Annotated in this window: 55 protein-coding genes (2 of these 55 running past the window's edge); 33 read left to right on the top strand and 22 right to left on the bottom strand. The window is 60.7% G+C overall.

Annotation, left to right across the window (positions count from 1 at the left end; translation table 11 throughout):
* A protein-coding gene (locus tag NKI29_RS07875) for an NAD(P)/FAD-dependent oxidoreductase (RefSeq protein ID WP_352795795.1) crosses the window boundary here: on the top strand, positions 1-88 show its final stretch. 1,040 nt of this gene lie to the left of the window's left edge; only the last 88 of its 1,128 coding nucleotides appear in the window; the start codon falls outside the window, past its left edge; it ends in the stop codon at positions 86-88.
* A 685-nt stretch (positions 89-773) separates the two neighbouring features.
* Here the strand turns inward: NKI29_RS07875 and NKI29_RS07880 are convergent.
* The 4 genes from NKI29_RS07880 to NKI29_RS07895 form a co-directional block, all read right to left on the bottom strand.
* Entirely contained in the window at positions 774-1,211 is a 438-nt protein-coding gene (locus NKI29_RS07880) for a TA system VapC family ribonuclease toxin (RefSeq protein ID WP_352698766.1), read from the bottom strand.
* On the bottom strand, positions 1,208-1,435 hold the full coding sequence (locus tag NKI29_RS07885) for a hypothetical protein (RefSeq protein WP_023679266.1): 228 nt from the start codon (positions 1,433-1,435) through the stop codon (positions 1,208-1,210). The genes NKI29_RS07880 and NKI29_RS07885 overlap by 4 nt, the downstream gene beginning before the upstream one ends.
* A gap of 343 nt (positions 1,436-1,778) precedes the next feature.
* On the bottom strand, positions 1,779-2,372 hold the full coding sequence (locus NKI29_RS07890; protein ID WP_352795796.1) for a DJ-1/PfpI family protein: 594 nt from the start codon (positions 2,370-2,372) through the stop codon (positions 1,779-1,781).
* 147 nt (positions 2,373-2,519) lie between these two features.
* A complete protein-coding gene (locus tag NKI29_RS07895; protein ID WP_352795797.1) occupies positions 2,520-3,221 on the bottom strand; it encodes a GntR family transcriptional regulator in 702 nt (233 codons plus the stop codon).
* Between the two features lie 323 nt (positions 3,222-3,544).
* On the opposite strand from NKI29_RS07895, the gene NKI29_RS07900 reads away from it, so the two are divergent.
* The 3 genes from NKI29_RS07900 to NKI29_RS07910 are packed head-to-tail and all read left to right on the top strand — an operon-like array spanning position 3,545 to position 7,107.
* The gene (locus tag NKI29_RS07900; RefSeq protein WP_352795799.1) at positions 3,545-4,771 is read left to right on the top strand and encodes an iron-containing alcohol dehydrogenase; all 1,227 of its coding nucleotides are present in this window, start codon (positions 3,545-3,547) and stop codon (positions 4,769-4,771) included.
* 18 nt (positions 4,772-4,789) lie between these two features.
* Positions 4,790-6,277 carry an NAD-dependent succinate-semialdehyde dehydrogenase gene (locus NKI29_RS07905; RefSeq protein WP_352795801.1) on the top strand — a complete coding sequence of 496 codons (1,488 nt, stop codon included), beginning with the start codon at positions 4,790-4,792 and terminating at the stop codon, positions 6,275-6,277.
* Positions 6,278-6,285: 8 nt separating this feature from the next.
* Complete coding sequence (locus NKI29_RS07910) at positions 6,286-7,107, top strand: alpha/beta hydrolase (protein ID WP_352569973.1); 822 nt, start codon at positions 6,286-6,288, stop codon at positions 7,105-7,107.
* On the opposite strand, the gene NKI29_RS07915 is transcribed toward NKI29_RS07910, so the two are convergent.
* The 6 genes from NKI29_RS07915 to NKI29_RS07940 all read right to left on the bottom strand — a co-directional run bounded on the left by NKI29_RS07915 (position 7,108) and on the right by NKI29_RS07940 (position 13,588).
* A complete protein-coding gene (locus tag NKI29_RS07915; protein ID WP_352569974.1) occupies positions 7,108-7,857 on the bottom strand; it encodes a ribonuclease activity regulator RraA in 750 nt (249 codons plus the stop codon).
* 22 nt (positions 7,858-7,879) lie between these two features.
* Entirely contained in the window at positions 7,880-9,043 is a 1,164-nt protein-coding gene (locus NKI29_RS07920) for a mandelate racemase/muconate lactonizing enzyme family protein (RefSeq protein ID WP_352569976.1), read from the bottom strand.
* Positions 9,044-9,076: 33 nt separating this feature from the next.
* Entirely contained in the window at positions 9,077-10,174 is a 1,098-nt protein-coding gene (locus NKI29_RS07925; RefSeq protein ID WP_352569977.1) for an ABC transporter ATP-binding protein, read from the bottom strand.
* Between the two features lie 10 nt (positions 10,175-10,184).
* Complete coding sequence (locus NKI29_RS07930; protein WP_023679256.1) at positions 10,185-11,075, bottom strand: carbohydrate ABC transporter permease; 891 nt, start codon at positions 11,073-11,075, stop codon at positions 10,185-10,187.
* On the bottom strand, positions 11,072-12,031 hold the full coding sequence (locus tag NKI29_RS07935) for a carbohydrate ABC transporter permease (protein ID WP_352725929.1): 960 nt from the start codon (positions 12,029-12,031) through the stop codon (positions 11,072-11,074). The genes NKI29_RS07930 and NKI29_RS07935 overlap by 4 nt, the downstream gene beginning before the upstream one ends.
* Before the next feature lie 78 nt (positions 12,032-12,109).
* Entirely contained in the window at positions 12,110-13,588 is a 1,479-nt protein-coding gene (locus tag NKI29_RS07940) for an ABC transporter substrate-binding protein (protein ID WP_352693453.1), read from the bottom strand.
* 208 nt (positions 13,589-13,796) lie between these two features.
* On the opposite strand from NKI29_RS07940, the gene NKI29_RS07945 reads away from it, so the two are divergent.
* From NKI29_RS07945 to NKI29_RS07960, 4 genes are read left to right on the top strand one after another with little or no spacing between them, the layout of a single operon-like run.
* A complete protein-coding gene (locus tag NKI29_RS07945) occupies positions 13,797-14,507 on the top strand; it encodes a GntR family transcriptional regulator (RefSeq protein ID WP_023679253.1) in 711 nt (236 codons plus the stop codon).
* A 54-nt stretch (positions 14,508-14,561) separates the two neighbouring features.
* A complete protein-coding gene (locus NKI29_RS07950) occupies positions 14,562-15,728 on the top strand; it encodes a mandelate racemase/muconate lactonizing enzyme family protein (protein WP_352795802.1) in 1,167 nt (388 codons plus the stop codon).
* A gap of 56 nt (positions 15,729-15,784) precedes the next feature.
* Positions 15,785-17,146: a mandelate racemase/muconate lactonizing enzyme family protein gene (locus NKI29_RS07955; protein WP_352795803.1), complete on the top strand. Its 1,362-nt coding sequence runs from the start codon at positions 15,785-15,787 to the stop codon at positions 17,144-17,146.
* A 17-nt stretch (positions 17,147-17,163) separates the two neighbouring features.
* Positions 17,164-18,363 carry a mandelate racemase/muconate lactonizing enzyme family protein gene (locus tag NKI29_RS07960; protein ID WP_352795804.1) on the top strand — a complete coding sequence of 400 codons (1,200 nt, stop codon included), beginning with the start codon at positions 17,164-17,166 and terminating at the stop codon, positions 18,361-18,363.
* Positions 18,364-18,641: 278 nt separating this feature from the next.
* On the opposite strand, the gene NKI29_RS07965 is transcribed toward NKI29_RS07960, so the two are convergent.
* Positions 18,642-20,228 (bottom strand): serine hydrolase, encoded by a 1,587-nt coding sequence (locus NKI29_RS07965; RefSeq protein WP_352724948.1) that lies wholly within the window; start codon positions 20,226-20,228, stop codon positions 18,642-18,644.
* Positions 20,229-20,452: 224 nt separating this feature from the next.
* On the opposite strand from NKI29_RS07965, the gene NKI29_RS07970 reads away from it, so the two are divergent.
* The 8 genes from NKI29_RS07970 (at position 20,453) to NKI29_RS08005 (ending at position 28,794) form a co-directional block, all read left to right on the top strand.
* Complete coding sequence (locus NKI29_RS07970; RefSeq protein WP_352700864.1) at positions 20,453-20,737, top strand: hypothetical protein; 285 nt, start codon at positions 20,453-20,455, stop codon at positions 20,735-20,737.
* 221 nt (positions 20,738-20,958) lie between these two features.
* Positions 20,959-21,972 (top strand): ABC transporter substrate-binding protein, encoded by a 1,014-nt coding sequence (locus NKI29_RS07975; protein ID WP_352579882.1) that lies wholly within the window; start codon positions 20,959-20,961, stop codon positions 21,970-21,972.
* A 29-nt stretch (positions 21,973-22,001) separates the two neighbouring features.
* On the top strand, positions 22,002-23,015 hold the full coding sequence (locus NKI29_RS07980; RefSeq protein WP_352724949.1) for an ABC transporter substrate-binding protein: 1,014 nt from the start codon (positions 22,002-22,004) through the stop codon (positions 23,013-23,015).
* A gap of 42 nt (positions 23,016-23,057) precedes the next feature.
* Positions 23,058-24,065 (top strand): ABC transporter substrate-binding protein, encoded by a 1,008-nt coding sequence (locus NKI29_RS07985; protein ID WP_352724950.1) that lies wholly within the window; start codon positions 23,058-23,060, stop codon positions 24,063-24,065.
* Positions 24,062-24,649 (top strand): SCO family protein, encoded by a 588-nt coding sequence (locus NKI29_RS07990; protein WP_352795805.1) that lies wholly within the window; start codon positions 24,062-24,064, stop codon positions 24,647-24,649. Before NKI29_RS07985 ends, NKI29_RS07990 begins: the two co-directional genes overlap by 4 nt.
* Positions 24,615-27,269: a GAF domain-containing protein gene (locus tag NKI29_RS07995; protein WP_352700818.1), complete on the top strand. Its 2,655-nt coding sequence runs from the start codon at positions 24,615-24,617 to the stop codon at positions 27,267-27,269. Before NKI29_RS07990 ends, NKI29_RS07995 begins: the two co-directional genes overlap by 35 nt.
* A complete protein-coding gene (locus NKI29_RS08000) occupies positions 27,266-27,631 on the top strand; it encodes a response regulator (RefSeq protein ID WP_352700819.1) in 366 nt (121 codons plus the stop codon). The genes NKI29_RS07995 and NKI29_RS08000 overlap by 4 nt, the downstream gene beginning before the upstream one ends.
* Positions 27,632-27,645: 14 nt before the next feature.
* Positions 27,646-28,794 (top strand): adenylate/guanylate cyclase domain-containing protein, encoded by a 1,149-nt coding sequence (locus NKI29_RS08005; RefSeq protein WP_352700822.1) that lies wholly within the window; start codon positions 27,646-27,648, stop codon positions 28,792-28,794.
* A gap of 289 nt (positions 28,795-29,083) precedes the next feature.
* Here NKI29_RS08005 and NKI29_RS08010 read toward each other — a convergent pair whose 3' ends face one another.
* Positions 29,084-29,590, bottom strand: a complete 507-nt coding sequence (locus tag NKI29_RS08010; protein WP_352795807.1) for an OmpA family protein — start codon at positions 29,588-29,590, stop codon at positions 29,084-29,086.
* Between the two features lie 10 nt (positions 29,591-29,600).
* Complete coding sequence (locus NKI29_RS08015; RefSeq protein WP_352595026.1) at positions 29,601-30,260, bottom strand: L,D-transpeptidase; 660 nt, start codon at positions 30,258-30,260, stop codon at positions 29,601-29,603.
* Positions 30,261-30,302: 42 nt separating this feature from the next.
* On the opposite strand from NKI29_RS08015, the gene NKI29_RS08020 reads away from it, so the two are divergent.
* The 9 genes from NKI29_RS08020 (at position 30,303) to NKI29_RS08060 (ending at position 39,544) form a co-directional block, all read left to right on the top strand.
* Positions 30,303-30,641, top strand: a complete 339-nt coding sequence (locus NKI29_RS08020; RefSeq protein ID WP_352725910.1) for an NAD-binding protein — start codon at positions 30,303-30,305, stop codon at positions 30,639-30,641.
* Positions 30,642-32,374: 1,733 nt separating this feature from the next.
* Positions 32,375-32,986 (top strand): cupin domain-containing protein, encoded by a 612-nt coding sequence (locus tag NKI29_RS08025; protein WP_023679230.1) that lies wholly within the window; start codon positions 32,375-32,377, stop codon positions 32,984-32,986.
* Positions 32,987-33,102: 116 nt separating this feature from the next.
* A complete protein-coding gene (locus NKI29_RS08030; RefSeq protein ID WP_352449198.1) occupies positions 33,103-34,041 on the top strand; it encodes an ABC transporter substrate-binding protein in 939 nt (312 codons plus the stop codon).
* 74 nt (positions 34,042-34,115) lie between these two features.
* Complete coding sequence (locus NKI29_RS08035) at positions 34,116-34,913, top strand: ATP-binding cassette domain-containing protein (RefSeq protein WP_352542621.1); 798 nt, start codon at positions 34,116-34,118, stop codon at positions 34,911-34,913.
* A complete protein-coding gene (locus NKI29_RS08040; RefSeq protein WP_352795809.1) occupies positions 34,910-35,914 on the top strand; it encodes an ABC transporter permease in 1,005 nt (334 codons plus the stop codon). The genes NKI29_RS08035 and NKI29_RS08040 overlap by 4 nt, the downstream gene beginning before the upstream one ends.
* Before the next feature lie 4 nt (positions 35,915-35,918).
* Positions 35,919-37,007, top strand: coding sequence for a phosphotriesterase family protein (locus NKI29_RS08045; RefSeq protein WP_352449201.1), 1,089 nt, complete (start codon positions 35,919-35,921; stop codon positions 37,005-37,007).
* Between the two features lie 27 nt (positions 37,008-37,034).
* The gene (locus tag NKI29_RS08050; RefSeq protein WP_352795810.1) at positions 37,035-37,805 is read left to right on the top strand and encodes a glutamine amidotransferase; all 771 of its coding nucleotides are present in this window, start codon (positions 37,035-37,037) and stop codon (positions 37,803-37,805) included.
* A gap of 3 nt (positions 37,806-37,808) precedes the next feature.
* Positions 37,809-38,717 carry a ribokinase gene (locus tag NKI29_RS08055; RefSeq protein ID WP_352795812.1) on the top strand — a complete coding sequence of 303 codons (909 nt, stop codon included), beginning with the start codon at positions 37,809-37,811 and terminating at the stop codon, positions 38,715-38,717.
* Positions 38,714-39,544 (top strand): BtpA/SgcQ family protein, encoded by an 831-nt coding sequence (locus NKI29_RS08060; protein ID WP_352474307.1) that lies wholly within the window; start codon positions 38,714-38,716, stop codon positions 39,542-39,544. Before NKI29_RS08055 ends, NKI29_RS08060 begins: the two co-directional genes overlap by 4 nt.
* A 37-nt stretch (positions 39,545-39,581) precedes the next feature.
* Here the strand turns inward: NKI29_RS08060 and NKI29_RS08065 are convergent, their stop codons facing one another.
* From NKI29_RS08065 to NKI29_RS08080, 4 genes are all read right to left on the bottom strand, one after another.
* On the bottom strand, positions 39,582-39,962 hold the full coding sequence (locus NKI29_RS08065) for a type II toxin-antitoxin system VapC family toxin (RefSeq protein WP_352795813.1): 381 nt from the start codon (positions 39,960-39,962) through the stop codon (positions 39,582-39,584).
* Positions 39,959-40,189 carry a type II toxin-antitoxin system Phd/YefM family antitoxin gene (locus NKI29_RS08070; protein WP_352795976.1) on the bottom strand — a complete coding sequence of 77 codons (231 nt, stop codon included), beginning with the start codon at positions 40,187-40,189 and terminating at the stop codon, positions 39,959-39,961. The genes NKI29_RS08065 and NKI29_RS08070 overlap by 4 nt, the downstream gene beginning before the upstream one ends.
* 400 nt (positions 40,190-40,589) lie before the next feature.
* On the bottom strand, positions 40,590-40,877 hold the full coding sequence (locus tag NKI29_RS08075; protein WP_023679221.1) for a hypothetical protein: 288 nt from the start codon (positions 40,875-40,877) through the stop codon (positions 40,590-40,592).
* Positions 40,878-41,241: 364 nt separating this feature from the next.
* Positions 41,242-41,706, bottom strand: coding sequence for a hypothetical protein (locus tag NKI29_RS08080; RefSeq protein WP_352795814.1), 465 nt, complete (start codon positions 41,704-41,706; stop codon positions 41,242-41,244).
* 236 nt (positions 41,707-41,942) lie between these two features.
* Between NKI29_RS08080 and NKI29_RS08085 the strand changes: the two genes are divergently transcribed.
* Positions 41,943-42,335 (top strand): hypothetical protein, encoded by a 393-nt coding sequence (locus NKI29_RS08085; protein ID WP_031212493.1) that lies wholly within the window; start codon positions 41,943-41,945, stop codon positions 42,333-42,335.
* Positions 42,336-42,392: 57 nt separating this feature from the next.
* Here NKI29_RS08085 and NKI29_RS08090 read toward each other — a convergent pair whose 3' ends face one another.
* Positions 42,393-43,934, bottom strand: coding sequence for a caspase family protein (locus NKI29_RS08090; protein WP_051406215.1), 1,542 nt, complete (start codon positions 43,932-43,934; stop codon positions 42,393-42,395).
* Between the two features lie 209 nt (positions 43,935-44,143).
* Here NKI29_RS08090 and NKI29_RS08095 point away from each other — a divergent pair, with 209 nt between their 5' ends.
* The 3 genes from NKI29_RS08095 to NKI29_RS08105 all read left to right on the top strand — a co-directional run bounded on the left by NKI29_RS08095 (position 44,144) and on the right by NKI29_RS08105 (position 47,797).
* The gene (locus tag NKI29_RS08095) at positions 44,144-46,093 is read left to right on the top strand and encodes a CHASE2 domain-containing protein (RefSeq protein ID WP_352795815.1); all 1,950 of its coding nucleotides are present in this window, start codon (positions 44,144-44,146) and stop codon (positions 46,091-46,093) included.
* 26 nt (positions 46,094-46,119) lie between these two features.
* Entirely contained in the window at positions 46,120-46,878 is a 759-nt protein-coding gene (locus tag NKI29_RS08100; protein WP_352795816.1) for a hypothetical protein, read from the top strand.
* 457 nt (positions 46,879-47,335) lie between these two features.
* The gene (locus tag NKI29_RS08105; RefSeq protein WP_023679215.1) at positions 47,336-47,797 is read left to right on the top strand and encodes a phasin; all 462 of its coding nucleotides are present in this window, start codon (positions 47,336-47,338) and stop codon (positions 47,795-47,797) included.
* Here NKI29_RS08105 and NKI29_RS08110 read toward each other — a convergent pair.
* Positions 47,794-48,111 (bottom strand): hypothetical protein, encoded by a 318-nt coding sequence (locus NKI29_RS08110; protein ID WP_023679214.1) that lies wholly within the window; start codon positions 48,109-48,111, stop codon positions 47,794-47,796. The two genes, NKI29_RS08105 and NKI29_RS08110, sit on opposite strands and share 4 nt — an antisense overlap.
* Positions 48,112-48,478: 367 nt before the next feature.
* On the opposite strand from NKI29_RS08110, the gene NKI29_RS08115 reads away from it, so the two are divergent.
* Both NKI29_RS08115 and NKI29_RS08120 read left to right on the top strand, forming a co-directional pair.
* Positions 48,479-49,618: an FIST N-terminal domain-containing protein gene (locus tag NKI29_RS08115; RefSeq protein ID WP_352725906.1), complete on the top strand. Its 1,140-nt coding sequence runs from the start codon at positions 48,479-48,481 to the stop codon at positions 49,616-49,618.
* 10 nt (positions 49,619-49,628) lie between these two features.
* The gene (locus NKI29_RS08120; RefSeq protein WP_352725904.1) at positions 49,629-50,969 is read left to right on the top strand and encodes an ATP-binding response regulator; all 1,341 of its coding nucleotides are present in this window, start codon (positions 49,629-49,631) and stop codon (positions 50,967-50,969) included.
* A gap of 588 nt (positions 50,970-51,557) precedes the next feature.
* On the opposite strand, the gene NKI29_RS08125 is transcribed toward NKI29_RS08120, so the two are convergent.
* The 3 genes from NKI29_RS08125 to NKI29_RS08135 form a co-directional block, all read right to left on the bottom strand.
* Positions 51,558-52,241 carry a response regulator gene (locus NKI29_RS08125; RefSeq protein WP_023679211.1) on the bottom strand — a complete coding sequence of 228 codons (684 nt, stop codon included), beginning with the start codon at positions 52,239-52,241 and terminating at the stop codon, positions 51,558-51,560.
* 737 nt (positions 52,242-52,978) lie between these two features.
* Entirely contained in the window at positions 52,979-53,548 is a 570-nt protein-coding gene (gene gfa, locus NKI29_RS08130; protein ID WP_352795818.1) for an S-(hydroxymethyl)glutathione synthase, read from the bottom strand.
* A gap of 71 nt (positions 53,549-53,619) precedes the next feature.
* A complete protein-coding gene (locus NKI29_RS08135) occupies positions 53,620-54,747 on the bottom strand; it encodes an S-(hydroxymethyl)glutathione dehydrogenase/class III alcohol dehydrogenase (RefSeq protein WP_352795820.1) in 1,128 nt (375 codons plus the stop codon).
* A 242-nt stretch (positions 54,748-54,989) separates the two neighbouring features.
* On the opposite strand from NKI29_RS08135, the gene NKI29_RS08140 reads away from it, so the two are divergent.
* Both NKI29_RS08140 and NKI29_RS08145 read left to right on the top strand, forming a co-directional pair.
* Positions 54,990-56,240: a lanthanide ABC transporter ABC transporter substrate-binding protein PedA1 gene (locus NKI29_RS08140; protein WP_352795821.1), complete on the top strand. Its 1,251-nt coding sequence runs from the start codon at positions 54,990-54,992 to the stop codon at positions 56,238-56,240.
* Positions 56,241-56,261: 21 nt separating this feature from the next.
* Positions 56,262-56,845: the 5' portion of a YVTN family beta-propeller repeat protein gene (locus NKI29_RS08145; protein WP_352541893.1), read on the top strand. 382 nt of this gene lie beyond the right edge of the window; 584 of the gene's 966 nt are visible here — the first part of the coding sequence; the start codon lies at positions 56,262-56,264; its stop codon lies beyond the right edge, outside the window.

Genomic DNA, 56,845 nt, shown 5'->3' on the forward strand with positions numbered 1-56,845 from the left:
GATCGTCGGCGAATTGCTTGCCAAAGAAATCGCCTCCGGCAATCCGCACCCAATGCTTGCAACCTTCCGCGTCAACCGTTTCAGTTGACAGGGCATCGCGGCCGAGGTCGATCTGTCCAGATGGGCCGCGGGCCTGGGGAATCCTGGCAAGAATCGCTAAACAGCGAATTTCTGCCTCTTGCAGCTTCAACGTTGGACCGAGGGTGGTCAAGGCCAAGAAGCTGAGGTGCCCGGAGGAGCATCTCCAACCCGAATCCGAGCGTGAACTCGGCCGCGCCAGCCATCGAGATGAACACGTCCCGCGGCAGGCCGAAGGTCGGAAACGGCTTATCTTCGACCAGCGGGTAGAACTACTCCGGATAGGCTCGATGTCGCGAGGTCCTGGAGGTTGTAAGGTGGGACACGAACGTGCGGCGCGTCTGTCTGGCGCCAGTCTCGAAAGTGTTGGCGACTACACCGCCAGCGCCCCCCTGAGCACCGATGTCTTGCAATGGATCACCCAGCAAACATTCGTTGCTAAGAAACAACAGCTTCGCTTGGTAAGCCGACGCATTGTACCAGTCGCAGGCAGCCGCGCAACGGTTCAAGTCCGACCTTGACTGGAAGCTGGAGGACGAACCATCGAAGAGGGGCGGCATGTTCAGACACTCGTGGCCTTGGACGAACGGTAGCGCATTGCGGCTGAGCGCACCGGCCTGATGGTGCTGCGCGGCTACGCCTATCTCAAACTGCGCGGTTCGGCGATGCAGAACAGACAAAAAGAGCCCGGGGGTCTACCTTGTGGGAATCAGGTGCAGTGCTGACTTCCCGCCCTTTACCGCCGCCCCCGACAGCTTGCGGTCAAAGCTGGCTAGTTGGCCGCCATGCGCCTTGGCGAGCGCAAGAAGATAGGTATCGGTGACCTGTGCCGAGGTCAGGATTTTCGCAGCATCGATGTCGCCGGAGCCAACCAGGCTCACATCGTCGGGCCAGAAGCTGTGCCCGTGCAGAGCCCGCAACTTGGCAACGATTTGCGCAACGACGGCGGGCGAGCCGGGAGAATTGGGATATCTTTGGTTGCCGACGATGCGCAGGACGCCGTTTTCGGTGATGGGACACGTAGCCCATGCGGCGTTGCCGGCCTGTTCGAACCAGTCATGCGCGTCGTCATGGGCGACGTGGCCAGGATCGATCAGTGCGATCAGCACATTGACATCGAGCAGGAACGTCAAGGCAGTTCGTCTCGCAGGGCATTGACCGTCTCAAGCGTGACAGGAGGTGCATCCGGCCGAGGCGACAGTAGAGGAATCCCGTTGCGCTCGCCGCCGGCTTGAGGCCGGCGCAGCGAGCGCCGGGCGAGATCGGTGATGACCTCGCCGAGGCTGCGATCCTGCTGCCGGGCGATGGCCTTGGCCGCGACCAGGACATCGTCATCGATCGCCAGTGTGGTTCTCATGTCGCCCTCCTGGTGCGCATCAATCATCACGCATCATATAGAGCAGCAACGTCGGGTACTCAAGCGGTGCGACTTCCGACAGCGGTGCGACTTCGTAGCGTCGTAAGCAGATGAGTTGTCCGGATTAGGTAGCACACGAGTTGTCCGATCACTCGTAAGCGAGTTTGGTTTCCCTCACCCTTTGACTACCGACAAAGTTGCGCAGGGCCGAGGGGACCGTTATGGCCGCGCTACCTAAGGGACGTGCCTTCCGGAAGCTTATCAGCTCGGGAGACTATCGGCAGAAGCTACCGAGGCTGCAGCAAGGACCGACGCACCCTTTTGGATGCGTCGGAGCAAAGGTCTACGCGTGGCGGATCTCCGTTCCCAGCACCTTCAGGCATTCGCGGATGAACGCTGCAAGCGCCGTCCAGCCCTTTGCCGAAACCATCGTGCCATCCACATATGCCTCCGTTGGAGACAGGTCGATATAGGTGCCGCCGGCAAGCGTCACTTCGGGCTCGCAAGCCGCCAGTGCACCGACCTTCTTGCCACGCACGACGCCGTCCACCGCAATCAGGATCTGCACGCCGTGGCAGATCGTGAAGATCGGCTTCTTGGTTTCGTGGAAGTGGCGCACCATCGCCTGTACGCGCTTGTCGGTGCGGATGTATTCGGGGCCACGCCCGCCGGCGCAGTAAACAGCGTGATATTGATCCAGCTGCTTCTCAGCGTCGGAAAAGGTCTTGTTGATCAGCGCATAGTGGCCGAGCTTTTCGGTGTAGGTCTGATCGCCCTCGAAATCGTGCAGCGATGTTTTGATCAGGTCTCCGGCGCTTTTGTCTGGGCACACGACGTGGACGCTGTGGCCCACCGCTTCCATCGCCTGCTGGTAGACGAAGATTTCGTATTCCTCGGTGAATTCACCGGTCAGCATCAGGATCTTTTTGCCTGGCATGGTACTTCCTTTCCTGTGACAACGGCCGGGCGAGACCTGTACTCGCCTGGTAGGTTTGAGTTTCTAGAAGGGTGAATCGGGGAAGTAGTCTTCGTTGGCACTGGCCTGCGTGATGACCGTCAACGGCGGGTAGACATCGGGACAGTCTCAGTCGAACGCCAGCAACAAACGGTCGCGGGAATGCTCGATATGGCGACGCATCGCCTGCTCGGCAGCGGCAGGATCGGCCGCAGCGAAAGCGGCCAGGATGGCCTCATGCTCGTCAAGCGCCTCCTCGGTGACGCGCGAATGGAACATCAGGCGGAATATGTGGAAGTGGGTATGCTGGTGCGCCAGTGTCTCGCGCACGAGTTCGTTGTTGGCGAATTCCATGACCTTGTCATGGAAAATGGCATCCTGGCGGGCGAAGTTGGAATACCGCAGGCGCTCGTCCTTGCCCTCACGGCGCGCCATGACGCCGGCCGATGTCTGAAGCTGTGCGAGCTTTACCTCGTCCATGAGCACCGCTGCCTTGGCTGCACCATGAGGCTCGAGCAGCAGGCGAAGCTCGTAGAGTTCATCGAACCGTCGTTTCGTAATCTGCGGCGCAGCGCGGTAACCGATCAGATGCGTCTTCAGCACCAGGCCTTCGCCTTCGAGCCGGCCGAGCGCCTCGCGGATCGGCGTGTGGGATACCTTGAATTCCTTGACCAGGCTGTCGACGGTGATGCGCGAGCCCGGCGCAATCTTCAGGGACATGAGTTGCGCAAAGATCGCTTCGTAGACGTCCTCAACCAGGCTGCTGGAGCGCTGGATACGCCCGCCGGCGAGGTTCGCTTCGTCTAGACTGGGTAAGTTCATGGCCTGCATGTATTGCCTCTTGACACATTGAGTTGCTAACACGATGCTCCGGCCAATGCAATCCTATATCCTATACGATTTTATAGAGGATATCATTTGCGGCAGCTAGGAGACAAAGCAATCGAATTTGCAGTGGCCCTGCTGGAACAGCGTGCCGCCCTGGCAGCCCGTGCTTCCTCACCTGCTGAACGGACCGCCAGCGTTGCGGGCGATGGTTCGGCACGTCGATACGCAACCGCGCTGCGAGACGGGTTTTACATCGAACCCGGCCTTTGGGCCGAGTTGAACGCCATCTCGCATTCCAATCCAGTCATCATCACAGGATGCAGGTCATGAGCCTTTTCGCTGCCCTAAGGCTGCCGCGCGAAATCCTCTTCGGGAAGGGCCAACGCCACGTCATTCCGGTTGTCGCGGCCAGGCTCGGGCGTCGCGCACTCGTCTGCACCGATGAACGTTTTGCCGCAACGGGCCCGTTCGCAGAGATTGTCACGGGGCTGCGAGCCGCCTCGATAGACGTACTGGTGCATGATCGTGTGCTGCCCGACGTTCCTCGGGACACCGTTGCCGTCTGCGTCGAGGAAGCACGGAAGTTCGCGCCCGACATGGTGATCGGCATTGGCGGCGGCAGTTGTCTCGACATGGCGAAATGCGCCGCGTTGCTCATCAGTCACGGCGGTCAGCTCCAGGATTACTACGGCGAGTTCAAGGTGCCCGGCCCGACGCTGCCGCTGATCGCGGTGCCGACGACAGCCGGCACCGGCTCTGAAGTTACCCCGGTTGCCGTGATCTCGGATCCGGATCGCACGCTGAAGGTCGGCATCTCCAGCCCGTATCTGATCGCGGCCGCGGCTATCTGCGACCCTGAGTTGACGATGACATGCCCGCCGGGATTGACGGCAATGGCAGGCGCCGATGCGCTGACGCATGCAATCGAGGCCTTCACCGCCGCCAGGCGTGGGACCGATCCCGGCCTTCCGCAGAACCATGTCTTTATCGGCAAAACCGCCTTGACCGATCACTTCGCCCTGCTGGCGATCAAGCTGCTTGGCCGAAGCCTTGAAACGGCATACCGCCGGCCCTCTGACGAGGACGCCCGGGCCGACGTCATGATGGGTGCACTTGCAGCCGGCTGCGCGTTCGGAACGGCCGGCACGGCGGCAGCGCACGCCGTGCAATATCCGGTTGGCGCGATAACCCACACCGCTCACGGATTGGGTGTCGCCACCATGCTGCCATTCGTCATGAAGTACAACAGAACAGCCGCAGCGACCGAGATGGCCGAGATCGCCAACGCCCTCTGCCTCGATGGAAAAGGCCGGACGCTCGAAGAGTTGGCCGACGCGACCATTGGCGAGGTCAGTCGGCTGTTTGGGGCAATCGGGATCACCCCGACGTTGGCCGAGCTGGGGCTGCCTGCCGACAAGCTCGATTGGACGGCGGAACAGGCGATCGGCATCGAGCGCCTCATCAAGAACAATCCGCGGCCATTCGATTTGAGGTCCATGCGACGTCTGGTCCAGGCCGCCTTTGATGGCGACCTCGCCAGCTGCGTCATGTAAACAATCGGGAATATCGAGATGAACACGTTTTCACAGGTTCTGGCTGACGATCAGGGCATCAGCGACTTCCACACAATCTCGCACGGGCTGTATATTGGCGGCCAATGGCGGCAGTCCGCGGATGGCAGGGTGATTCCGGTCGTCGATCCTTCGACCGAGGCTGTCATCGCCGCTGTGCCGGATGCGACCGTGGACGACGCCGCCACTGCCGTTGAAGCCGCTGCCAAGGCAGCCCATGGCTGGCGAACAACGCCGCCGCGAAAGCGTTCCGAGATCCTCCGACGCTGCTTCGAACTGATGACGGAACGATCGGAGGCACTGGCTACTCTCATCGCATTGGAAAACGGCAAGGCCCTGCGGGATGCCCGCGGCGAGATCGCTTATGCCGCGGAATTTTTCCGTTGGAATGCCGAGGAGGCGGTTCGCATAACCGGTGAATTCGGTACTGCGCCTTCCGGCACCAATCGCATTGTGGTCGACTACGAACCGATCGGCATATGCATCCTGATCACGCCCTGGAATTTTCCTGCCGCGATGGCGACGCGCAAGATCGCGCCGGCACTTGCCGCTGGATGCACGGTGATCCTGAAGCCGGCCAGTGAGACCCCGCTTACCGCCTACTCGCTGGCCGCGCTCTACCAGGACGCGGGCGTTCCACCAGGGGTGGTCAACGTCCTGACAACCTCCAGTCCCGGGCCTTTGACAGCCGCCATGCTGGCCGATCCGCGGGTGCGCAAACTCTCCTTCACCGGTTCGACGGGTGTGGGTCGCGCTCTGCTGGCAGAGGCTGCCAGGCATGTGATCTCATGTTCCATGGAACTCGGCGGCAACGCACCGTTCATTGTGTTCGACGACGCCGATCTCGAAGCGGCGCTCGATGGCGCAATGGTGGCCAAGATGCGCAACGCCGGCGAGGCCTGCACGGCCGCAAACCGCCTCTACGTCCAATCTGGCATCTACGAAGCCTTCTGCGAGGGCCTCGAGAAGCGGATGTCGTCGCTCAAGGTCGGCGCCGGCACCAACCCGGACACGGAATGCGGGCCTATGATCACGAAAAAGGCGATCGAGAAGATAGACCGCCTTGTCGTCGACGCGGTCACACGCGGCGCGCGGGTCTTGTGCGGCGGCTCAGTCCTGTCCGGACGTGGTTTCTTCTACCCTCCGACAGTGCTTCGCGACGTGCCGGGCGACGCAAAGATGGCGCATGAGGAGATATTCGGGCCGGTGGCGCCAATCTCCAGCTTCGAAACGGAGGCCGAGGTCATCGCGCGCGCCAATGACACCGAATATGGGCTTGCTGCCTACATCTACACGCGCGATCTGGCGCGCGGCATGCGGGTGGCCTCCCGGATCGAGGCCGGAATGATTGCTCTCAACCGCGGGCTGATGTCCGATCCGGCAGCCCCCTTCGGCGGCGTCAAGCAGAGCGGGCTCGGCCGCGAGGGAGGGCAGCATCACGGCATTGCGGAATTCATGGAGGCGAAATACCTCGCCATCAGCATGTGAGCAGAAGAATGCAAGGCGATCCCTTTCGCATCCGCGACCACGTCGCGGATTTTGACGAAATCGTGCAGGACTTCGTTGATCGCAGCGAGGTCGCCCGCGCCACCATTGCGATGACCGCTGACGTGGCCTACGGACCGGATCCGACCGAGACCATGGACCTGTTCTTTCCCGCGGGCAAAAGAACGGCGCTTCCGGTGCACATCTTTGTCCATGGCGGCTACTGGAGAACGTTCTCCAAGCGCGACTATTCATATATGGCGACGACGATTACCCAGGCCGGGGCCATTGCCGTCATCCTTGATTATGCTCTGATGCCCAAGGTCCGAATGGCGAGGATCGTCGACCAGGTGCGCCGGGCCAAGCACTGGGTCCTGGCCAACATCGCCGATCATGGCGGAAGCCCGGCGGCCCTGACCGTCAGTGGTCATTCGGCTGGAGCCCATCTTGCAACGTTTCTGTTCGACGGCGAGCATACCCCCTCGAATGTGAGGGCAGCCCTTCTGCTGAGCGGGCTCTACGATTTGAAACCGCTCCAGGATTCCTTTCTCGCCGACGAGATTGGAATCACCGACGAGGAAGTCGCCATGTTTACGCCGCTCGCCTGTCGGCATGATCCTCAAACCAGGGCGGCGGTTCTGGTCGGAGCCAATGAGACGCCACCCTTCCATCAGCAAGCCGATCGATTCATAGCGGGCTTGCTGCGGCAGGGATCGTTGGTAACATCGCTTGTGCTCACGAACCGCAACCACATGGACAGTGTCAGAGATCTTGGCGTGCCAGGGACGGACGCTGCTGATTGCCTTACAGAACTGATCGCCAAGGCCCGCTGACTAACTCGGGTTCTCCAGGCGGTTTGTTTTGCGCCACTCCTCGTACTCCCCGCGGGCATCGTCATGCAGCGGATAGTAGCGTTGCAACGGGCCGCCCTCCATGAGCTTCGCTCGCGAGAACTCCTCCCAATCGTGATGCTTTTGTGATTCTTCGATCACCTTCGGGGCCATTGCGACGGGAAGCACCACCACCCCGTCGTCGTCGGCGACGATGATGTCGCCGGGGATCACCGTGACACCGCCGCAGGCAATCGGAACGTTGACGGCATTGGGATAGATGCTGGTTTGCACATGATAGTTTGGCGTCCAGCCGCGCAGCCATAGGGGCAGGTCGAGCTTTTCGACATTGGGCCGGTCGCGCATGCACCCATCGATGACGATACCCGCCCCGCCCCTGCCCTTGAAATACGTCGACATCATATCGCCGAAGACGCCCGAGCTCATATCGCCGCGCGCGTCGACCACGACCACATCGCCCTCCTGCGCGTGATAGAGCACGTGTCGGTGCAGCTGCGTCTCCGGATCGGCATATTCTCCTTCGGTGAAGAGGTCAGGCCGCTGCGGCAGGAACTGCAGCGTCAACGCCGGCCCGACGATCGACTTCCCGTGGTTTTGCGCCACCGGACCAACCATGTGCGGATTGCGGAAGCCCATGTGGCCAAGCGTGCCGGCTACCGTCGCGGCGCCGATCTCCCTTAGCGCGTCGATCAGGTCTTTAGGCGGCCGCATGATGTCGGAAGTATGCGTCATTGTGGACTCCGATTGAATGGAACTACCAGTTCGTAACAGAACCATCGCGGCGCTTAAGGTGAGGCGCTTCCCAGAAACGCAAACTCTGCGCCTGGACCGCAACTTCGTTGACCTCGACGCCGAGTCCCGGCAGATCGCCGACCGGGTAATCGGTCCCGTCGAGCCGTGGTTGCACGGGGAAGAAGTCGGAATTGTCGAAGCCCAGCTTTGTTTCGGGCGCCCTGGTCTCGAGCCACGCGAAGTTGGGTACCGCGGCAGCGAGATGCACGGTCGCGGCCGTGCACACTGGGCCAAGCGGATTGTGCGGCATCAAGTCCACATAGTGCGCCTCGCTCCAGCCAGCGATTTTCATCGCCTCGGTGAGCCCGCCGACATTGCAAACATCGATCCGGTTGAACTGATGGATGCCGCGCTCAATGTAGGGCAGGAACTGCCACTTGCTGGCAAATTCCTCGCCGATGGCAAAGGGGATGTCGGTCATCGTGCGCAGCGATTCATAGGCCTCCGGCGTTTCGGCCCGTATCGGCTCCTCGAGGAAATCAAGCACGCCGCGACCGAGCTTGTTGCAGAAGCTCGCCGCCTCTGCCACCGACAGCCGATGATGATAGTCGAGGCCGAGGACCACGTCGCTGCCCAGCGCCTCGCGCGCCTTGTTCAGCATACTCGCGGTAGCGCCGATGGACTCGCGCGGCTCGAAGATGTCCTTGCTGTTTTGCCCGAAGGGGAAGAAGCGGATCGCCTGCCACCCCTGCGCGCGAAGTTCGCGGGCGCGTTCGATGGCAACGTCGCCCTCGGCCTCGTCGCCGGTCGAGGCAAAGGTGGGAACGCGGTCGCGCTGCTTGCCGCCCAGCAGCTCGTAGACCGGCACGCCCAGCGCCTTGCCCTTGACGTCGTGAAGGGCGATGTCGATGGCGGAAATCGCCGCCTGAAGGACTCGCCCGCCTTCGAAGTACTGGCTGCGGTAAACCTCCTGCCAGATCCGCCCGATCTGCATCGGGTCGCGGCCGATGAGAAACTCGCGATAGTGCTCGACCGCGCCGGCCACGGCCCTCTCGCGACCGCTCAAGCCGCTCTCGCCCCAGCCGAAGATGCCCTGGTCGGTCTCGACCTTGACGAGCATCTGGTTGCGCGTTCCTACCCACACCGGATAGGGCTTGATGGCGGTGATCTTAAGCTTCTCAGTCATCCACGCCCACGTTTCACGCGCATTCGCCCTATCTCAGTTGGCCTTGAGGGCCATTTCAGTTTCGCCATCGAACAGATGCATCCGCTCCTGGTCGAACTCGAGCCAGATCTGCTCGTCGGGCGCGACGGCAATGTTCGGCGGCACGCTGACGTTGACGATGGCGCCGGACAGGAACGCCTGAACGAAGGTGACGTCGCCGGTCGGCTCCACCGTATAGGCTTTGGCCGGGACGCTGCCTGGCACCGCACTCTTGTGGAGCTTGATCGTCGAGTGACGTGCGCCGAGCACGACTTTCCGGGTCGTCGCTTTCGCCACCTTCTGGGCATTGCGCGGTGAGAGCTCAAGGCGCCAGCCCTCGGCGCCGGTCAACACCGTGTTGCCGTTTGCCGTCGAGGCCTGCAGCGGAATAAGGCTCATCGCCGGGCTGCCGATGAAGCTGGCCACGAACATGTTCACCGGATGGGCAAAGACCTGCGCCGGTGAATCGTATTGCTGCAGGTAGCCGCCATTCATCACCGCCATCTTGTCAGCCATGGTCACGGCTTCGAGCTGGTCGTGCGTCACATAGATGATCGTCGCCTTGAGGTCCTGGTGGAAACGCTTGATCTCCGACCGCATCTGCACGCGCAGTTTGGCATCGAGGTTGGACAGTGGCTCGTCCATGAGGAACACTGCGGGGTCGCGAACGAGGGCACGGCCAAGAGCCACACGCTGCTGCTGCCCGCCCGAAAGTTCGCGCGGCTTGCGCTCGAGCAGGTGCGTCATGTCGAGCACTCGCGCCGCTTCCTTGACCTTCTTGTCGATCTCGTCCCTGGGGAGTTTGCGCATCTGAAGCGGGAACGCCAGGTTCTTGTAGACCGATTTCTGCGGGTAGAGCGCGTAGTTCTGGAACACCATTGCGATGTCCCGGTCCTTGGGGTCGAGGTCGTTGACCACGCGCTCGCCGATGATGATGTCGCCCGATGTGATCGGGGTCAGCCCAGCGACGAGATTGAGCGTGGTTGTCTTGCCGCAGCCTGAAGGGCCGACGAGCGCAACGAACTCGCCGTCATTGACCGTCAGCGAAACGTGGTTGACAGCTTTGAAGCTGCCATAGCTCTTGACGAGATCTTGGAGGACCACGTGGGCCATCGGCAACTCCCTAGTGCTTGACCGCGCCTTCTGTAAGGGCGCGTACGAAGTATCGTTGCAGGACCAGGAACAGCACCACGACGGGCACACTCATCATGAAGCTGGCCGCCATCAGGCCCGGAAAGTCCGTCGTATTTTCCGAGAAGAAGCGTTGGATGCCGACCGGCAGGGTCAACTGCTCGTTCTTGGAGAGGAAGGTGTAGGCGTAGATGTACTCGTTCCACGCGCCAATGAAGGAATAGATTGCGGTGGCGATGATCCCCGGCGTCGAGAGCGGCATCACGATCATGATGAAGGCCTGGAACCGTGTTGCGCCATCGATGCGCGCCGCCTGCTCAAGCTGCACCGGGATATTGTCGTAAAAGCCCTTGAGCAGCCAGATCGCCAGCGGCAGGCCAAAGGTGAGATAGGTGAGTATCAGTGAGCCATGCGTGTTTATCAGACCGATCGCGCGCATCAGGATGAAGAGTGGCACGAGAAAGATCACCGCCGGGAACATATTGCGCAGCAGCACGGCAAAGAACAGGAAATTCCGGCCGGGGAAACTGAAGCGCGAAAACGCGTAGGCCGCTGGGACAGCCACGATCACCGAAAGGATTGTCGTGACGGTCGACACGAAAAGGCTGTTCCAGAAGAAGCGGAGGAAGTCCTGGCCGACGCTGTTCTGCGGATCGAGCAGTTTCTGATAGCTGGCGAGGGTAGGTTCGTCCGGCCACCATTGCGGCGGGAATTGCGTCGCCGCGAATCCGGACTTGATCGAGGTGATCAGCATCCAGATCATCGGCAACGCGGTATAAAGCAGCATGAACACGAGGAATATGCGCCCGGCCCACCGCCATCCGTCGACGCGCATGCGGCGACGGGTCTGGGCTCGAGGGGCTGTCTCGGCAATCGTGCTCATGCGCTCCCCTCTTTCCGCTCGTTGCCGCTTAACGCACGGACGTAGAAGTAGCCCAGCGTCATCAGCGTGAGGAACAGGAGCACCGAATAAGCCGATGCCACGCCCCAGCGTTGCCGTCCGAAGGCGAGCTCATAAATGTGGGTTATCCAGATATGCGATGCATTCGACGGCCCGCCGCCGGTCATGATCCAGGGGATGATGAAGGAATTGAAGTTGGCTACCGCGAGCAGCAGCATCGTCACCACTGAGACGTTGCGCAAGTGCGGGAAGGTGACGTGCCAAAAGCGCTGCCACGCATTGGCACCGTCGACTTTTGCGGCGCGCAGCAATTGGTCGGGGACTGTCTGCAGGCCGGCCATCATCATGATCATGGCAAACGGAAACTCGCGCCAGATATTGACGACGATCAGGGAGGGCAGCACCGTGCTGACATTGTCGATGAAATTCGGCGGCTGGGCGGCCAATCCGAGGCCGACCAGCACCGCGCCGATGATCCCGAAGTCCGAATGGTAGATCCACTTCCAGATGTAGGAGGCGGCGACGGCGCTGATGACCCAAGGGATGATCAGGACGGCGCGCAGGACACCACGGCCGATGAAATCGCGGTGGAGCGCCAGCGCTGTGGCAAACCCCAGGACAAAGGAGATGAAAGTTGACCCCAGAGTCCAGATCAGTGTGTTCCAGGTGACTTTCCAGAACACCTGACTGGTGAGGATGGTCGTGTAGTTGTCGAAGCCGATGAAGGTCTTGTCGCGGAGTTGCAGGCCAGGCGGTGTCTTAAAGAACGACAGCTCGACCGTGTAGTAGATCGGATAGGCGATGACGATGAGCATCACGGCGATCGCTGGGAGCACGTACGCGTAGTCCGCGCGATGCTCCCAGATCTTCCGTAGCGCGCCGGACCAACCGGGTTGCACTCTTCGGCGAGCCTCGGCCTTGCCGGTCACGATCGTCACTTGTGGCGTGCCCTTATTCTTCGGAACGAGGCGGCTGCGCCAGCGGCGCAGCCGGTCAGATCGTAGGTCAGGCTTGGACTAGAGTCCGCCCATCAGGTCTTTTACCTTCTTGGCCGCGTCGTCCGCTGCCTCGTCGACGGTCATCGCTCCGGTCAGGGCATTCTGCAGCATGTCCGGGATGATGATGTTCATGATCTCGGGGGCCTGCGGCAGTGCTGGGAACGGGATGCCGTATGGCAGCATCGAGGTCGTGACATCGAGGAACTTGATGTTGTCCAGACGTTCCTTCATCCACTTGGTCTTGAAGCCGTTGAGGTTGCCCGGATTTGATCCGGCGTAGGCCATCTTCAGCGACCATTCAGGGCTCGTCCACATGCAGATGATAGCTTTCGCAGCCGGCTCGTCTACCTTGCCGCCCTCGACATATTCGGGCTTCAGGATGTGAATGTTCGAGCCGCCGAACACGACGGCGCGCTTGCCGTCGGGACCAGTCGGGATCAGGCCGTAGCGCATGTTGTCGATGACCGTCTGCGCCTTGTCCTTGTCGGTGCCCGTCGCCTTTTTCTGCAGGTCGAGCATGACGTTGTAATCGGACGGGTGCGAGATCATCATGCCGAGCTGGCCGGCGACGAACAGGGGCTGGTTATCGGCCTGCTGGTTGGTGAGTGCCGAAACCGGAACCGACTTGTCGCGAACATACATGTCGTACGAGGCTTGCAGCGCTGCCTTGCTCTGCGGGCTATCGAGCTGGACCTGCTCATAGGTCGGGTTTGCCGTCGCTTCGTCGAAGACGCCGCCGCCATAGGCCCATAGCTGTGGCATGAAGCGGTACGGCGTATTGCCGGCATTCTTGCGAGCCACGAGGCCGTAGCCGGCAATGCCAAGCTTGTCGTGGATCTGCTTGGAATATTTGACGACGTCGTCCCAGGTTGCCGGAGCCTTGTCTGGATCGAGGCCCGCACGCTTGAAGATGTCGGCATTCCAGATGAACGCCATCGTCTCATTGTTGGTCGGAATGCCGTAGGTCACGCCCTCCCAGGTCACTGCCTTCATGGCGCCGGGCCAGAAATCCTCGGTCGAATACCCCACGTCCTCTGGCTTGAGCGGCTGCAGATAGCCCTTTGAGGCGAACTCGGTACCACCCAGGATTTGCAGGCGGACCGCCATCGGCGCGGCATTGCCCAGGAGCGCGGTGCGGAACTTGTCGAGAAGGTCGTTATAGGTGAGGGCTTGTTCCTCGAGCTGGATGTTCGGATATGTTTTGCGGAAGGTCTCGAAGAATTCCTTGTAGTACTGGCGCAGGAGGTCCGGGTCGCCCTCGAACACGCCCTGATACCAGAAAGTCAGTCGCCCCTTGTAGTCGAGCGGTGTGACCTTGGCGCAATCGGCCGCCGTGTCAAAATCCTGTGTGCCCGCAATCGAGCGCACATATTCCGGCGACCACTTGCTCAGGTCGACCGGCGGTGCACCCAGCGCCGATGTAGACGTCAGGGATGCCATCAAAGCAGTGGCGACAGTGCCGCGCAGGACGGCACTGCCGAGCGCAATTCTCGTCATAGGTATCCTCCCTGGTTCTCCCATGCCGCCCTAAAGCGGTCCTTGCTCGTTTCGATCGCGAGGATGCTTCTTTCAGCTCAGTGTATCCTCCCGATCGCTTGGTACGTTTTCAGATCATGGATTGCCTGTCAACGCGCAGAATCGTACATTGTTTGCGCAAGCCGTGTGTGATATCGGGCAAGGTATGTATTAAATTGGGGAGCCGGCCTTGGCCGAAATAAGCGATTTCAAAGCGATGCCACCGGTGGGGACCGATCCCATCGGGGCCTCCAGCGAGGGCGCCTCGCTTTATGAATTGATCAGGGAAGATATCATCGAGGGACGGCTCGCCGCCAACGAACGGCTTGTCGTCACCGATCTCGCCCGGCGTCACGGCACTTCGACCAATCCTGTGCGCGAGGCCCTGCAGTTGTTGCGCGGCGAAGGGTTTGTCACCTTTGTCGCCAACCGCGGGGCGCGCGTCCGACCCATTGATCAAGATTTTGTCCGAGATATCTACGAGATCGGTGTTCTGATCGAGCCAGCCCTGACACGATGGTTTGTGAATATGGCGACCGGCGAGGACATCGCCGAACTCGAACGTCTCCAAGGCCTGATCGAAGAGAACAATTTCGCCGACACATTCAGGCATAGTGAGCTGGATACCGCTTTCCACACCGTGATGTACCAGCGGCACTACAACCGCCACGCAGCCGAGCTTTGGTGGAAGCATCGCGAAGTGCTGCGAGCCGTGAGCCGTCGTTTCAATTTCACGCTGGCGCGACGTGCCGCGATCATGCGCGAGCACCGCGAACTCATCGCGCTTGTGAAGGCGGGAGAGGCCGACAAGGCGGCCGAACTCGTTTCCCGCCATGTCGAGGGTTCGGGCCGGCATATTCTCGAACAGATGCGAGCGCGCAACGCCGCTCGGGCCGGATAGAATGTCCAGTCCAGAACATCGTTAGCTGACCATTTTCAGGCAAAGGTAGTTGAGATGAAAATCACGAGCATTCGGCCGTGGCTGATCAAGTCCGATGCTTCCTACTGGGGAGAGTTCCTGTTCGTCGAAGTGACGACCGACGAGGGAGTGAGTGGCTGGGGAGAGATCACCACAACGACAAGGCTCGCCAACCGCGCTCTCTGCACGATCCTGCGGCAGATCGGCGTCGCCGTGACAGGCGAGGATCCGGCGCGTATCGAGCATCTCTGGCACAAGATCTTCCGCAGCTTCACCTACATGGGAAGCCGCGGCGCCGCCGTCGAATGCGTGAGCGCCATCGATATTGCCCTCTGGGACATCCGGGGCAAAGTCCTCGGCAAGCCGATTTACGAGCTGCTTGGCGGGCCGGTACGCGATGAAATCGCGCTCTACACCCATCCCAACCAGGCCAAATTCACCAGCAAGGAGGCTGTGGTCCGCGAAATTCTAGACATTGTCGAGTCCGGACACACTGCGCTCAAGTTCGATCCCTACCCCCACCAGGGCCGCAGCGCCGATGGCCTGCCCCGCGAACAGCGAGACGGCTACCTTCATGGCAGCATGACCCGCAAGGACGAGCGCGAAGCCGCCGAACTCACGGCTCTGATCCGCGAAACGGCAGGACCCGATGTCGACATTCTCATCGATGCGCACGGCCGCTTCGACGTCCCCACCGCCATTCGCCTCTGTCGGAGCCTCGAGGAGGCCGGCCAGATCGACTGGTTTGAGGAGCCCTGCCCGCCCGAGAGCCTTAACGCCCTCAAGCAGGTGCGTGAGAAGGTCAATACCGCCATCTCGTGGGGCGAGCGCGGCCACACGAAGTGGGATTTCGTGCCGGTACTCGAGAACAGGCTCGCCGACTACATCATGCCCGACGTTACCTGGACCGGCGGCATTACCGAACTCAAGAAGATTTCTGCGCTGTGCGAAGCCTACTACGTCCCGGTCTCGCCACATGACGCCGCGGGACCAATCAACGTGGTTGCGGGAGCGCAAGTGATGATGACCGTTCCCAACTTCTACAAACTTGAAACATCGGAGTGGAACCTGGGCAAATACGATCACCTGATCGACAGACCACTCGACATTTCGAACGGCAGCCTCAAGCTGTCGTCGAAGCCTGGTCTCGGTATTGAGATGGACCGCGACTACCTGCAGGCCCACGAGATTGAGCTGGGCTAGCAACACGCTGTGCCGGCCCAGGCTGCGGGACGACAAGCCGAAAACGAGGATAAGTCATGGCAAAGACAGGTGACGCCGACGAAGCGCTCAATCGGGTGAACGCGAACTCCAAGCCATCCCAGCTTCGCATCACCGACATGCGGGTAGCCGAAATCGTCGGCGCGCCGTTCACCTCAACCCTGCTCAAGATTTACACCAACCAGGGCATCGTCGGGCTTGGCGAGGTGCGCGACGGCGCCAGTGCCACCTACGCGCTGATGCTGAAGAGCCGGCTGCTTGGCGAGAACCCTTGCGACATCGACCGCCTGTTTCGCCGGATCAAGCAGTTCGGTGGCCACGGCCGGCAAGGCGGCGGCGTCTCGGCGATCGAGATCGCGTTGTGGGATCTCGCCGGCAAGGCCTATGGCGTTCCCATCTACCAGATGCTCGGCGGCCGGTTTCGGGAGAAGGTGCGCGTCTATTGCGACACCGACGCTACCGTGCCGAGCGGCACCGAGACCGGCAAGCGCCTCAAGCAGCGCATGGCGCTCGGCTTCACCTTCCTCAAGATGGATCTGGGGCTGATGCAGATCGCGGATGTACCCGGTGCGGTCGTCTCCCCTGCCGGTTCACTTGAAGGGTACCGCATCCATCCCGGCCGCGGCCCGGTCAAGACCATGGAGGAGCGGCGCGCCCGCAATGCCGCTTACGATTTGCATAACGTCCCCCATCCGTTTACCGGCCTCCACTTTTCCGACAAGGGCCTCGACCTGCTTGAACAGTATATTGCCGAGGTCCGCGATGTTATCGGCATGGATATTCCGCTCGCCATTGACCATGTCGGCCACATCTCGCTGCAGAACGGCATTCGGCTCGCCAGGCGGATTGAAAAATACGTGCCGGCCTGGCTCGAGGATGTGATCCCATGGCAGTACACTGAGCAGTTCCGGCAACTGCAGGCCGCCACTACGGTGCCGATCTGCACCGGCGAGGACATCTACCTTAAGGAAGGCTTCGAGCCTCTGCTCAAGAGCGGCGGCCTCTCCATTATCCACCCGGACCTGCTCACCAGCGGGGGCATCCTCGAGACCAAGAAGATCGGCGACATGGCCCAGGACCACGGCGTCGCAATGGCCATCCATATGGCCGAAAGTCCAATCGCCGCAATGGCCGCGGCACATGTCGCGACCGCGACCGAAAACTTTATGGCGGTCGAATACCACTCTGCCGATGTCGACTGGTGGGACGATATCGTCACCGGCGTTCCCAAGCCGCTCGTGAACGACGGCTTTATCACTGTTCCGGACAAACCTGGCCTGGGGATTGACGACGTCGTCGACGAGGTGATCTCGCAGCATCTGCAGCCGGGTGTCACCGGCATCTGGCAGCCCACGGATCACTGGGACAACGAGTATTCCTGGGACCGTATCTGGAGCTGAGGCGAAAAGAACCGAAGATGAAGATCACCGATCTCCGCTGCGCCGTCATCGGCAAACATCCCATCGTCCGCATCGTTACCGACGAGGGCCTCTATGGCCTTGGCCAAGTCGAGTTCACCAAGACCTATCTCAAGCCTTGGGTGCTGCATTTCCGTGAGGCGCTGATCGGCGAGGACCCTACCGACGTCGAGCGGGTGATGCTGAAGATCCGCCAACGCGGCTCTTTCAAGCCCTATGGCGCGGCGGTAAGCGCTATCGAGCATGCGCTGTGGGACATAGCCGGCAAGGCCGCAGGCGTGCCGGCCTACAAACTGCTCGGCGGCAAGGTGCGCGACAAGGTGCGTGTCTATAACGGCTCGATCCGCCAGAAGCGAACGGGGGACCGGCCGGAGGATTACGCCGCTGACGTGAAATGGATGATGGAGCAGCCGCAGAATTTCTTCATGATCAAGCAAGGGATCTCGTTCCACTCCAACATGAAGGACACCATCGAGGACTTCCATTACGGCGTGACGCAGAATAAGGCCGGCTACCACGGTGCCATGGATCAGGGCGTCATCAGCGAGCGCGGTTTCAACCACATGCTCGACTGCGTGATCGCGATGAAGGAAGTGCTGGGCGACAAGGTCAGCCTGGCGCTCGACTGCGGCCCGGGCTGGATGCTGCCCGATGCAATCAAGTTCGCTCGCGCGGTCGAGAAGTACAATTTGATGTGGCTCGAGGACATGCTGACCGGCGACTATGTGCCGTGGGTCAATCCGCAGGCCTATCGGGAGCTGACCACCGCCACCTCGACGCCAATTCATACCGGCGAGCAGATATACCTGCGGCACAATTTCAAGGAGCTGATCGAAACGCAGGCGGTGCGCGTCATCGGCCCCGATCCGGCCGATATTGGCGGCATTGCCGAGCTCAAATGGGTCGCCGAGCACGCCTGTATGCACTCGATCCTGATGGCACCGCACGGCACCGCGAACGGCCTTCTCGGCCTCGGCGCGCTGATCAATGTCTGCGCCACCCTGCCCGCCAACTACATCGCGTTCGAATACCCGAGCGCCTCCGACCCCTGGTGGGAGGACCTCGTAATCGGCCTGCCGTCGCAGATCGTGAAGAACAGCATGGTGGACTTGCTGGAAGCGCCGGGGCTGGGCCTCGATATCGACTCCGAAGCAGCCAGGAAGTATCTCCGGGAAGAGGATGCAGGCTTCTTCGACTGAACCATCCTTCTTGCCCCACCCGGCACCACGCGGACTGATTCTCGCAAATTGGCATCCAGAATGACCGTTTCGGGGCCTGGAGCCGTCGGTCTGCTTCGGATCAGCGGCTGGCCAAAGCCGACAAGCTTGTCGGAAGCTCCCGAGCAAATGCCGGCTTCCTAACTTCTACGCCCGGAAGCGAACCGTCACAAATCCGCCATCTCAGGCGTCACCTTGCAGACGGCCGGTTCGCCTTTTCGACGGCATGCGGTGTATGAAGCACCCGACGCCTCCACCCCCTACCTCTGAAAACGCCCCAACCCGTTCTCATTGAGATAGTCCACCGTCATCACCCGCGCTCGAATGCCGTCGGGGGAACCGACGAACTTCACCGATGACAGCGAGCCGGTCGGCGCGTTCTCTCCGCGGGGCGTGAGGGCGTAGGTGTCGCCGTCCCAGTGCTCGAGCGTGAACTGCATGGGCTTGGGGCCGAGTTCGAGCATCAGCTTGTCGCCATCGGCCCGCACGGTGGCGGTGTCGAAATAGTTGCTCGTATATTGGCCCTCGTAGAAGGATGGACTGCGCGCCTTGGCGGGGTTCGTCGGCTTGTCCTTGCCGGCGAGGTCGCCCACCGGCTTGTAGTAGGCCATGAACCGCGGCTTGATGTAGGGATACCAGTCGCGAGTGACCTGGCCATATTGCACGATGTCCATGAAGCTGGCGGCGACCGCCTCGGCGGCGCCGACGGGGGAGCCGTTGGTGAGCACGACGATGCCGACATCGGCCGAGGGCAAGATCTGGAAGGTGGTGCCGGCGCCGAGCAGGAAGGCGCCGGAATGGCCCATGGTGGTGCGCCCATTGGCGTTCACCCCCACATTGAAGCCATAGCCATAGGAGCTGGCCCGCGTATCGGGCGTCTCGCCGCGGTAGGTCACGCTCTGCGGTGTGATGGCGGGCTGCAGGATCTTCGGGTCGATCATGGGCTGGCCGTTATAGGTGCCGTCGCCAAGCAGCAGGATCATCCACTTGGCAAGATCCTGGACGCTGGAGGAGACGCCGCCCGCCGGCGCCTGCTGGTCGGGGTCGCGGTCATAGAGCGGCTCGAACACATTCTCCGCCACGCGCGCATGCAGCAGGGCGCGGTTCTTGCCGGCGGCAATGAAGTCCTCGTGCCGATAGCTGCTCGAGCGCATGCCGAGCGGATCGAACAACAGGCTCTTGGCCAGCGGCTCCCAAGGCTGTTTCTCGGCGTGGGCCACTGCCTCGGCGCCGACCGTCGTGCCGAAATTGGCGTAGTGATAGGAGATGCGGAAGGGATCGAGCGGCACCATCCACAGGCTCCCGACGATCTGCTTGCGCTGGAAGCCGAGATCCTCGAGTTCGTCGCCCGCCGCCATCGGCAGGCCCGAGCGATGGGCGAAGAAATCGCCGATGGTGGCGTTGCCCGAGACATAGTCGAGATTGAGGCGAAAGCCGTCCCAGACCTTGCCGACCGGGGTATCCCAGTCGAAGCTGTGGTCCTTCGTCATGGCGATCGCGGCCACCGTGGCGGAGATCGACTTCGACACCGAGGCGACCTGGAAAATGGTGGTGCTGCTGACCTTAGAAGTGTCGTCCCGGTTGTCGCGAAGGCCATAGCCCTCGTCAAAGATCATTTTGCCGCCATGCACCACCGCCACGGCGAAGCCGGGGACGTCGGATGCTTCCTTGACTTTCTTGACGATGTCCGGCAGCGCGGCCAGCGCCTTCTCGACACCGCCGGGATACAGCTGCATAGCATCCTGCGGCGGCGATGGCCCAAGCTCCGGCAGGCAGGACTGCGCGGCTGCCACGGCGGGCAGCATGGTAACGAGGGAAAGTACCAGGAGAGCAGCGACCTTCTTCATTGCATGTCCTCAAACTTGCACCGGCAGATGATCGGACCATACGCGGCAAGATGAAAGATGGTTGCGGCTATTTTCCAATGAAATGTTTAAGTTCAAAGATCAGACAGAGACGGCGGCTGCGTGTGATGTGATTTCGGAGTGGTGAAGTATCCGTGTTACCTACGTGCCCGGCAATTGGATGGGATTGGGCGGGAGAACGTCAACTTTCCAAGCCCGAGCGGCAAATGGCATCCGATCACGAGTTGTTCGCCAACGGGCTGGCGGCCAACCAGAAAGTCATCGAAGCCAGCTATATGGCCCATCGCGAGGCAAATGGCCTGTACCTAGGGGTCCTAATGGCCGAGGGGCCGGGACGCGAGGCGGACAATCCGCTCACCAACAGACAGAGCCGCTTGCCGCTCGTTCAATTTTGGGCCGATGCAGGCCGCATTAGACTCGAAGTGGCATTCGCAACCGCGGAAGCGGTCTCCCTGACAGCGAGGCGCTGGCGTGACGTTTGGCGCGAGTAAGTTTTGCGCTCGCAGCCAACACAAATTGGGCGTATCGTGGCATATCGTCGGTTGCTAATAAATGAGCCGGCGACTGAGAGCGCAAGACTCCCGCAGCGGACTGGGCGCGCTAGAATCCACAACTACTCGTCGCGCCCACGAGACCATCTGCCTCTGCCGGAACCTCTTTTGCTCGGTTCCGGCCAGAATTGTCGTTTGCGATTCGGAAGAGGAGCGTTCGGATGCAGATCATGCAAACCCGCCGCCGATTCCTGGCCGGCGCTGCAATGGCGGGCGCTGCCGGCATCGTCGGTCTTCCGGAGTCACTCCACGCGGAGCCGTCGCTGGAAACAACGACGGTTCGTCTGCCGCGGTGGGTTGGTGGTTCCTACTGCTGGGCCGGCGCGTACATCGCCGGAGAACTGATGCGCGCAGATGGCTTCACCGACGTTCGCTACGTGGAAGCCGACAGAAGCGTCGACCAATCGGAATGGATCGCACGCGGTGAGACCGATTTCTCTGTGAATTTTCCGCCGAATCAGATCGCGTCGATCGATGCCGGCGTGCCGATCAAGGTGCTAACCGGGTTGCACTCGGGATGCCTCGAACTGATCGCCAAGGAGAGCATCCGCAGCGTCGCGGATCTGCGGGGCAAGAGGGTGGGCGTGGATGGTTTCAATAACTCGCGACACGTGTGGCTGACTCTCATGTCCGCTTATGTCGGGCTCGATCCCGTGAACGATATCCAATGGGTCCTGACTGAAGATGCCACCCCGACGGAGCTCTTCGTCCAAGGAAAGATCGATGCATTCCTCGGCACGCCGCCCCAGCCGCAGGAGCTGCGCGCCAAGAAGATCGGCCACACGATACTCAACAATGCCGTCGACCGCCCATGGTCACAGTATTTCTGCTGCATGATCTCCGCGACAACGGACTACGTGAACAGGTACCCGGTGGCGACCAAGCGGGTCTTGCGATCCATCCTCAAGGCGGCTGACCTCTGTGTGTCGAATCCGCAGAGGGTGGCCCGGCAGATGGTCGATCGCGATTTCGTCCCATCGTATGACTACGCGCTCCAAACGCTGAAGGATATCCGGTACGACCGGTGGCGGGAATTCGATCCTGAAGACTCCCTGCGGTTCTACACACTCCGCATGCAGGAGACGGGCATGATCAAATCGAGCCCGCAACAGATCATCGCCGACGGAACGGACTGGCGCTTCCTCGACGAGTTGAAGCGTGAGCTGAAAACCTGATCCCATTTGTCTCAAGGGGAGACGTGGAGATGCAAATCATCCAGAGTCGCCGTCATTTCCTGGCCGGCGTTGCGGCGGCCGGCAGTGCGGCGATATTCAACATTCGCGCATCCAACGCCGCAGGGGAGCCGCCTCCGGAAACGACCACCGTCCGCCTGCCGCGGTACATCGGCGGCGCCTATTGCTGGGCGGGCCTGTACCTCGCCGGAGAGATGCTGCGCGCCGAGGGATTCACCGATGTCCGCTATGTGCAAGGTGACAAGAAGGTTGATCATTCCGCGTGGATCGCAAACGGCGAGACGGATTTCAGTGTGAACTATGTGCCGATTCATCTGGCGTCGATCGATGCAGGAGTGCCGATCAGGGTACTAAGCGGACTGCACTCCGGGTGCCTCGAACTGATCGCCAACGACAGCGTCAAAGGCGTCTCGGACCTGCGGGGAAAGCGGGTTGGGGTCTTTACGCTTGATTCGCCGCAACACGTGTTGGTTTCTCTGATGGCCGCCTATGTTGGGCTCGATCCCGTCAACGACATCGAATGGGTTATCGAAGAGCACAATTTTGCGGAAGGCTTCGTCGAAGGAAAGTACGATGCAGTGCTCGGCCAACCGCCCCGCACGCAGGAACTTCGCTCCAGGAAAGTAGGCCACACAATCCTCAACTCGACCACCGACCCGCCGTGGTCGCAGCACTTCTGCTGCATGATTTCCGCGACTGCGGATTATGTAGACAGATACCCGGCGGCGACAAAGCGCGTCCTGCGGTCCATCCTCAAGGGCGCCGACCTCTGTGTCTCAGATCCGTCATGGACTGCAGGGCAGCTGGTCGATCGAGGTTTCGTCCCCAGCTACGAACTCGCGCTGCAAACGCTTGGCGACCTCCGGTACGACAGATGGCGGGATTTCGATGCCGAAGCCTCGATGCGCTTCTACGCGCTGCGCATGTACGAAACGGGCATGATCAAGTCGAGCCCGCAAGAGATAATCGCCACCGGAACGGATTGGCGCTTTCTCTATCAACTAAAGCAGGAGTTGAAGACGTAGGCAATCGCCGAACGTCGTGTCCCATCAGGGAAGGAAAGGCTTATGCAGATTGTCCAGAACCGTCGCCGTTTCCTCACAGGCTTGTCTGCGCTCGCTGCAGCAGGCCTTGCCAACGGCCGCAATGCGGTAGCAGCCGAAGCGGCACCTGAAACCACGATCGCCCGCTTTGCGGCAGCGCCTGGTATCTGCATCGCTCCGCAGTACGTCGCAGAGGATCTGATCCGCGCAGAGGGGTTCTCAGATTTCGGCTTCGTGGCCGCCGAGGCCGGTATCGCCCAGACCGAGATGCTGGCGCGCGGCGACATCGACTTCGGCATTGACTTTGCCACGGCCCTAATCATTCCGGTCGACACTGGCGCCCCGATCAAGGTGATCTCCGGAGTCCATGTCGGCTGCTACGAGTTGTTCGGACGCGAGAACATCAAGAGCATCACAGATCTCAAGGGCCGCAAAGTCGGCGTCGGCGGCAATCTATCGTCGGATCCGCATATCTTCGTCAGTGCCATGGCGACCTATGTCGGCCTCGATCCGCAACGCGACATCGAATGGATCGTCGGCGAGGCAAAGCCGGCGGAGCTCTTCGCCGAGGGCAAGGTCGACGCCTTCCTGGCTTTTCCGCCTGAGGCTCAGGACCTGCGCACCCGCAAAGTCGGCCACGTCATCCTCGACAGTTCCAAGGACCGGCCGTGGTCGCAATATTACTGCTGCATGCTGGCGGTCAACGCCGCGTATGCCGAGAAAAATCCAGTTGCCACCAAGCGCGTCATCCGGGCCATCATCAAATCGGCCGATATCTGCGCGGCCGAACCGGAACGGGTGGCACGCCTCTTGGTGGATGGCGGACACACCGAACAATACGACTACGCCGTGCAGTCGCTCCGCGAGCTCCCATACTCTAATTGGCGCGACTTCGATCCCGAGGACACGATGAGGTTCTTCTCGCTGCGGCTGCATGAAGCCGGGATTGTCAAGTCGAGCCCAAACGAGATCATCGCGAATGGCACCGATTGGCAGTTCTTCAACGAGGTCAAGCGCGAGTTGAAGACGTGACGGGCTGGCCGGCATGCGCATTGGCACTGGCATTTCTTGCCCCTTGGCCGGCACTTGCGCATGACGCGGCGCACGACCTGCGCCTGCCGACGATCGGAGCAGCGCCGGACTTTACCCTGACCTCGCAGGACGGTGTACGCGTGTCGCTGCGCGACTTTCGCGGCAAGGTGGTCGCCGTTGCATTCATCTATACGTACTGCACCGACGTCTGCCCGATGCTGACCGCCCATATGGCCAGTGTGCAGGAGAAGCTAGGCTCTGCGTTCGGATCGAAGATCGCCTTCATTTCGATAACCGTCGACCCGGAGCGCGACACGGCTGAGGTGTTGAAAGAATATGCGCAGAATTTTGGCGCCGATCTGAAAGGCTGGTCGTTCCTTACCGGTGATCCGGCGGTTGTCCATGAGGTTGGACGGAAATACGGCGTCATCGCGAAGAAAACGGCGGATGGTGACGTCGACCACACGTTGCTGACGTCGCTCATAGACCCTAGGGGCATGTTGCGCGTACAGTATCTTGGCGTTCGGTTCGACCTAGAGGAGTTCCGGGGTGACCTTCTCAGCCTCTTGGACGAATCCAAGTAACATAACGAACCGGCTAGTCGGCTGGGTTGCCCGGCTGCCGGCGCGCGTCCAGACCAAGCTCTTGATCGCGTTCCTGTCGATCGTCGGCCTGTTGATCGTGCTCGGGGCCGTCGGGTTGCAGGTGCTGAGTGGGGTCAATGATCAAACAAACGAGCTGATCAAGCTGCAGCGCAGGATCGCGGCCTATCGCCAGGTGCAGCACGATACGACAACCCAGCTCTACGGCATCTCCACCGCCCTGTTGCTTCAGGACGACCGGATGCTGGATGGGGCGTTGCGCCAGCTCAACCAGTTTGGCTACGACCTCGACCGCATGGAGTTCGTCGCTGAAACTGAGGCGGAGGTGCTGGGCCAGGTCCGACAGGAGTACGAACGGCTTGCGGCCGGCGTGATGCATGTCGCGGAGCTCTTCCGCGCCGGTCGCACGGCGGAGGCGCGCAAGGTTCAGCTGGATGAGATCATGCCGTCGGCCGACCGCCTCGAGCGGCTGACGAACCAGCTGGTCAACATGGCCGAAGCCGACATGGTCGCGGCCATCGAAGCGAGCGAGGGGGCGTACGGCACCTCTCGAATGATCGTGGTCGCTTTTGCTGTGGGCAGCATCCTGCTCGCGCTTGCGCTTGGCTACATCATCTCCTGGTCGTTGATCGAACCGGTCAAGAAGATCGAGACGCGTCTCAGTCAGATAGCGGCCGGCGACTTCGCCCACCAGGTTGCCGTGGCCAATCGCGACGAACTTGGAGTGCTCGCCGCTAACGTCAACCAGACCTCCGACCAGCTGGGGCGCCTGTATCAGGAGATTGAGACGCGCACCCAGCAGCTCGACGAGGCCCTTCAGCAGCAGACAGCCACTGCAGACGTTCTGAAGGTTATCAGCCGCTCTACCTTCGATCTGCAGGTTGTGCTCGATACGTTGGTGGAATCGGCTGTCAGGCTCTGCCGTGCCGACAAGGGTGGTATCGTGCAGTTGCTGGACGGCGTATTCCGCTATGTGTCGACGCATGGCTACCCGCCCAGTTTCCGCGCTTATGTCGACGCCAATCCACTTCCAGCGCTTGCCGCAGGCCGGGGCTCCGCCGTAGGGCGCGTAATCGAAGAACGGCGGATCGTGCAAATCGAAGACGTGACCGCCGATCCGGACTACCGCGTTACCCTGATCGCTGAGGCAGGCGGATTCCGCACCGTCCTCGCTGCCCCGCTGTTGCGGGAAGGTGATCTCGTTGGCGTATTCGTCATGACGAGGGTTGAGCCGCAATCTTTCAATCCCAAGGAGATCGCGCTCGTCGAGACATTCGCCGACCAGGCGGTGATCGCCATCGAGAATGCGCGGCTCTTCGAGGCGGTGCAGTCACGGACGCGCGAGCTTGCCGCGTCTGTTGGTGAGCTCGAGGCGCTTGGTGAGGTGAGCAAGGCGGTCAATTCGACGCTGGATCTCGACACAGTGCTGAAAACGATCGTCGCCAAAGCGGTCCAGTTGTCGGAGACGGATGCTGGCACCATCTACGTGTTCAGCAGCACGCGGCAGCAATTCCGTCCGCGCGCAAACTTCGGTATGAGCGATGAGCTTATCGCCGCAGTCTCACACCAGACGATCGGGCTGGCCGACATGGGGATCGGCGACGCACCCGGGCGCTGCATGCCGGTGCAGTTTCCCGACCTGAGCCAGGAGGCCTCGGCCTTCCTCGTAAGAAAGACGATCGTCGAAGCCGGATATCGCGGTATCCTGATCGTTCCGCTGCTGATGCCCAACAAGATCGTAGGTGCACTGGTCGTCAGGCGCCACAAGCCAGGTGCCTTCCATGAGCAAGTTGTCCATCTGCTGGAGACCTTCGCAGCCCAATCGGTGCTCGCGATCCAGAATGCCAAGCTGTTCCGCGAGATCGAGGAGAAAGGCCGGGAGCTGGAGGCAGCTAGCCGCCACAAGTCCCAGTTCCTCGCGAATATGAGCCACGAGCTCAGGACACCGCTCAATTCAGTCTTGGGCTTCACAGAACTGCTGGTCGACGGCATCTACGGCGAACTCCCGGACAAGGCGAAGACGACCGTCGCGCGCGTGCAGGCAAACGGCCGTCACCTTCTCGGGCTCATCAACGACGTACTCGACCTTTCCAAGATCGAAGCCGGCCAGCTCACGCTGGCGATCGAGGACTACTCCGTCGCGCAGATTGTTCGATTGACCGTTACGGCTGTCGAGCCGCTGGCACGAGCGAAGGGTCTTGAGCTTTCAACGACTGTTGGCGAGAACCTTCCAATCGGCCGCGGGGACGAACGCCGTTTGATGCAGGTCCTGCTCAATCTTGCAGGCAATGCCGTCAAGTTCACCGAAACGGGTGCGGTCGACATTCTTGCCGGCGCGGCCGACGGACATTTCGAGATCACCGTCCGGGATACAGGTCCCGGCATCGCGTCCAAGGACCAGGCTCTCATCTTCGAAGAATTCCAGCAGGTCGACAACAGCAGCACCAGGCAGAAGGGTGGCACAGGTCTTGGCCTGGCGATCTCGAAGCGCATCGTCGAAATGCATGGCGGAACCATAGACGTCGAGTCCGTGATCGGGTCAGGGTCGACATTCCGCCTGAAGATACCGATCCGGGTGCAAGAGGACGTGAGGGCCGCATGAGCAAACGAATCCTGATGGTGGAAGACACCGAGGACAACCGCCAGATCATCCGCGACCTCATCGCCACCACCGAATACCAACTGATCGAGGCAGCGGACGGCGCCGCCGGCATCGCTGCAGCCGGAGCGCACAGGCCGGACCTGATCCTTATGGACATTCAGCTCCCGGTGATCGACGGGTATGAAGCGGCCCGCCGCATCAAGGCCGACCCGGCGCTCCGGCACATTCCGATCATCGCGGTCACCTCCTACGCACTGTCGGGCGACGAGGCGAAAGCCCTTGCTGCAGGGTGCGATGGTTACATTGCCAAGCCATTCAGTCCGCGCCAGCTGCTCGCCGAGATTCGCCAGTTCCTTTCCTGAGGGGAGACAGTGCCTTGCACAATCCGCCTCGCATTCTCGCGGTCGACGATACCCCGGAAAATCTCGAGATCCTGCGCATGCGGCTCGAGGCGAATGGCTACGAAGTGGTGACTGCCGCGGATGGTGAAGAGGGGCTTGCGACGGCCCGCGATCTCACACCGGATCTGATCCTCCTCGACATCATGATGCCGAAGCTCGACGGCATCAGTGTGGTACGCATGCTCAAGCACGATCAATCGCTGCGGTCGATCCCCGTTATTCTGGTCACCGCGAAAGCCGACACGCGCGACGTGGTCGATGGGCTGGACGCCGGTGGCGACGACTATCTGACAAAGCCCTTCGAGCACAGGGCGCTGTTAGCGCGGGTGCGCTCGATGCTGCGTCAGAAGGCGCTTCACGACACTGTCGCGAGCCAAGCCAAACGCCTTGAGGACCAAGCCGCGCAACTTTCCGACTGGAACCGCTCGCTCGAGCAAACCGTGGCCGACCAGGTGACGGAGCTCGAGCGAATGGCGCGGCTTAGGCGGTTCCTGCCCGAACAGGTCGCCGACCTCATCGTTGCGGCGGGCAATGGAGATGCGCTCTTGCAGAGCCACCGTCGCGAGGTGACCGTTGTCTTTTGCGATTTGCGCGGCTTTACTGCCTTCGCAGAGACCGCCGAACCCGAAGAAGTCATGACCGTTCTTGCCGAGTATCATTCCTGTCTTGGTGAACAAATTGTCCGCCACGAGGGGACTCTCGAGCGGTTCGTGGGTGACGGTATCGTCGTGGTTTTCAACGATCCACTGCCCTGCGCCGACCATACCGAGAGAGCCGTCTGCATGGCTACGGCGATGCGTGATGCGATTGACGAGCATTCGGAGCAATGGCGCAAGCGCGACCACTTGCTCGGCTTCGGAATCGGCATCGCCCGAGGCCATGCAACCATCGGGCGGATCGGTTTCGATCAGCGCGCCGACTATGCAGTGATAGGCACAGTGTCGAACCATGCCGCCCGATTGTGCGAGGAAGCCGGGCCGCGCCAGATTCTCGTGAGCCAGCGGGTCGTTGGTGCCGTCGAATCACTGGTTGAGTCCGTCGCCGTTGGCGAACTGACGCTGAAGGGTTTTCGCCGCCCGATGCCTGCCTATGAAATCGTGCGGTGGATCGGTCGGCCAAGCTAGCGTTGGGCGCACTCCGGTCTCTTTCGGACGATACGGCCCGTCGAACCGTCGGCACAAAGCAGCCCCAGCCATCGACCGATCTCCAGTTCGCCGCAACGGGGGAAAGCGGTCGCTCCGCGAGTAACAACCCAATGGCAGCCTACGCAAATAAAGCCTGTTCACTCGGATGTCCGCTTTTGGGATGCGGCTATGGCGTGCTCGATGACCGACATTAGGCGCAAAGCAGCCATGCCGCCGTCGCGTGTGAGACTCTGCTTCGGGTCACAAGCAGAACAGCAGCCCCCTACGGCTAGTCCCTCTCATCGCGCAAATTAGACACAACGCGGCGGTTCTGCGACCTGCAGGCGGTGTCGGGGCACTCGCGGACGAGCCTGTCCTTGCCGTAGCCCTTAGCCCACATGCGGTTGCGGTCTATGCCGCCGGCGGCGAGGTAGTCCATCACCGCATCGGCGCGCTGCTGCGACAGCGCCATTTCACTTGCGCCGGGATCGTCGGCGAAACCCTGCAGCTTGAGCAGCCAGCGCGGATGCTTTGCTAGCCAGGCGATCTGGGTGTCGAGGGTGGCCTTGGCGACAGAATCGAGCGCGGCCGAACCTTGCGTGAAATAGGTGCGGCGGCCGACATTGAGGATAAAATCCTCCTCGCTGCCCGGCTGCACGTTCTGGAAGCCGGCAACCTCGGTGTTGGTGACGTCGGGCGTGGAAGGGGCCAGCGTGTTGCTGGTCGAGCAGGCTGCGGCCAGCACCAGCAGGCCCGCGGCGAGCAGCCGGCGCGTGTTTTCAATCATGCGGTTCATGAGGCGCCAATCATTCGACAGTGGTGGAAGCGGGCGCCTGGTCGGCGATGTGCGGCAGTACCTGCACCGCGGTGCCGATCGGGCAGCGCTGGTAGAGGTCGATGATGTCTTCCGGGAACATGCGGATGCAGCCGCTGGAAGCGTCGGTGCCGATGCTCCACGGCTCCAGCGTGCCATGCAGGCGGTAGCCGGTATCGGCGCCGTTGCGGTGCAGATAGAGCGCGCGCGGCCCGAGCGGATTGTTGGACGCGCCGCCTGCGACCATGGGCGGTAGGTCCGGCCTGCGCTTCCGCATTTCGGGGGGCGGGACCCATTGCGGCCACAGCGCGCGGCGGTCGATCGTCGCGCGGCCGTACCATTTGAAGCCGTCCTTGCCGACGCCGACGCCGTAGCGGATGGCGGTCTTGTTTTCCATGATGACGTAAAGGAAATGGTGGCGGGTATCGACCACGACGGTGCCGACCGGCTCGCTGCTGAAATACTTGACGATCTGGCGATGCCATCTCTTGTCGATCTTGGCGAAGTTGGTCTTGCGATACACAAAATTGTTGTCGCTGGCGGTACCGGCGAAAAAGGATTTTGCCGCCGCTGCTTGAGCAATGTTGCTGGTTGCACCCACCGCGACCAGCGCCAGGCCGCCGAGCACGACACCCCTGCGTGATAAAACCATCGGCAATATTCCCCCTCATGCCAAAAGCTTGGCGGACCATAGTTGAGAATTACTTCGCCTCAAAGTGGAAAATGCTGCGTTGCTTCAGTCCGCCGTGTCCGGACATTCGTCATTGCCGGGTTCGGGCGGGTAGGCCGGGTGATCGGCAGATTGCTCGACGAGCGTGGATACAGGTGGGTTGCAGTCGACCTCGACGCCAAAAATGTAGAGCGGTCCCGGGAAGAACGTCTACCGGTCTTTTTCGGCAACGCTTCGCAGGAGGAGATGGTGGCCGCCGCGAAAATTGACAGCGCAAAGGCCCTGGGGATCACTCTGGACGACCCCGAGGCAGCCAAATCGGTTCTTGCGGCGCTGAGACGCAACTGCCCGACCTCCCGGTGATTGTCCGGGCGCGTCACCACATGCATGTGCAAGAGCTGCTTGAGAAAGGCGCGACAACCGTAATGCCCGAAACGACGGAATCCAGCCTTCTCCTGGGTGCAGCTGTCCTTCAAGAACTCGGGGACAGCAAAACGGATGTGGATGCGGCCGTCAGGACCGTCCGCAGGCGTTCTTACTCCACGTCCCCAAGCGGGTCCGGCCTTCTCCGAGCCTGTGTGCTTGGCATTTACCGCTCGCGGTGATCTGTACCCGCCCCATGCAATCGGGAACTCCACCGCTCTCGGCGGCTGGCGGATGAGCCGAATAGCTAACGCCTCCGGAGTGCACTCCTCGTAAGCCGCTGACCTGCCGTTTCCTTCGACGGCCATGGTGCTGGCATTCTACGAAACGTGGATATCCCGGAGCGGAGACTCGCGGGATCGGCGATGGCCGCCAGCAAAGAAGCGTTTGAAAAGGCCAAACGGTGACGCCGTCGCAGGAACGAAAGTGGAAAAGAAAGCAGAACTTTCGTGTGCAGGCTTTGCATGCGCGCGCCCATAACTCTTTGATTTTGTTTAGTTGTCTGTCCGATCCATCACACGCTGACTGTCATCACGGCAGCCGGTGTCCGCTTATGGGATGTCGCAATGGCCCGCTCTACGTCTGAGTTTAGGCGCAGAGCAGACGGTCGGGTTTCCAACCCGGAGCGACAAGAGCTGACCTTTGGTCGGCGCAAGTGTCGTCCTGACGTGACCCAATGCGGTCTTTCGTTGCGAGCGTCGCTTGCTGGAGCTGCGTTAAGTCGGTCGGAGGCCAATGGTATTTTCAATGGAACGCTAATATACATGGAAACCCCAACGAGCAGCGCCTGCCAGATACTTGAGGAATGCCATGCGAAGGCTCATCTTCACGGCGATATGTATCGCCGCCGCAACAGCCGCTAACGCCCATGATTGGTACGAAGATAAGATTGACCCACAGACCAAATTCAAGTGCTGCGGCGGTTCAGATTGCCGCGCCATACCTCGGTCTTCGGTGCGGTCCAGGGTAGACGGCGGGTACACTTATTTGCCGCATAATTTCACCATCCCACGTGACCGTGTGCAGGAATCCCCGGACGGGCAATACCATATCTGCGAAAATAAATATGTTGTAACCAACCAGTTGTATTGGCGTTGCTTCTTCGCACCTCGTGTCGATGTGTCTATACTTCTAAAGCATTAACCGCGCGTCGCTTCCGCAACTTACATCAGCAAGGTGCTAGTCCATTAATTCTGTTGGACTTTCTTCAAAATTGCCGAAGCTCAAGCGGTGCGCGACTGCCCCAGGGATTTCATTGGATACGTCGCGGCTATCGAGAGCCTGCGCGCCCTGGGCGTAACGCCATGGGGCGCTGCCGCGGGTGACTTCTGGGCGCGCTCCGCAATTCGGTGACAGTCCAGATTTTATCGTGTCGGCGCGGCCGTGGTTGTGTAGATTGGCTGCGTGGCCCGCCTTGCCCGCATTGTCGTTCCAAGTCCACTCGCCACGTGACGCAAACGCGGTAGCGGCTGGCGATTTCGACCACGATGGACAGCCAAGCGATAGGGGATAACTGGCGCGGGATCAGCACGGTTCATGCGGGAGCGGTATTCGCCGGATGAGATAGCTGCGGCTGCAGTCTCGAATTTGACGCATCAGCACTTGCAAATCGTCAGCCGAGGTCTTTTGCTCGCGCGATAGTTGCCCTTGACCGTTGAATGGTTGGCGAACAGATGAACAAAATCGATCGACGGCGGCCAGAATCAGAAACGGACGCCACCGTAAATGCCGCAAGACTTGGAACTCGGCTGCGCCTCGCCCGCCAGACACGCGGCATGACGCTGAAGACGCTGGCCGCGGCTGCGAATTGCTCGGAAAGCCTGCTGTCCAAGATCGAGAACGGCAAGGCTTCGCCGTCCCTGCCCATGCTTCACCGTCTGGTCGAGGTTCTCGACACCAACATCGGCTGGATGTTCGAGCAAGTCGACGACGACGAGGCGATCGTATTCCGGGCGGGCGCAAGGCCTTTGATCGCGCTCGACGCGCTACGGCGTGGCGAGGGAATTTCGCTCGAACGCATCATCCCGTATTCGCCTGGCCACCTCTTACAATGCAACATCCATCACATCGAGGCAGAGGGCTCGAGCGAAGGTCCGATCCAGCATGCCGGCGAGGAAGTCGGCTACGTGCTCGCCGGGCGGATCGAACTGATCGTCGACGGCAAGAGCCATGCTCTCGCCACGGGTGATGCCTTCGTGTTCAGGTCGGAGCTGCCGCATCATTACCGCAACATCGGCGAGGAACGCGCTAGCATTTTCTGGGTCAACACGCCGGCGACTTTCTGAGCAACGCTCTGTGTTCATTTGGATTGACAAATATTCAAGTCTCTTGAATGCTTGCCTCGTGCCTGTAGCACCAACGGGACCAGCCGAGGTCTGGTCCGCAAGCAAGGGGAACCGAAATGCGTCTGTTCAAACTTCTCGCCGGCTGTGCCGCCGCCATTGCCATGGGCTCGGCAGCCATGGGATCGGCGCTTGCCGATACGTTCGCTCTCGTCAACATCAACCAGCAGGCCCTGTTCTTCAACCAGATCAACGAGGGCGCGCAAAAGGCAGCCGACGCCGCTGGCGCCAAGCTGGTCATTTTCAACGCCAACAATGTGCCGAGCGCGCAGAACGACGCGATCGAGAACTACATCACGCAGAAAGTCGACGGCATCATTCTGGTCGCCATCGACGTCAACGGCGTCAAGCCTGCGATCACTGCAGCCAAGGCGGCCGGCATTCCCGTCATAGCCATCGACGCGCAGATCCCCGACGGCGACAATATTTCGTTCATCGGCGTCGACAACACCAAGGCCGGCGAGGACATCGGCAAATTCTACGCCGACTATGTGAAGACCGATATGGCCGGCAAGGCCAAGATCGGTATCGTCGGCGCACTCAATTCATTCATCCAGAACCAGCGCCTCGACGGCTTCAAGAAGGCGGTGACCGAAAGCGGCCAGGCCGTCACCTTCCTCGACACAGTCGACGGCCAGAACGTTCAGGAGACCGCGTTGAGCGCTTCGGAAAACCTGATGACGGCCAATCCGGACATGAACTCGCTCTATGCGACCGGCGAACCAGCCTTGCTCGGCGCCGTTTCGGCTGTGACCAGCCAGGGCCGCACCGGCGACGTCAAGGTGTTCGGCTGGGATCTGACCAAGCAGGCCGTTCAGGGCATCGATGACGGCTGGGTGGTGGCGGTCGTGCAGCAGGATCCGGCCGGCGAAGGCAAGGCTGCGGTCGAAGCGCTGGGCAAGATCAAGAAGGGCGAGAAAATCGACCCGATCATCAATATCCCGGTAACGATCGTGACCAAGAAGAATGTCGACCAATATCGCGCGATGTTCAAGTAAACTGCGTCGGCGACCGAGCCGCGGCGCCGCCCGAGGCTGCGCCGCGGATCCCTTGCAATCGCGTGGAATTTCAGATGAGCAGTGGCCAGACCTATCGGGTGCGGATGAGCGGCATCTCAAAGCGCTACAACGCCATCCAGACGCTCGATGACGTGTCGCTGACGCTGAAGCCGGGCGAGGTGCTGGGGCTGGTCGGCGACAATGGCGCCGGCAAGTCGACATTGAGCAAGGTGCTGTCGGGGGCAGTGGTTCCCGACGCCGGCACCATCGAAATCGATGGCAAGCCGGTGATCTTCAGCTCGCCGGCGGACGCACGTGCGGCGCGCGTCGAAATGGTCTACCAGGACCTGTCGCTGTGCGATACGGTCGATGTCGCCGGCAATCTGTTTCTCGGCCGCGAGCCGCGCCGCCGCATCGCAGGCATTTCCTTTCTCGACAAGAAGCGCATGCATGACGAGACGCGCCAGATGCTCGATCGGCTCGGCATCGTCATTGCCGACACGCGGCTCAAGGTCGAAAACCTCTCCGGCGGGCAGCGCCAGTCGATCGCGATCGGCCGCGCCGCCTCGTTCGAGCCGGCCGTGCTGATCATGGACGAGCCGACGGCAGCGCTTGCCGTGGCCGAAGTCGAGGCGGTGCTCGAACTGATCCGCGCGGTCAGTGCGCGCGGTGTCAGCGTCATCCTGATCACCCACCGGCTGCAGGATCTCTTCCTCGTCTGCGATCGCATCCAGGTCATGTATGAAGGGCGCAATGTCGCCGAGCGGCTGATCGGCGACACCAATATCGAAGACGTGGTCAATCTGATCGTCGGCCGCAAGTTCAGTGCGCGTTCCGCCACCAATGGCTATCGCGGTGGAGCGCCGGCATGAGCGACGCGATCCACACCGCCCAGCCCTCACGAGTACGCAAGGGCACCTGGCGCGATGCGCTGCTCGCCAATGGCAGCGTCGTCTCGATCGCGCTGTTCTTTCTGGTCGTCTGCATCATCTTCTCGGTTGCGACCGACGCGTTTCTGACATCGCCCAATCTGTTGAACATCCTGCGGCAGTCGGCGCCGCTGCTGATCGTCGCCGCGGCAATGACTTTCGTCATCACCACTGGCGGCATCGATCTTTCGGTCGGCTCCGTGCTAGCGCTGGTGGCGACGCTGTCGGCGACGCTTTTGCAGTTTGGCCTGCCGTGGCCAGTCGTTATCCTCGCGATGTTGGCGCTCGGTGCCCTGCTTGGGGCGGTACAGGGCTATTTCATTGCCTATGAGGGCATCCCGTCCTTCATCGTCACGCTTGCCGGGCTTTCGGTGATCCGTGGCGTGGCGCTGCTGATCACCGGCGGCTATTCCATCCCCATCGAGCCCGGAAGCGCTTTCACCGTGCTGGGCCGCGCCTGGTTTCTTGGCGTGCCGGTGCCGGCGCTGATCGCGCTGGCGATCCTGGCCATCGCCTATCTCGCCTTCAACGAGACGCCATTCGGCCGCTATGTCACCGGCATCGGCGCCAATGCCGAGGCGGTGCGGCGCGCCGGCGTCAACACGCGGCAGACGACGCTCTTCGTCTATGTGATTTCCGCCACCGCGGCAGCCCTTGCCGGGATCATTATTGCTGCCCGGCTTGGATCGGGATCTTCGAATGCCGGCCAGGGTTTCGAGCTGGAAGTCATCGCCGCCGTCGTGCTCGGCGGCACCAGCCTGTTCGGCGGCCGTGGAACGATTATCGGCACGGTGCTCGGCGCGCTGACGGTGGCCGTCATCGGCAACGGCCTGATCCTGGCGCATCTGTCGCCTTTCCTGACGCCGATCGTCACCGGAACGATCATCCTGATCGCCATCTGGTTGAACTTCCGCCTGTTCCGCGGCGCCGTGCGGAGCCGTTGAGCCGATGAGCGATCTGTTCGATGACGCGGTGCCCAGGCGGCGGCTGCCAATCGGGGTCGAAACCGGCCTTGTGATGACCGTGCTCGGCCCGGTTCCGGTCGAGGAGATGGGCATTACGCTGATGCACGAGCACATCTTGCTCGATGGGGCGCGCAGCTGGAAATGCCCCTGCCATCCCGATGACATGGCGATCGCCGAGCAGCCGGTGAACATCGAGATCATCGGCGAGTTGCGCATGAACCCATACGTCAACCGCGACAACGTCTCGCTCGACGACGCCGACCTGGCGCTGTCTGAGCTGCAGCGCTATCGCGCGCTGGGCGGCCACACCGTCGTCGATGCCACCAATATCGGCATCGGCCGCGCCCCCGAAAAGCTCGCTCGCATCAGCCGCATGTCCGGCCTGAAGATCGTCATGGGCACCGGCTTCTATCTCGAGCACACCCATCCCGAATGGCTGAAGGCGATGGATGTGGACGCCGTGACCGAGTTCATCGTCAACGATGTCGGCGGCGGCGAGACGCAGCCGCCGATCATGGCCGGGCTGATCGGCGAGGTCGGCGTCAGCAAGGATTTCACCGCCGAGGAACGCAAGTCGCTGCGAGCTTCGGCGCGCGCCTCGCGCATAACCGGCGTGCCGCTGTCGATCCATCTGCCTGGCTGGGAGCGGCTGGCGCACGACGTGCTCGATATCGTCGAGGCCGAAGGCGCCGATCTTCGCCACACCGTGCTCTGCCACATGAACCCGAGCCACGACGATCCCGACTACCAGAAAAGCCTCGCTCGGCGCGGCGCGTTCCTCGAATACGACATGATCGGCATGGACTATTATTACGCCGACCAGGACGCGCAATCGCCCTCCGACGAGGAGAATGCACGCGCCATCGCCGCCCTTGTCGAGGCGGGCTTCGGCGACCGCCTGCTGTTGTCGCAGGATGTGTTCCTCAAGATCATGCTGACGCGCTTCGGCGGCTTCGGCTATGGCTATATCCTGAAGCATTTCATACCGCGCCTAAAACGCCACGGCGTCGAGCAGCCGGCCATCGACCGCATGCTGATCGCCAATCCGAAAAGCGTATTCGCGCGGCTCTAAGCGGCCTGGAATTACACTGGAGTTCAAATGTCCAAGAAGAAGATCCTGCTTGCCGGCGAATCCTGGGTGTCGACCGCGACCCATATCAAGGGTTTCGACCAGTTTCCGACCGTTACCTACCACACTGGCGCAGACGAGTTGCTGGGCGCGCTGAAGGCGACCGACTTCGACGTCACGTTCATGCCGGCGCATGAGGCGCAGCGCGGCTTTCCACAGACCATGGAGGCGCTGTCGGCCTATGACGCGGTCGTGCTCTCCGACATCGGCGCCAACACGCTGCTGCTGCATCCCGACACCTGGGTCCACTCCAAGCCGACGCCGAACCGCCTGCGCCTGCTCCGCGATTACGTCAGCGGCGGCGGCGGTCTATTGATGTTCGGCGGTTACTACAGCTTCCAGGGCATCAATGGCGGCGCGCGCTACCACAAGACCCCGGTCGAGGACGTGCTGCCGGTGAACTGCCTGGCCTACGACGACCGCGTCGAGGTTCCCGAAGGTTTTGCGCCCGTGCCGAAACCAGGGTCGAGCCATCCCATCCTCAGGGGCCTCGGCTCGGACTGGCCGATCCTGCTCGGTTTTAACGAGGTGACGCTGAAGGATGGGGCCGAGGTCCTGGCCAGCGTGTCGTCGGACTATGGCTCGCTGCCGCTGCTTGTCACCGGCCATTACGGCAAGGGCCGCACCGTGGCCTGGACATCCGATGTCGGGCCACATTGGCTGCCGCCGCAATTCATCGCCTGGCCAGGCTACAAGACCCTGTTCGAACAGATGCTGGGCTGGGCGACCGGTGAGAGCTGAGCCATGCATGTCCACGTCGTCGGCAATGCCTGCGTCGATACCGTGTTTCGCGTCGGCCGCTTCCCTGCCGCGGGCGAGACTTTGAATGCCGTGAGCCATGCCGACGGGCTCGGCGGCAAGGGCGCCAACCAGGCAGTCGCAGCAGCACGGACTGGTGCAGAGGTGACGTTCTGGACGGCGCTCGGCAAGGACCCCGCTGGCGCGTGGATGAGGAGCCGCCTCGACAGCGAGCTGTCAGACCTTGAGGTGAGCGAATTCGAGCTGCCGAGCGACCGCTCGACCATCGTCGTCGATAAAGGCGGAGAGAATTTCATCGTCAGCGGCGTCGCCTGCAGCGAAGCCTTCGATCCGGTGGCGCAAACAGCACTTGTCCGCTGGATCGCTCCCGGCGACATCCTCGTCTGCCAGGGAAATTTGCGGACTGCCGTGACCAATGCCTGCCTCAGAGCAGCAAAGGGAAACGGTGCGCGCACCGTTCTCAACGCCAGCCCGATCGACACGGCCTCGCTGCCCGATCTCGGCCTGGCGGAGGTTCTGGTGGTCAACCAATCCGAAGCGCAAATCTTGACCGGCCGGGATGACATGACAGCAGCCGCTGGCGCGCTGGCGGCCAAAGGCGCCGGCACCGTCGTCATCACCCTCGGCGCCGCAGGCTGTATCGTGCTTGGCACGGACCGGACGGAACCGCTTCGCTTGCCCGCGCCGCGAGTCGAAGCGCTCGACACCAGCGGCGCGGGCGATGTGTTCTGCGGCTGTCTGGCCGGTGGGCTTGCCCGGGGCATGCCGGTCATCTCGGCGCTGAAGCTGGCGCTCGCCGCCGCCGCAATCGCCGTGACACGGCCGGGCACGCTGGCATCCTGTCCTTCCGCCTCCGAGATGGCGGCGCTCATCGATCAAATGGAGCTCTCATGACCCAGCTCGGCCAATCTGGCGGCGACGCGCTCGTGGACCTTTTCGGCCGCACCAAGGTGGTGATCGGCGTCGTTCATCTGGCGCCGCTGCCCGGCGCGCCGCGCTATGACGGCGAGGCTATCGAGGCGATCTACCAGCGCGGGCTCGACGACGCCAAGGCCTATCTCGACGGCGGCTGCGACGGCGTCATCGTCGAGAACCATGGCGACATCCCCTTCGCCAAGCCTGATGATATCGGCCCGGAGACGGCGGCCTACATGGCGGTGGTTTCCGACCGCATCCGCCGCGAACTCGGCAGGCCGATCGGCATCAATGTGCTGGCCAATGCCGCGATCCCGGCCTTGGCGATCGCCAGCGCAGCCGGCGCCGGCTTCGTCCGAGTCAATCAATGGGCAAATGCCTACGTCGCAAATGAGGGCTTTGTCGAAGGCGAATCGGGCCGCGCGGCACGCTACCGCGCCAGGCTGCGCGCCAACGGCATCCGCATTTTCGCCGATGCCCATGTCAAGCACGGCGCACACGCCATCGTCGCCGACCGCCCGGTGGAGGAACTGGTCAAGGACCTGGTCTTCTTCGACGCCGACGCCATCATCGCCACTGGCCAGCGCACCGGCCACGCCGCGGATTTGGGTTACATAAGTATGATCAAGCAGGCCGCCGGCCTGCCGACGCTGGTCGGCAGCGGTGTCACGCCGGACAATGCCAAGGATATCCTCGCCATTGTCGACGGGGTCATCATCGCCAGCGCGCTGAAGCACGACGGCGTCTGGTGGAACCAAGTCGACTCTGCTCGAGTAAAGGCTTTCATGGGTGGTCTGAAGCGATAACTGGACTACCCTACCGAGGGGCTTGGGGTCCGCTTGATCAGAGACGACGGACGGGCCCAGGATACTGCGCGACCAGATCGTCGACGGTCAGCAAAGTAATGCCTTCCACAATCGCAATGAGGATCCGATCGAAGGGGTCCTTGTGGATGGGTGGAAGCCCGTCCACTGCAATGGCATGCTCGCCGGTGATTGGCAGCTTATCATAGCCATTGTCTATCAGGCCCCGACGTAAAAGACGCGCATCGACCCTGAAGTCAGGGCGGCCCAGACCGCGTTTAAAGGCAATCTCCAAGAGACTTGCGGCGCTGAACGTCAAGTGGTTATACGCATTCTCGATCTCAGCGAGGGCTGCGGGCGGAAGCTTTTCGGGTTCGCCCGCCGCCCAGAGCAGAAGATGGGTATCGAGAAGAAGTTTCATGCATGGCCGCCAAACAGCTTCTCGATTTCGTCATCGGCCATGCGATCAAAATCGTCCGGAACTGAAAACCGCCCGGCCATAAACCCCACCCGACGCATTTCGCCGGCCGCAGGTGCGTCTATGGCAACGACCTTGACCATCGGCTTGCCGGATTTGGCGATAATGAAGGATTCGCCTTTGGCCGCCCTGTCGACAAGACGAGACAGATGCGTCTTGGCCTCGTGGATATTGACGGGTGCGCATTGCGGGCCTCTGACTTAGTCCATGCAACTTAGTCTACACGGGCCCGATTTTTTCAAGCGTGTTTCAGTCAGTGAAGGTGATGGATGCCGGATGCGGCTGATCCTTTCGGATCGGCCGCAGGGCACGACTTCAACAAAGACGCGTAATCGATTGTCTGAACTGCATGTTTGTTGGGACTACATCTCACCTGATGTTGGCCGAACCTGTTGGTCCGCCATACGAGGTCGGAGTTCACAGGAGCGATTTTTGCCGAGCAGATGCTCTACGTCGTACTAGGGGCCGAAAGCGAAACGTCCGCTTTTAGGGCGCTGCACCACGGCGGCGACGAGCCCTACACTGTACCAAAGGCGATCGACGCGACGGCGCCAAGGGCCTTGCCGGACTCTATGTTCCCTTCACGATTCTCGGTTTAGTCGGTCGGCGGGATTGAGCCGCGCTCTCGAGGGCCAAGGCCAACCGCTTCTCGTCTTCGATGGCGCGATCGACTGCCTCAATTTCCTCTTGGAGCACCTTCAGCTCGGCTCCGTAGCTGGAGCCGTCGCTGTCCCCGATCTGAAAGCCACTTGCCCGCATTGCGTCGCGAGTATGGTGCACGTTACGGACTCCTTCGCGTCGAGTCGCGACCAAGATTTCCCTAAACTCTCCAAGACGTTCAACGTGATTGCGAGCCATTGCGTTCTCCTATTTCGTCGTCATCGTCGCCGACGGCGATTCAGAACGGCTAAAACCTACGGAGATACTCTCGACAAAGCATGAGTGCGGAAGCTCAAATTTGAATGTCTTGCAATAGCGTGAAGCGCAGTAGGCGGAAATTGGCTTCGACCCGATCGATCTCAGACCAAATGCTAGACACTTTCGGCCGAGCGCGTCTGCGGCTCTCCCAACGGGGCCATCCGCTCATGTAATCAGTAAAAAGTCGAGTGCGAGAATGACCCGGGCCATGGACGTCCCGCCATTCTGGAAAGCGCGTTGAGTAATGCTCCTCGACAAACAATCATGCTGGCACACTGGCGTCGAAGGTCCGAGGCGAGGCCGGCTAATTCGTGCCGTGATCGCTGGAGGTATCACTCCTCTCTGAATCCTGCAGTGAGGCGTGGCGAAATCCGAACTCGCCCCGTAGATGCTTGACGTGGGCTTTCACCCCGGCCTGACCCATGGTCGCCGGCCGCTTTATGCCCTTCGGCGGTGGCCCGGCGTGCTCTTGGACACGCTTCCACAGCCGTTCGCGCATCTCCTGGTTCAAGGTGATGAAGGCCGAACCGGCATATTTTCCGGTACCGGGCTTCGCCAGCAAGGCGAATGCCGCCTTGCCCGGCTCGCGCTCGACGCCCAATAGTTCGTATTCCTGGACTGTGAAGCTCTTCGTCTTCAGCCAATTCGTCGTCGGGCCGCTTCGATACGGGCTGTCGGCGCGCTTCGAGACGATGCCCTCAAGGCCCGCTTGGTCGGCAAGATAGGCGGCGGTAAGTGCAATGAGGCTCGCAATCCAAACACCGCACATCACACGCTCGGGCGGCCTGCGCATTGTAAACACTGAGAACGCGTTGGCTTAAGCGCAAATCCTAGGGAACATGCTAGAATGTGCGGCTTCGCTCAACTTGAGCAAATGTCCCCAACGACATCTAGGACGCGCTGATTTCCGCTTCTTGAAAGCTTGTTATCATGATAATTTTCAGTCTCCTCGCTTAAGAATATATAGACATGTCAGTCAAACCGGCGGGGGATGGGGAGGATAGGATGAAACTGTTATCGCTTGTTGTCGCAGCTACGTTTTCACTTGCTATGTCCGCTTGGGCCGAGGATCTACCAAGTAGCGCGAAGAAAGCATCGATGGAAGAATTTAAGACTTTTGCTAATGGGAAAAAGGTAAATGTAATTATATACGACGCTGGAGCTGCCATAACTGCCACCCTTGTCTGGAACTGGAAGAAAAAACAGATCATTGGCGAAGCTTTGGTGAACAACAAAACTAAGATAAAGGTCAAAGTTCCCTTGACTTTCGACGGTGACAAGGCCTGTTCACAAGACCAAGGTAAACCAGTTTGTCATCTTATCTACATTGACAACGACAAATTTTACGAGGTGCGCGACGACGGCAAAGTCCACGCGACTTCGACGTTGGTTCAATGAGACGGACCACGTCCGAATGGTTTGGTCGGCGTTTGCACGGACCCGCAAATGCCGGCCCTATTCAGTACGCTTGTCAAGTCTTACGACACCTGCACACTCGCCTCCGACTCGAGAAAACTCACCGCTGCCTTTCGCACCTTGAAGCCTGCCGATGATATGGTTTTGCCTTGGCGCACCATCGTCATCGACGAAACTTAAATAGATGTCGAATGCCCCGTCGGCGGTGATTGTTCCGGCCAAAGGCACCATCGCGGAAATTTCCGTTCCATCGATAAAGATTGTCGTTGACTGTTCAGTGTAATCGCAGGCGGAATTACCTGCGCGCCGCGTCAGTGCCCACGCGCCATCAAAAGCCTTTACCTTGACCGGAGCGCAGACACGTTCTGGGATATTCTTGATTGCGCGCAACACCTCTTTCGTCGGCTCCAGGCTGGCAAGCTTCAATCCCCGCTGCTCGGCAAAGGCTTGAAGAGCTTTCCGACTTCCCGGTCCCCATTTGCCGTCTGCCTGTCCGACAAGGCAGCCGACTCGCGTTAGCTCTGTTTGCGTTGCCTTTGTCAACGCGCGCGGATCAGCCAAAGCTTGCGTCACATCTAAATCAGGATGAGCTTCTGCAACCTCCACGCCCTCGATGGAAATCGAGGGGGCTTTGCCACGATCTGTTGCTGCCTGTTCGATCTCGTCGATCTTCAAGCTGGCTAACGCCGCAAAGGCGCCGCTTGGATACTGTCTGAGATAGGCCTCAAAGAAGCGCTTGTCCGTTTTTTCCTTGATGGTCTCCCAATAGGCGACTTCTACGTCCCCTCCTTTCGCACCCGCCGTGACAGCAGTGTTTCCGGACAACGGTTGCAAAATGACGTCGCCCGTCAGCGAGGAGTTGTCCCATGGCACTTGCTTGCCGTCGGTTGCTTCAAGCACATCCCTACGGACGTTGATGAGGTCGCGGGAGATGTCCTGGCCAGGCGTACCAAGATTCTTCAGCAGCGCAGATGTGAACGGCGAGTTCCTTCCCTCGCCGTCCAGCGCAACGTTCCCGGGCTGCGTTGCAAAGGCTATGAGCGATCCAACGCCCGTGCCTAGCTTTGCCAAGCCCCGACCGACCGACCCTGATCGCGTACCCATCGAGCGCCCAAGGTTCTGTGAGAAAGGACTGTCCCGGCAAGCATCCAAAAATACCAGGTTGACCTTCGTGGTTCGCTCCATGGCCGACAAGACGAGGTCCATGGGCACGGCTTCGAAGTCGAGGTCGTTATATGTGGATAGCCGCGCATCAACGGGAGCCATGTAGTTGGTGCCGTTCACCTGGACGCCATGGCCGGCATAGAAGAGAAGCGCCATGTCGGCACCATCCAGCTTGCCGATGAAATCTCGAACCGTGCCGCGCATCCCGCTTAGATCGAGGTCCTCGCCTGCAACCACCTCAAAGCCCAACGCCTGCAGTTTTGCGGTCATATCCACCGCATCATTTTTTGGATTGGAAAGTGGAACCGCGTATCTATAGGCAGAATTACCGATGACGAGCGCGACGCGCCGTTCTGCCCACGCTTGGGCGCTCAGCGAAACTAGAAGAAGCGCAATGGCGAAGCGAAGCGCCATCATGGCTGTATATCCTTAGTCTCAGCTCATGCAGCGGATTCACCAGTCGATGGACAGGATAAAACCGGAGCAGTCTTGCGAGACTGAGCCCGGTGCTTCGCAGTGTCAAGTCCAGCGGATCTAGCGAAGGGCCCACCGCTAGCCCACAGTTCGTCAGCGGTCTATGCTGTGTAGATTCACGCCGATAGACACCGAAACGAATTGCACGCAGCTTGGCCGTCTTCACGCCGATCGGAATGGTTCAAAAAGGGCGCCTTCTCGCGTCGCTCGGATTCTTTTTCATTCTGGGCGCCTGCATTGCCACATTCTCTCCCTCAGGCGAGAAACTGCTGCGCGACGTCTTGATGACGACCATCTCGCCCTTCGTCGCGCCCCCGACAGACATCGTGATCGTAACGATCACAGAGCAGACATTGGAAAGGTTTCCCTATAGATCGCCGCTGGATAGGGGTGCCTTGGCCGACCTTGTGCAGAGAATCGATAAGGCTCATCCGAGAACAATAGGCATTGACTTGCTTTTCGATCAGCCAACCGAGGCAGAAAAGGATCGGCGCCTAGCTGAGGTTATCGAGGCGGCCGAAAGTCCGGTAATTGTCGCATCTGCATCACACGACGACGACCTTACCGACAAGCAACTGTCGTATCTTAGTCGCTTCGCGCCAAGCGCCATCCGCGGACTGGCCGCCCTGTCTCATGATAGGGTCGACGCGGTTGTGCGGGAAGAATTTCCAGGGCGCGTGGTGAATGGCAACTGGCAACCTAGCTTTGCATCAGCGCTCGCGCAGACCGCCGGCATATCGGCATCGCAAGCTGCGGAGAAGATGGTCTACTATCGGGCTACAGGCATTCATCCGGCACGATGGACAATATATCCGGCACACGCCGCCGCTTTCGCGCCCCCGGCCTGGTTCGCCGGGAAGTTCGTTTTGATCGGCGTCGACCTCCCGCTGCAGGATCGTCATGCAACCCCCTTTGCCGTGCTGAACGGCTCTGTTGCCGGAGCGCTGCCGGGTGTCGTTATTCATGCCAATGCGCTGGCGAGATTGATCAAGGGCGACAAAATCATTACGCCAGGGGCGGTGGCGGCGTTTGGGCCCTTCGTTCTCGCGACGGCGCTCTGCATCTGGGTCGCTTGGCTCCGCATATCAGTGCTGGTGAAACCTATGGTCATCATCGGCGCAGTCGTTTCGGTTTTGATCTTAGAAGCAACCGCGTTTGCCAAGGCCGGGATTCTGTTACCAATGGTCGCGCCGTCGATGCTGCTGCTAGGGCTCTCCGGATTCGTCGCAATTCTGGCATGGCACCGGGACTCGAAAGAAAGGCGTTTCGTCCAGAACGCGTTCTCTCAGTATCTCAGCCCGGCAGTCGTGGCAGAGCTAGTCAGCAAGCCGGCGTCACTGCGCCTCGGCGGATCCGAACGCTTGATAACGTGCGTGTTCACCGACCTTGAGGGGTTCACCAGTTTGGGCGAACGGACGGAACCAGAGGTATTTGCTGCGGTTCTGAATGAATACCTCGATGCGGTTTGTGGTCTCTTCATTGAACATGGAGCCACGATAGACAAACTGATAGGCGATGGAGTCATTGGTTTTTTTGGTGCACCGGGTGTGCAGGAGGACCAAGCCGAAAGGGCCCTAAAACTAACGCTCGCTACCGTCGCGATGTCTCGAAGATTTCGGACAGATGTAAAGTCTAGAGGCCACGACGTTGGCGTCACTCGTATCGGCGTCCATCGAGGACCTGCAGTTGTCGGAAATTTTGGGGGCAATCGATTCTTCAACTACACGGCCATGGGCGATACGGTGAACACCGCTGCCAGGCTCGAAGGCGCGAACAAGTTTCTAGGTACCATGAACTGCATCAGCGAGGAGGTGGCGAACTCTTCCGATGACTACCTGCTTCGGCCATCCGGTGTGTTGTGTCTGAAAGGCAAGACTGAGTGGATCTCAGCCTTCGAGTTGCTGGAGGACGGGCGTATGAATCGCGAGATGGTGGAGGCTTACTCGCAAGCTTATTTGCTGATGTCCGCGCGTGACAAGACTGCCGCTGCTGCCTTTGCATCGCTGGCCATTCAATATCCCAACGATGGCCTCGTTGCTTATCACCTTGGAAGACTGAAGCAGGGTGAGGCTGGCGATAGGATCTATCTTGAAGGCAAGTAAAACAAGCGTATGGTTGAACGTGCGTCATGTATCGGCAACCCAAAATCATTTTCCTACTGGCTGCGGCCATCGCAGCAGTTGGTTCTTGCTCGAGCGCTCTTGCGGCCAGCGAGTATGTCGTTGTCGCTGTCGATCCTCCCGCGGACAGCCCTCAGCTCGGCAAACTGTTCAGACTGGGCGACCTCGTGCATATCGAGGGTGGATCGACTGTCACTTTGATGGGTGACGATGGCTCGGTCACTGCGTTGCCGGGACCTGCGGATGTTGTGGTGACTGACGACGCATCGGGTTCTGGATCAACCTCTAACGGGGCGGCGGGCGCTTCTTCGAGTTTGACTGCGATTTCGGATCTATTGGGGAATGCCGCTGGTCAGCTCCAAACCATAGGTGGGTCTCGTGGCGTTTCCGACACGACGGCCGCCACCTTGGAACCTTGGATGGTGCCGGTCGAAAATCGTCTGACAGGCTGCGTTTATGACCTCAAACTGGAGCTTTGGCGCCCACCGGGGCACAGGGCGGATGTTTCGGTTGCCTATAATGAAGAGTCGCTGGCGACAAGCTTGGTCTGGGACAAGGACACCCCAATTTTGGCAATTCCCGGAAACGTGCCACCGGATCTTCGATCCGTTGAGTTGGTGATCGACGATGAGTCGGTTCGAATGCCTATCGTGCATTTGCCCACCGGCCTCAGCCCGTTGGATCATGTGGGACTGTATGCCTGGATGATAGAAAGCGGTTGTCTTCTTCAGGCATCCGCACTGATCCGGAACTTGGCTAACCGATAGACCACCAGGGGTGGTCACTTCACGGCGCACTGGAAGCGGTAGAGGCGCGCCTTCGCGTCAACCACCGCCATATCGAGGCAACTTCTCGATGGCGCGCTAAGGAAAGCGATCGCCTTGTGCCCAGCGGGTACGCCGACTGAAAGTTTGCGGCGCACGAATTTAACGCTTTCGTTGACGTAGACTTGGACGGTTGCCGAATAGCGGCTGAAGTAGATACCCAGGTGGCAAAACGTCGTGCTCTGTTGCGAGGCTATGCTGGATCAGGTGGTCCGTCCAGAAGAGTTCTTCCTGCAGAACCGGCGATCTCGAGATGCCACCGACCCTCCGCATGCCCCCTCGGAACGCTGGAAGAGGGATGGTGCGTCGCACAAAAATATTGCAATGCACTATAAATGCCGTAACGTCAGTTTCGTAAATGAACGAGACGGCTTTTGTGAAAGGCCGTCCACCGGAAAGGATGGAAACTATGGCCAAGACCGCTGACACCGTTGAAAATACCTCATTCCCCACCTTCGAAGCGTCGAAGGCTGCCGACCAGGTCCGCGCTGTCGCCGAAAAGGGCGTCGAGCAGTCGAAAGAAGCCTATGCGAAATTTGCGTCAGGCACCGAGACGACCCAGAAGGCTCTGCAGTCGAGCTTCGAAACCGCCAAGACCGTCGGCAACGAGTTGTCGCTGAAGACAATTGCTGCTCTGCGCGCCAATGCCGAAGCCGGCTTCTCGCACCTCGAAGCCCTGGTTGCCGTGAAGTCGCCGTCCGAGTTCATCGAACTCCAGACTGCCTTCTTGCGCACACAGCTCGAAAAGACCGTCGAGCAGGCCAAGGAATTTCAGGCCGTGACGACCAAGGCTGCCGAAGATGTATCGAGGCCGATCAAGGATGTCGTTGAAAAGGCGATGAAAGATCTCAAAGTCGCCTAATTGAGCCTAAGCGATCGGAAATAACCGCGAAACAACACCTTCTCCAGCCGGTCTTTTTCCTTTTGGCTGGATGCTCTTTGGTGCCTGCGTTGCCATGGCGGTGCGGGCATAGCTCTCTCGGCTGCGATCATCCGCACAATCTGACGGCGGCGAGCGACGAGCCCGGCCAGGGCCTCGGCTTCGGTGCCGCGCAACGGGCACTTGCCGCTTGCTCGACCCAACGAAGGCAGCGTTACAGCAGCATCGGTGGTGTCGGTCCTGGCCCGCTTGCCGAGCGCATTGGCGTAGGCTGTCACCTGCCCCGGATTGACCACGACAACCGCCAGGCTAGACTGGCACCCTGTCCAAAGCGGCAACCGCTAAGCGCGATATCCTGCCCCATTCTTGGCACGTCGAGCCTGCCAGCCGTGATCCGTGGACATTCGCCTGCGGCAAATTCAGCTGGGCCTTCGTTGCACGGATGGCGGTGCGATGCGGCCTTTCGTCTGTGAGTGGCTGCGCGGACGCCGTCAAACGGCAGAAACTTCAAATCCATCATGTTGGCTCATTGCCAAAGCACCGCTTCAAGACAACAATGACCTCGACGCCGGCGCGCCAGACGCGCACAAAAAAAGGCGTCGGAGGAAATGGAGGAGGAAGCCGCTGGCCAAGTCACGGACGCGCTATGCATGCGGCCTTTCGGTGCTCACGACCGACGAATCTGACGCGGATGCGTTCGCCCGGGCGGTGGCAGCGGAAGCAGCGGCCATTGACGCCGGGTTTGCCCTCCTGTTTTTCTCGCAGAGCCTCATAGAGGCCGTCGCCCTGTCGGAAGCGCTGAAGACCCACGCGCCGGCGCTCCACTATGCCGGCTGCTCGACGGCCGGTGAGATAACGCCCAAAGGGCTGGAGGAAGGCCAGATCCTGGCTATGCTGCTTCCCTCCGCATCGTTTTCGGCAGCCAGCACCATGGTCGAAAATCTGTCCTCATCGGGCATGGACGGGATTACCGGCGAAGTCGAGGCGCTGAGGCGTTCGTTACACGAGCGCCTCGGGCACGAGCGAGCCGACACCACTTTCGCGCTCTGCTTGATCGACGGCCTGTCTTATGCCGAAGAAGCGGTGACCTCCGCCATCCATTGGGGGCTCGACGACATCCCACTGATCGGCGGGTCGGCTGGCGATGATTTGAAATTCGAGACAACGCGGCTGATCTCGAACGGCAAAGTGACCTCCGACAGCGCCATCATCGTGCTGATCACCACGGAAATTCCTTTCCACGTGTTCAAGACCGACAATTTCGTTCCCACCGAAGAGAAGCTGGTGGTGACGGCATCCGATCCCGACCACCGCATCGTGCGCGAATTCAACGCCACCATTGCCGCCGAGGAATATGCCGCCTCGGTCGGCGTCGTCGCGCAGATGCTGACGCCACTGAGTTTTGCCTCGCACCCGGTGGTGGTGAAAGTCGGCGGCGAATTTTACTGCCGTTCAATCCAGAAGATGCATGCGGACGGCTCGCTGTCGTTCTTCTGCGCCATCGACGATGGTGTCGTGCTTGCCGTCGCCCAGCCTAAGGACATGGTCGAGGCGACCCGCGCCGCTCTCAGCGACGTCAGCAAAAGGCTTGGCGGCATCGACCTGATCCTCGGTTTCGACTGCGTGCTGCGCCGGCTCGACGCGCGCAACCGCCAAGTCTATCGCGAGATTTCGGAACTCTACAAGGTCAACAACGTCCTCGGCTTCGGCACCTATGGCGAACAGTACCGTTCGATGCATCTGAACCAGACCTTCACCGGCATCGCCTTCGGTGAACGCAATGCGGCCGAAGCGGCGGAGTAGGAAATCCGGGATGCCGCTCAGGAACATCGACGACCTGGAAAAGCTGAAGAAGATCAACGCCGCGCTGATCAGCCGCGTAGAGCGTTCCATGGACCAGCAAGGCAATGCGTTTTCGCTGTTCCAGACCGCCATTTCGCTCGAGAGCCGGGTGCGCAGCCGCACCGAAGAGCTGCATTCGACCTTGCGCCGGCTGGAGCAGTCGAACATCGACTTGAACGCGGCCAAGGAAAACGCCGAGCTGGCGAACCTATCCAAGACCAGGTTCCTGGCGGCCGCCAGCCATGACGTGCTGCAGCCGCTGAACGCCGCGCATCTGTCGGTCTCGGCGCTTGCCGAAGTACAGACCAGCGAGGAAGGCAGAAACCTGGTCCGCCAGGTCGAGCGATCGCTGGAGACGATGGAGGACCTGCTCCGCACTTTGCTCGACATTTCCAAGCTCGATGCCGGCGTCGTGCAGCCCGACATCACCGATGTCAGCCTGGAGACGCTGTTTTCGTCTCTGCGCTCGGATTTTCAGCCGGTTGCGGAGATGAAGGGGCTGACGCTGAAGTTCCGGCCGGTCAATGCGCTCGTTCGTTCGGACCGAACCTTGCTGCGCCGCATCCTGCAGAACATCCTGTCCAATGCACTGCGCTATACCCGTTCGGGCGGCGTGTTGGTCGGCACCAGACATCGCGGCGACACGATCCGCATCGACGTCGCCGATACCGGCTGCGGCATCCCCGACGACCAGCGCGAGGCGGTGTTCGAGGAATTCCATCGCGGCGTGATCCCGACGGATGCCGGGCTTGCCGCCGGCGGGCTGGGGTTGGGGCTGGCCATCGTGCGCCGCATCGCCGCGGCCCTCGGCCATCCCGTCACGTTTTCGTCGAAGGTCGGACATGGCACGATTTTCCATATCGACGTTCCGGTCGGGATCGGCGACACGGCCGATCCAATCGCCAGCACCGTCGACATGGAGCGGCCGCGCGGCTACGGTCTGTTCGGCACAAGGGTGCTGCTGGTCGAGAACGACATCGACGTGCTGCAGGCGATGACCTCCCTGCTCGAGCGCTGGCAATGCCTGGTGCGCCCCGCCACCTCGACCGGTGACGCGCTCGATTTGCTTGGCGATACCGACTGGTTGCCAGATATTGTCATAGCCGACCAGCATCTCGACGGCGGCGACCTCGGCACCACCACAATCGCCGAGGTCCGTGATTATCTCGGTCGCGCCGTGCCGGCGCTCATCGTCACCGCCGACGGCTCGGAAAGTGTCGCCAAGGCCGCCCGCGCCGCCGGCATCGAGCTGATGCGCAAGCCGCTGAAGCCGGCCCAACTGAGGGCGCTGCTGGCACATCTGCTGGCTTGAACTGGTCGTATCTTCCCAGCATACGGGTCACCGTATTCCAGCCATTACTTGTGCCTAGGCGGTAATTCATATGAAGCAGATTCACTTCTTCGCGCTAAAGGGCAATCAACCACTGAATCGGCTTCTAACGGTCGATCATTTCTTGTCACTGGCCACGCTGTGCCCATTGAGGTGAGGCCGATAAAAACACCTTCCGGCATCCGGTATTCGCTAGATCAGCTTAGCAATCCGGACACAGTAACTTTTTCCCCTGGTGGGCGATGGGCTGAAGATGTTGTGATAAATGGCCGCGTGGCTACGGTCTCCGACACGCCGCTCGCTCAGGAGCTAATGAAGACTTTTAATAGAGCATTCAAAAAGCAATTTAGTAAAATCAAAGCATTCTACGTTGGACCGGTGGCCGCCATTTTACTAGACGCGGGAAAGCGGCTAACTGCTGCAGAGCAATCGCCGCGTGAATTTGATCTGACTAGAGAGGCGCGGGTTGCTTAGCTGGTGTCGGGAACGTGAGAGCCGTGGCTAGTCTAGTCCGATTGCGGTGACACGAGTGCGCGACTACGGTGACAGTGCGCTTTTTAGCGAGCCCTCTCAAAACCCCGCCGGATCGCGAAAAAGCTCGGCATTGTCGAGCTTCGAGACCTCGATCACCGCCTGTGTGCGGCTGTAGACGTTGAGCTTGCGCAGGATTTCGGAGACATGCGCCTTGACTGTGGTCTCGCCGACCTGCAGTTCATAGGCGATCTGCTTGTTGAGCAGGCCCTGGCGCAGCATCTGCAGCACTTTGAGCTGCTGCGGCGTCAGCGTAGCCAGGCGCTGCACCATCTCGGCGCGGTCGGTGCTGTCGGCGTCGCGCGGCCGGCCTTCATAAGTCTCGGGAACATAGATCGCGCCTTCCATCACCGAGCGAATGGCGGCCGCAAGGTCGCTCTTGCGCGCCGATTTCGGGATGAAGCCGGCCGCACCGTACGACAGCGCCTCTGAAATGATCTTCGGTTCCTCATAGCCGGAGACGATGACCACCGGCAGGCGCGGATAACGCGTCCTGAGCTGCAGCAGCCCGTCAAACCCATGCACGTCGGGCATACTGAGATCGAGCAGCGCCAGGTCGAACGGCTTGGCATCCGTCAGAAGCTCGAGCGCCTCGGCAATCGAGCGTGCCTCGACCGTGTCGACTTCCGGATAGGCCATCTGCACGGCACTATGCAGCGCCTCGCGAAACAGCGGATGGTCGTCAATGATCAGGAACCTGGCGCGATCGGTCATCAGCTTCATTTCGGTTTGGTCTGGCCTAGAATAGTCCTGCAACCATGGCCAGCTTATTGGCAAATAGTACATTGCCATCTTGGCCGGCTAAAGCAGAATGTGCCCATGATTTCCGCGGCGCCACGCGGCAGATATGGCCGTTCTGAAATGCAATGCCTTGCCCGGTGGGCCAAATCGGCCGAATGTGCCGGCGACAGATCCATTGAAACAGAGACAGGTCGTGACCGACTTCCGACTTCGCGTGACAGCCAGTGACCGCCGGCTTTCGCACTGTTGCCGGCCGCCACACGACGCTTCCCCGACGCCCGCCTTGTTCGCGGCCGCACCGATGGTATCGGCTGGCCTGGGGTCGCGCTGGTATACGGGCTGGTTTCCTGGACAAAACGCAGCAAGCTGATGGTGTTGCCGTTCAAGCCCCGCTAGGCGCTCGATGCCGTACTGGTAAGGAGCACCACCTTGCCGCCATCGCGCTTTGGGCGCGAATTTGCCCGCGATATCCAAGCTGTAGTCCACGATCTGGGCCGCGCCAAGCCAGAACCAACTGATCGCAGTCGCTGATCTTGAAGCTATACGATCCGGTTGGACCAATTTCAGCGTATTCCCGTTGAGCCCAACGCCCCCCGAGGCTGACAGCACGTCGGCAATGACTTACGAATCGTGTCCGTCTACGCGCTCGCCTGCGTTCGTTCCAACGCGTGGGACCGGGCGATTTCGTCCGGCCCCCAAGGATAGTGTCTGATCAGTCGTTAGGCCGGCAACGCGCCGGATCTCTTGGCCGTCCAGGTGGCGATATAGTCCATCAGTCCTGGATTGAGGCAATCATAAGGTTCGAGCCCGATCGACTTCAGCTGTGACCTTATGCCGTCCATGCGGCTCGGATCGACACCGGACTCGATGATCGAGGAGACAAAGGCGGTGAAGCCCGGCGGCGCCCAGCCGTCTTCCTGGAAGCGTTCGGGATGGATGAACGACAGCCCCTTGAAAGCGTGGTCGCGCTCGACCGGGCCGTGCATGTGGACGCCGCAGCCGGTGCAGGCATGGCGCAGGATCAGCGCGCCCGGATCGACGATCTTCAGCTTGTCGCCGTTTTCGGTCACCGTCACGTCGTTTGTACCGGCAACCGCCACGACCGAGAACAGCGCGCCTTCCGGCTTCCAGCATTTGGTGCAGCCGCAGGCATGGTTGTGGGCGATCTGGCCCTTGACCTTCACCTTCACCGGGTTGCTGGTGCAGGCGCAGACCAGCGTGCCGCCGGCAAAGTCGGCCTTTTGCCTGGGCAGTCCATTGTCGATTTTAGGATGCAGTTTTTCCGGCATTTTTGTCTCCTCCCGTGTTGAACATCTGCATTTTTCGGCCGCTGGCTGGTTAGCCGGCGGCTTTCTCGTCCTCAGTAAACCACCACGCTCCTGATCGACTTGCCTTCATGCATCAGGTCAAAGCCCTTGTTGATGTCCTCGAGCTTCAGCGTGTGGGTGATCATCGGATCGATCTCGATCTTGCCGGCCATGTACCAGTCGACGATTTTCGGCACGTCGGTGCGGCCGCGCGCGCCGCCGAAGGCGGTGCCCATCCAGGTGCGGCCGGTGACCAGCTGGAACGGCCGCGTCGAGATCTCCTGGCCGGCGCCGGCAACGCCGATGACGACCGACTTGCCCCAGCCGCGATGCGACGCTTCTAGCGCCTGCCGCATGACTTTGGTGTTGCCGGTGCAGTCGAACGTGTAGTCGGCGCCGCCGATCTGGTCGGCGCCGCGCTTGGTCATGTTGACGAGATGAGCCACGACATCGCCGTCGATCTCCTTCGGATTGACGAAATGCGTCATGCCGAATTTCTCGCCCCATTCCTTCTTGTCGTTGTTCAGGTCGACGCCGATGATCATGTCGGCGCCGGCAAGGCGCAGGCCCTGGATGACGTTGAGGCCGATGCCGCCGAGGCCGAACACGACCGCCGTCGCGCCTTGCTCGACCTTGGCGGTGTTGATCACCGCACCGATGCCGGTGGTGACGCCGCAGCCGATGTAGCAGATCTTGTCGAACGGGGCGTCGGCATTGACCTTGGCCACCGCGATCTCGGGCAGCACGGTGAAGTTGGAAAAGGTCGAGCAGCCCATATAGTGGAACAGCTTGTCCTTGCCGATCGAGAAGCGCGAGGTGCCGTCAGGCATCAAGCCCTGTCCCTGCGTGGCGCGGATGGCGGTGCACAGATTGGTCTTGCGCGACAGGCAGGACGGGCACTGCCGGCATTCCGGCGTATAGAGCGGGATGACATGGTCACCCTTCTTGACCGAGGAGACGCCCTTGCCGACGTCGACGACGATGCCGGCGCCCTCATGGCCGAGGATCGCCGGAAACAGGCCTTCCGGGTCGGCGCCCGACAGCGTGAACTCGTCGGTGTGGCAGATGCCGGTTGCCTTGATCTCGACCAGCACCTCGCCATCACGCGGACCTTCGAGGTCGACCTCCATGATCTCCAGCGGCTTTCCGGCGGCGACGGCGACAGCGGCGCGCGTTTTCATCAGGCAGTTCTCCCAAGACGAACCATAGAGTTTCACATTCCGCCATTGCTGCGGATGAGACCGCAACACGCTCATTCATCGCCGTATCCCCGCGAAAAGGAATAGGACTAAAGCAGACACGTAAGTTCACTTGCAGGGCTTTGATAAATCTTGTGGCGTCCGCTAAGCTCATTGTGGGCACCTTGAATTCGCGCTGGTCCGGGAACAATCGGACTTTAGTGCAAGAATGGGCAGTTTTATCGATGACGAGCGCGGTGCCAGGCACTCTCGTGGCCTTTTTGTGCTTTTTTTTCCAGACCGCCAACGTTACAGGCGTGATGGCCCAGGAAGTGACGGGCAAGCAACCGGTCGCAGCCGACAGGCCGGAAAGAAAGATAACCGAAATCAGAATAGGTTATTTGCGGGCCTACGCGCCGCAACTGGCGCTTTCCCTGCTGGACCTGCCGCCACGCGACGAAGGTGTCGCCGGCGCCAATGTGGCGATCGGCGATAACAACACGACAGGAAAGTTCCTCAGCCAGAAATTCAGCCTCGACATAGCCGAGGTCAAGCCGGACGGCGACGCGGTTCAGGCGTTCAACGATCTGATTGCCAAAGGTGACCGCTATATTGTCGCTGACCTCTCGGCCAGGCAATTGCTGTCGATCGCCGACATCGCCCGCGACAAGGGCGTTCTGGTCTTCAATGTCGGTGCCACAGACGACAGCCTGCGCGAGGAAGACTGCCGCATAAACATTTTCCATGTGGCGCCGACACGAAGCATGCTGGCTGACGCGCTGGCGCAGTATCTCGTGACAAAGAAATGGCCGAATTGGGTGCTGCTCTATGGTTCGCATGAGCGGGATCATCTCTATGCGGCCGCGTTGCGCCGCGCGGCGGCTCGCTTCGGCGGTCAGATCGTCGCCGAGAAGGAGTTCAAAGACACTGGCACGGCGCGCCGCACCGACACCGGCGCCACGCAGATACAGCAGCAGATTTCCGTGTTCACGCAGGATCTGCCGGAGCACGACGTGGTGCTTGTCGCCGATGAGAGCGAGGTGTTCGGAACCTATGTGCCCTACCGCACCTGGACACCGCGGCTGGTCGCTGGCACGGCCGGTCTTGTCGCATCGTCCTGGCATCCCGCGAGCGAGCAATGGGGTGGCATTCAAATGCAAAGCCGTTTCCTGAAGACGACCGGCCGGCGAATGCTGTCCAAGGATATGTCGGCCTGGACGGCGGTGCGGGCGGTGGGCGAAGCCAGCACACGGACCAATGGCGACGATCCGAAGAAGATCAGCGACTACATCCGCTCGGACGATTTCTCGGTCGCCGCCTTCAAAGGACAGAAGCTGACCTTCCGCAAGTGGAACCATCAGCTTCGCCAGCCAATCCTGCTCGGCGACACCAAATCCGTGGTCTCGACATCGCCACAGGAGGGTTATCTTCACCAAATCTCCGAGCTCGATACGCTCGGCGTCGATCAGCCGGAAACGAGATGCGTCCTTAAGTAGAACCAATCGGGAGGAATTTTCGTGCAGAGACGAGCTTGCGCACTCGCCATTCTCGGCTTCATGGCCAATCCGGCGTGGGCTTACACCGTTTATGTCTCCAACGAGAAAGACAATACGATAACGGTCGTCGACACGGCGACGATGCAAGTGGTGAAGACCGTCGAAGTCGGCCAGAGGCCGCGCGGTATCACCATCTCGCATGACGGCAAGTTCATCTATTTGTGCGCCAGCGATGACGATACGATCGAAATCATCGATACCGCGACGCTGCAGATCGTTGGCACGCTGCCATCAGGCCCCGATCCCGAACTGTTCGTGCTTTCGCCCGACGGCAAGACGCTCTACGTCGCCAACGAGGACGACAATCTCGTCACCGCGATCAACGTCGAGAGCAAGCAGGTCATGACCGAGATTCCCGTTGGGGTGGAGCCTGAAGGCATGGCCGTCAGTCCCGATGGCAAAACCATGGTCAACACCTCCGAAACCACCAGCATGGCGCATTTCATCGACACCGACAGCCATGAGGTGACCGACAACGTCCTGGTCGACACGCGTCCGCGCTTTGCGCAATTCAAGCCCGACGGATCACAGATCTGGGTCAGTGC

The organism is Mesorhizobium sp. M0678 (assembly GCF_040320505.1).
In the GTDB taxonomy this organism is placed as follows: domain Bacteria; phylum Pseudomonadota; class Alphaproteobacteria; order Rhizobiales; family Rhizobiaceae; genus Mesorhizobium.

Excerpts from the sequence above, each read along its gene's own strand:
- NKI29_RS07885 (WP_023679266.1), bottom strand. The coding sequence starts at position 1,435 with ATGAGAACCACACTGGCGATCGATGACGATGTCCTGGTCGCGGCCAAG.
- NKI29_RS07890 (WP_352795796.1), bottom strand. The coding sequence starts at position 2,372 with ATGCCAGGCAAAAAGATCCTGATGCTGACCGGTGAATTCACCGAGGAA.
- NKI29_RS07895 (WP_352795797.1), bottom strand. The coding sequence starts at position 3,221 with ATGCAGGCCATGAACTTACCCAGTCTAGACGAAGCGAACCTCGCCGGC.
- NKI29_RS07900 (WP_352795799.1), top strand. The coding sequence starts at position 3,545 with ATGAGCCTTTTCGCTGCCCTAAGGCTGCCGCGCGAAATCCTCTTCGGG.
- NKI29_RS07905 (WP_352795801.1), top strand. The coding sequence starts at position 4,790 with ATGAACACGTTTTCACAGGTTCTGGCTGACGATCAGGGCATCAGCGAC.
- NKI29_RS07910 (WP_352569973.1), top strand. The coding sequence starts at position 6,286 with ATGCAAGGCGATCCCTTTCGCATCCGCGACCACGTCGCGGATTTTGAC.
- NKI29_RS07915 (WP_352569974.1), bottom strand. The coding sequence starts at position 7,857 with ATGACGCATACTTCCGACATCATGCGGCCGCCTAAAGACCTGATCGAC.
- NKI29_RS07920 (WP_352569976.1), bottom strand. The coding sequence starts at position 9,043 with ATGACTGAGAAGCTTAAGATCACCGCCATCAAGCCCTATCCGGTGTGG.
- NKI29_RS07925 (WP_352569977.1), bottom strand. The coding sequence starts at position 10,174 with ATGGCCCACGTGGTCCTCCAAGATCTCGTCAAGAGCTATGGCAGCTTC.
- NKI29_RS07930 (WP_023679256.1), bottom strand. The coding sequence starts at position 11,075 with ATGAGCACGATTGCCGAGACAGCCCCTCGAGCCCAGACCCGTCGCCGC.
- NKI29_RS07940 (WP_352693453.1), bottom strand. The coding sequence starts at position 13,588 with ATGACGAGAATTGCGCTCGGCAGTGCCGTCCTGCGCGGCACTGTCGCC.
- NKI29_RS07950 (WP_352795802.1), top strand. The coding sequence starts at position 14,562 with ATGAAAATCACGAGCATTCGGCCGTGGCTGATCAAGTCCGATGCTTCC.
- NKI29_RS07955 (WP_352795803.1), top strand. The coding sequence starts at position 15,785 with ATGGCAAAGACAGGTGACGCCGACGAAGCGCTCAATCGGGTGAACGCG.
- NKI29_RS07960 (WP_352795804.1), top strand. The coding sequence starts at position 17,164 with ATGAAGATCACCGATCTCCGCTGCGCCGTCATCGGCAAACATCCCATC.
- NKI29_RS07965 (WP_352724948.1), bottom strand. The coding sequence starts at position 20,228 with ATGAAGAAGGTCGCTGCTCTCCTGGTACTTTCCCTCGTTACCATGCTG.
- NKI29_RS07970 (WP_352700864.1), top strand. The coding sequence starts at position 20,453 with ATGGCATCCGATCACGAGTTGTTCGCCAACGGGCTGGCGGCCAACCAG.
- NKI29_RS07975 (WP_352579882.1), top strand. The coding sequence starts at position 20,959 with ATGCAGATCATGCAAACCCGCCGCCGATTCCTGGCCGGCGCTGCAATG.
- NKI29_RS07980 (WP_352724949.1), top strand. The coding sequence starts at position 22,002 with ATGCAAATCATCCAGAGTCGCCGTCATTTCCTGGCCGGCGTTGCGGCG.
- NKI29_RS07985 (WP_352724950.1), top strand. The coding sequence starts at position 23,058 with ATGCAGATTGTCCAGAACCGTCGCCGTTTCCTCACAGGCTTGTCTGCG.
- NKI29_RS08000 (WP_352700819.1), top strand. The coding sequence starts at position 27,266 with ATGAGCAAACGAATCCTGATGGTGGAAGACACCGAGGACAACCGCCAG.
- NKI29_RS08010 (WP_352795807.1), bottom strand. The coding sequence starts at position 29,590 with ATGAACCGCATGATTGAAAACACGCGCCGGCTGCTCGCCGCGGGCCTG.
- NKI29_RS08015 (WP_352595026.1), bottom strand. The coding sequence starts at position 30,260 with ATGGTTTTATCACGCAGGGGTGTCGTGCTCGGCGGCCTGGCGCTGGTC.
- NKI29_RS08025 (WP_023679230.1), top strand. The coding sequence starts at position 32,375 with ATGAACAAAATCGATCGACGGCGGCCAGAATCAGAAACGGACGCCACC.
- NKI29_RS08030 (WP_352449198.1), top strand. The coding sequence starts at position 33,103 with ATGCGTCTGTTCAAACTTCTCGCCGGCTGTGCCGCCGCCATTGCCATG.
- NKI29_RS08035 (WP_352542621.1), top strand. The coding sequence starts at position 34,116 with ATGAGCAGTGGCCAGACCTATCGGGTGCGGATGAGCGGCATCTCAAAG.
- NKI29_RS08040 (WP_352795809.1), top strand. The coding sequence starts at position 34,910 with ATGAGCGACGCGATCCACACCGCCCAGCCCTCACGAGTACGCAAGGGC.
- NKI29_RS08045 (WP_352449201.1), top strand. The coding sequence starts at position 35,919 with ATGAGCGATCTGTTCGATGACGCGGTGCCCAGGCGGCGGCTGCCAATC.
- NKI29_RS08050 (WP_352795810.1), top strand. The coding sequence starts at position 37,035 with ATGTCCAAGAAGAAGATCCTGCTTGCCGGCGAATCCTGGGTGTCGACC.
- NKI29_RS08055 (WP_352795812.1), top strand. The coding sequence starts at position 37,809 with ATGCATGTCCACGTCGTCGGCAATGCCTGCGTCGATACCGTGTTTCGC.
- NKI29_RS08060 (WP_352474307.1), top strand. The coding sequence starts at position 38,714 with ATGACCCAGCTCGGCCAATCTGGCGGCGACGCGCTCGTGGACCTTTTC.
- NKI29_RS08065 (WP_352795813.1), bottom strand. The coding sequence starts at position 39,962 with ATGAAACTTCTTCTCGATACCCATCTTCTGCTCTGGGCGGCGGGCGAA.
- NKI29_RS08075 (WP_023679221.1), bottom strand. The coding sequence starts at position 40,877 with ATGGCTCGCAATCACGTTGAACGTCTTGGAGAGTTTAGGGAAATCTTG.
- NKI29_RS08080 (WP_352795814.1), bottom strand. The coding sequence starts at position 41,706 with ATGTGCGGTGTTTGGATTGCGAGCCTCATTGCACTTACCGCCGCCTAT.
- NKI29_RS08085 (WP_031212493.1), top strand. The coding sequence starts at position 41,943 with ATGAAACTGTTATCGCTTGTTGTCGCAGCTACGTTTTCACTTGCTATG.
- NKI29_RS08090 (WP_051406215.1), bottom strand. The coding sequence starts at position 43,934 with ATGATGGCGCTTCGCTTCGCCATTGCGCTTCTTCTAGTTTCGCTGAGC.
- NKI29_RS08100 (WP_352795816.1), top strand. The coding sequence starts at position 46,120 with ATGTATCGGCAACCCAAAATCATTTTCCTACTGGCTGCGGCCATCGCA.
- NKI29_RS08105 (WP_023679215.1), top strand. The coding sequence starts at position 47,336 with ATGGAAACTATGGCCAAGACCGCTGACACCGTTGAAAATACCTCATTC.
- NKI29_RS08120 (WP_352725904.1), top strand. The coding sequence starts at position 49,629 with ATGCCGCTCAGGAACATCGACGACCTGGAAAAGCTGAAGAAGATCAAC.
- NKI29_RS08125 (WP_023679211.1), bottom strand. The coding sequence starts at position 52,241 with ATGAAGCTGATGACCGATCGCGCCAGGTTCCTGATCATTGACGACCAT.
- gfa (WP_352795818.1), bottom strand. The coding sequence starts at position 53,548 with ATGCCGGAAAAACTGCATCCTAAAATCGACAATGGACTGCCCAGGCAA.
- NKI29_RS08135 (WP_352795820.1), bottom strand. The coding sequence starts at position 54,747 with ATGAAAACGCGCGCCGCTGTCGCCGTCGCCGCCGGAAAGCCGCTGGAG.
- NKI29_RS08140 (WP_352795821.1), top strand. The coding sequence starts at position 54,990 with ATGACGAGCGCGGTGCCAGGCACTCTCGTGGCCTTTTTGTGCTTTTTT.